Origin of the sequence: Azospirillum formosense (genome assembly GCF_040500525.1) — a bacterium.
GTDB lineage: Bacteria > Pseudomonadota > Alphaproteobacteria > Azospirillales > Azospirillaceae > Azospirillum > Azospirillum formosense_A.
Genome location: NZ_CP159402.1, coordinates 1,114,545 through 1,169,832 on the forward strand (window position 1 = coordinate 1,114,545; position 55,288 = coordinate 1,169,832).

A 55,288-nucleotide genomic window follows, 5' to 3' on the forward strand; every position below is an offset into this window, starting at 1 on the left:
CGCGCTGGTGGCGGCGCGCAGCCGCTTCACCCCGCCGGGCTCGTCGTTCGTCGCATCCCCCAAGGCCACCACGATCAGGTCGGGCTGCACGCCCTGCGCGATGGCCGCCTCGGCGTCCTCCACCGTTGTGGCGTGGTGGCAGACGCGGAACGGGCCGCCGCTGATGAGCGTTCCCAACGCCGCCGAAAACAGCCGATCATGGTCCACGAGCATGACGTTCCAGGTTCTCATCGACACTCCTCCGTGACGCCACCCGTGACGAGCAGCGCACAACGCCAATCGTTGTCCGTTTTCGCCTGGGAAAAGGGAAAAAAGCCGCCTTTATTGTATCGAAAAAGCGTGCTTTACGCTGGTTGTCCCGATGATTTATACGGATGGTCAGGGAGCGGCGCAAGATGCTTGGAAGAAGCTCGATACGAATGAATCATAAATGGCTTCAAAAAGTCAGGAATTCGCGACGGCGCTGCTTCTGCAATGTCCAAAAGAGGTAGCTTTATACTTTTCCGCTGGACAGAAGGTCGGGTCGGTTGAAGGCGTATTTGTTTTCAAACCGGCATCCGGCGGCTTCATGGGGTAGCAAAGCAATGGAAGTTCAGCTGCAGACGCGCGGCAAGGAGCGGTCGGTGGCCGGCAGGGCGCAAAAGTTTCTGGTGGTGGACGACCATCCCCTGGTGCGGCACGGCTTCGCTCTCTCGGTGGGGGAGATCCACCCGGACGCGCAGGTGCTGGAGGCTGGGTCGCTGGACGAGGCGATGGCCATCGCCGACCGCACGCCGGACCTGACGCTGGTTCTGTTCGACCTCAATCTGGGCGACCGCAGCGGGCGCGACGGAGTGCGCCGCATGGTGGAGGTGCTGGGAAACCGCCCGCTGCTGGTCATCTCCGGGTCGGACGAGGTGGCGGACATCGTCGACAGTGTCCGGCTCGGAGCCAGGGGGTACATCCTGAAGACCAGTTCGACGGCGGTTCTGGAGCACGCGATCTCCCTGGCGCTGACCGGGGAGACCTTCCTGCCGCTGCCGCGCGCCGTGCTGTCCGGCAACGTCGCGGCGGAGGTGGCGCGGCCGTCGGGCCAGATCCTCGACCGCTTGACCGACCGGCAGCGCGACGTGTTCCAGCTTCTGCTGGCCGGCCACTCCAACAAGGAGATCGCGCGGGAGCTGGGCGTTCTGGAGGGGACGGTGAAGGTCCATGTCCGGGCCATCATGCAGAAGCTGGGGGTGCGCAACCGCACCCAGGTCGCCGTCGTGGCCGCCCGCAGCGGCTGCTTCCCGGAGGACGCCTGAGGCCCGGCGCCTGACACCGGTCGGCGCCGTTTTTCCATCCGGACCATGCCTTTATGGCTAGACGGCCGGCCCGCCATTGCGGCCTGCGGAGACTTTCCGGCACTATGACGGAAACGCCCGACAGGAGGGACAATGACGGGCTCTGTGCGTTTCGTGCTCGGCGGACGTGTGGTGGAGGTGCGGGATTCCGACCCCACCACCACGGTGCTGAACTGGCTGCGCGCCAACGGGCGCCCCGGTTCGAAGGAGGGCTGCGCCGAGGGGGATTGCGGCGCCTGCACAGTGGTGCTGGGCGACCTCGCCCCGGATGGGCGCCTGCGCTACCGCGCCGTCAACGCCTGCATCCTCTTCCTGCCGATGATCGACGGCAAGCTGCTGCTGACCGTCGAGGATCTGGCCGGGGAGGACGGCGACCTGCACCCCGTCCAGGCGGCGATGGTGGACAAGCACGCCTCGCAATGCGGCTTCTGCACCCCCGGCTTCGTGATGGCGCTGTTCGCGCTCCACCATGACGAGCGCGTCGCGGCCGGCGGCCTGAGCGATGGGGCGATCCACGACGCGCTGGCCGGCAACCTGTGCCGCTGCACCGGGTACCGCCCGATCCTTGACGCCGCCCGAACCATGGCGGCGGAGCGGACCGACGACCGCTTCGACCGGGCCGAGGAGGGGATTGCCGCCCTGCTGCGCTCCATCCAGCGCGACGGGGCGCTGACCGTCACGCGGAGCAGCGCCAGCTTCCATGCGCCGCGGAGCGTCGAGGAACTGGCGACGGTGTTCGCCGCGCATCCGAACGCCACGCTGGTGGCCGGGGCGACCGACGTCGGGCTGTGGGTGACCAAGCAGGGGCGCAGCCTGCCCACGCTGATTCATCTCGCCCAGGTGCGGGAGCTTCACAGGATCGGCGAGGCCGAGGACGCCCTGGAGATCGGGGCGGCGGTGACCTACACCGAGCTGCTGCCGGTTTTGGAGCGCCGCCTGCCCGAACTGGCCGCCCTGGTCACCCGCATCGGCGCCGCGCAGGTGCGCAACTCCGGCACGCTCGGCGGCAACGTCGCCAACGGCTCGCCCATCGGGGACAGCATGCCGGCCCTGCTGGCGCTGGGCGCCTCGCTGGTCCTGAACCGGGGCGGGGCGCGGCGGGCACTGCCGCTGGACCGCTTCTACCACGGCTACCGCAAGAACGACCTGAAGCCGGGCGAATTCGTCGAGCGCATCCGCATCCCGCTGCCGCGCGAGGGCCAGCGCTTCGCCACCTGGAAGGTGTCCAAGCGGCGGGACCAGGACATCTCCGCCGTCTGCGCCGCCTTCCTGCTGACGCTGGACGGGGCGGGGCGGGTGGCGGAGCTGCGCGCCGGCTATGGCGGCATGGCGGCGACCCCGGCCCGCGCTCCGGCGTTGGAGGCGGCGGTCGCCGGACAGCCCTGGACGGCGGACGCCGTGGCGGCAGCGCTGCCGGCGCTCGACCAGGACTTCCGGCCCATGACCGACATGCGGGCCAGCGACCGCTACCGCGCGCTGGTGGCGAAGAACCTGCTGATGCGCTTCCTTCTTCACACGACCGGGGCCGACATGCCCTCGCTGGAGGCGGCCCATGGCTGACGGCGGCACCATCTCCCGGAAGGAGGGCGCCATCCACCCGATCCGCGGCGGCGTCCATCTGGGCATCGAGCATGAAAGCGCCCGCAAGCATGTGACGGGTGCGGCGGCCTACACCGACGACATCCCGGAACTGCCCGGCACGCTGCACGTCGCGGTGCGTCTGTCGGAACGGGCGCACGCGCGCATTCTGGGCATGGACCTGTCGCGGGCGAAGCAGGCGCCGGGGGTGCACGCGGTCCTCACCTACGCCGATGTGCCGGGAGACGGCGACATCGGCACCATCCAGCGCGGCGACCCCATCCTGGCAGACGATGTGGTGACCTACGCCGGGCAGGCGGTGGTCGCCGTTGCGGCGGAGACGCTGTTGCAGGCCCGCGCCGCCGCGCGGCTGGTGGAGATCTATTACGACGACCTGCCGGCGGTGCTGACCGCCGAGGCGGCGCTGGACAAGGGCAGCTTCGTCTCGCCGCCGTTGACCTTCCGGCGCGGCGACGCGGCGGCGGAAGTCGCCCGGGCGCCGCACCGGCTGACCGGCACGCTGGAGGTCGGCGGGCAGGATCATTTCTATCTGGAAGGCCACATCGCCTACGCCATCCCCAAGGAGGACGGCGACCTGCTGGTCCACTCCTCGACCCAGCATCCGGCGGAGGTCCAGCACGCCGTCGCCCAGGTGCTGGGACGGCCGATGCACGGCATCGCCGTGGAGTGCCGGCGCATGGGCGGCGGCTTCGGCGGCAAGGAGAGCCAGCCGGCCCAGATCGCCGCCATCGCCGGCCTGCTGGCGAACGCGACGAAGCGGCCGGTGAAGTTCCGCCTGGACCGCGACGACGACATGCTGATGACCGGCAAGCGCCACGATTTCTTCGTGCGCTACGACGTCGGCTTCGACGGGGAGGGACGCATCCAGGGGCTGGAAATGGACCTCGCCGGGCGCTGCGGCGTGTCGCTGGACCTGTCCAACGGCGTGGTCGACCGCGCCATGTTCCACGCCGACAACGCCTATTACCTGCCGGCGGCACGGGTGACCGGGCACCGCTGCAAGACGAACACGGTGTCCAACACGGCCTTCCGCGGCTTCGGCGGCCCGCAGGGCGTCATCGCCATCGAGCACGTGGTGGACGAGATCGCCCGCTCCCTCGGCAAGGACCCGCTCGACGTGCGGCGCGCCAACCTCTACGGCGGGCCGGGCCGCGACACCACCCATTACGGGATGCCGGTCGAGGAGCCGGAGATCCTGGCCGAGCTGATGGACCGGATCGAGCGGGACGGCGATTACCGACGCCGCCGCGCGGAGATCGACTCCTTCAACGCCCGCAGCCCGGTGCTGAAGAAGGGGCTGGCGGTGACCCCGGTGAAGTTCGGCATCTCCTTCACCGTCAAGCACCTGAACCAGGCGGCGGCGCTGGTCCACGTCTACACCGACGGCTCCATCCAGGTGAACCACGGCGGCACGGAGATGGGGCAGGGCATCCACACCAAGATGGCCCAGATCGCCGCCCAGGAATTCCAGATCGACGTCGACCGGGTGCGGGTCACCGCCAGCGCCACCGACAAGGTGCCGAACGCCCCGCCCACCGCGGCGTCGGCCGGCACCGACCTGAACGGCATGGCGGTGCGCATCGCCGTGGGGACCATCCGCGACCGGCTGGTGGCGTTCCTCGCCCAGCACTGCCACACCACGCCGGACAAGGTGGAGTTCCGCGACAACGCCGTCTTCGCCGGCAACCACGCCATGACCTTCGCGGAGGTGGCGAAGCTGGCCTATCTGAACCGGGTGTCGCTGTCCTCCACCGGTCATTACGCCACGCCGAAGATCTGGTGGGACCGCGAGAAGTGCGAGGGGCGGCCCTTCTTCTACTTCTCCTGCGGCGTCGCGGTGACCGAGGCGCTGATCGACACGCTGACCGGCGAGTACAGCTTCCCCCGCGCCGACGTGCTGCACGACTGCTCGGGCAGCATCAACCCGGCCATCGACCTGGGGCAGGTGGAGGGTGCCTTCGTCCAGGGGCTGGGCTGGGTCACCTCGGAGGAGCTGTGGTGGGACGGCGAGGGACGCTTGCGCACCCACGCGCCCAGCACCTACAAGATCCCGACCTCGCGCTCGCTGCCGGAGGATTTCCGGGTGGCGCTCTACACCGACCGCCCCAACCGGGAGGACACGGTGTTCCGCTCCAAGGCGATCGGGGAGCCGCCGCTGATGCTCGGCATCTCGGCGTGGCTGGCGCTGAAGGACGCCGTCGCGGCGGTGGGCGGCCATCGCCTGCCGGTGCGCCTCGACGCGCCCGCGACGCCGGAGCGCGTGCTGCTGGCCGTCGAGGATGTGAAGGCCCAGGAATTGAAGGCAAGGATGGGTTCCGCCGGTGGTTGACGCGTTGATGAAGAAGGTCGCCGTCCATGGCGCGGCGACGGTGCGGTTCGAGCATCGCCATGGGGCCACGCGCCTCGCCACGCTCTACCACCACGACCCGCTGCGGGTGCTGCTGCCCGACCCGCGGGCGGGAGACCTTCCCATCGCGGTGCTGGTCACCACGTCGGGCGGGCTGGTCGGCGGCGACCGGCTGGACGTCGCCCTGTCGGCGGGGCCGGGGGCGGCGGCGCTGGTGACGACCCAGGCGGCGGAGAAGGTCTACCGCTCCGCCGGGCCGGACTGCCGCATCGACACCCGTGTGACGGTGGAGGCCGGCGCTTGGTTGGAATGGATGCCGCAGGAGGCCATCGTCTTCGAGGGCTCCCGCCTGCGCCGCCTGACCCGGTTGGAACTGGAGGGCGACGCCCGTCTGATCGCGGGGGAGATGCTGGTCTTCGGGCGCGCCGCCTTCGGCGAGACGGTCACCCGCGGCCTCGTCCGCGACGCCTGGGAGGTGGTGCGCGACGGCCGCCTTGCCTGGGCCGACGCCCTGCACATGGACGGCGACCTCGCCGAGACGCTGGCCCACCCGGCGGGCTTCGACGGGGCCGGGGCCTGCGCCACGCTGCTCCACGCCGCTCCCGACGCCGCCACCCGTCTGGAGGCGCTGCGCGCGGCGGCGGAGGGGCTGGAGGGCGTGCGGGTCGGGGCCACCGCCTTCGACGGGCTTCTGGTCGTCCGCATCCTGGGCGGCGAGGCGCGGTCGGTGCGCGGCGCCTACGCGGCGCTGTGGTCGCATCTGCGCTCGGCGGCGGCGGGCCTGCCCGTCAGATTGCCGCGGCTGTGGGAGGTTTGAGCCTCCTTGCCAAAGGGGGATTGCCGGCGTAGCTCCCGTCCCATGCGCTTCACCATCGTCACCTACGGGTCCCAGGGCGACATCCGCCCCTACGTCGCCCTTGGGAAGGGGCTGCGGGCCGCCGGGCACTCCGTCGCCTTTCCCGCCGACCGCGAGTTCCGTGGCCTGATCGAACGCCATGGCCTGGACTACAGCCCGCTGTCCGGCGATCTGCGCGCGGTGACGGGCAGCCGGGAGGCGGACGGGCTGTTCCGCGACGGCATCAACCCGGTCAAGATGATGCGGGCGCTGCTGCGCCTCGGCCAGGACCACGCGCTGGTCTGGATGCGGGAGTACTGGGAGGCGGCCCGGGGGAGCGACGCGATCATCGCCTCCGGCCTCGCCTTCTACGCGGGCGTGGCGGTGGCGGAGAAGCTGGGCGTTCCCGTCGTCGGGACGGCGTTGCAGCCGATGGCGCCGACCCGGGCCTTCCCGCCGCCGATGATGCCGCCCCGGCGCTTTCCCGGCGTCGTGAACTACGCCCTGCATCTGGCGATGATGCAGCTCGTCTGGCAGACCTTCCGGGCGCCGACCAACCGGGCACGGCGCGCCGTGCTGGGGCTGAAGCCGTCCTTCGTCGGGCCGGGGCCGTTGCTGATGACGGCGAAATGGCCGATGCCCTACGCCTTCTCGACCCACGCGCTGCCGCGGCCGGACGACTGGCCGGACTTCATCCGGGCGACCGGTTTCTGGTTCCTGGACGAGGCCGACGGCTACACGCCGCCGCCCGACCTCGCGGCCTTTCTGGACGGCGGTCCGCCGCCGGTCTATGTCGGATTCGGCAGCATGGCCGGGTTCGATCCCGCCGAGACGACGCGGCTGGTCGTCGCGGCCCTGAACGGGCGGCGCGCCGTGCTCTCCGCCGGGTGGGGCGGGATCGACCGGTCGGCCCTGCCGGAGACGGTCCACGGTCTGGAGTCGGCGCCGCACGATTGGCTGTTTCCGCGCGTGTCCGCCGTTGTCCATCACGGCGGCGCCGGCACCACGGCGGCGGGCCTGCGCGCCGGCGTGCCGGCGGTGGTGGTCCCCTTCATGGGCGACCAGCCCTTCTGGGGTGCCCGGCTTCACGATCTCGGCGTGGCGCCGCCGCCGCTTCCCCGCCGGACGCTGACCGCCGACGGGCTGGCCGGCGCCATCGAGGCGACCGGCGATCCGGGCATGCGCGACCGGGCCGCGGCGCTCGGCGAGGTTATCCGGGCCGAGGATGGTGTCGGAAACGCGGTGCGATTCATCGAAGAGGGATTGGCGCACCGCAGCAACGTGGCATAATCCCGCCAATCCATTGGGAAGGCGGAGAGACAGCCCCATGAACCTGACACCGCGCGAGAAGGACAAGCTTCTCGTGGCCATGGCCGCCATGGTGGCGCGCCGCCGGCTGGAGCGTGGCGTGAAGCTGAACCATCCCGAGGCGGTGGCCCTCATCACCGATTATGTGGTGGAGGGCGCGCGCGACGGACGCACCGTGGCCGAGCTGATGCGCGACGGCGCGACGGTGATCACCCGCGATCAGGTGATGGACGGCATCCCGGAGATGATCCACGAGATCCAGGTCGAGGCCACCTTCCCCGACGGCACCAAGCTCGTCACCGTCCACCAGCCGATTCGCTAAGGGGAGCCCCGATGAAACCCGGTGAAATCATCCCCGCCGCGGGCGAGATCGAACTCAACGCCGGCCGCGACACGGTGGAGCTGGACGTCGCCAACGCCGGCGACCGCCCGATCCAGGTCGGCTCGCACTACCACTTCGCCGAGACGAACGGGGCGCTGACCTTCGACCGCGAACAGGCGCGCGGCTTCCGGCTGGACATCCCCGCCGGAACGGCGGTGCGCTTCGAGCCGGGGCAGACGCGGCGCGTGCGGCTGGTCGCCTATGCCGGCAACCGCGTGGTCATCGGCTTCAACGGCAAGGTCAACGGCAGCCTGTGAAGGGCGCCAGCGGAGGGCATCAGACAATGGCGCATCGCATCGACCGGGCCGAATACGCGGCTCTCTACGGCCCCACCGTGGGCGACCGCGTGCGGCTGGCCGACACCGACCTGATCGTGGAGGTCGAGAAGGACCACACCGTCTACGGCGAGGAGGTCAAGTTCGGCGGCGGCAAGGTGATCCGCGACGGCATGGGGCAGGCCCAGACCTCGCGCCAGGGCGGCGCCGTGGACACGGTCATCACGAACGCGCTGATCATCGACCACTGGGGCATCGTCAAGGCCGACATCGGCATCGTCGGCGGACGAATCGCCGGCATCGGCAAGGCCGGCAACCCGGACGTCCAGCCGGGCGTGACCATCGTCGTCGGGCCGGGGACCGAGGTCATCGCGGGCGAGGGCAAGATCGTCACCGCCGGCGGCATCGACGCCCACATCCACTTCATCTGCCCGCAGCAGGTGGACGAGGCGCTGAATAGCGGCGTCACCACCATGCTGGGCGGCGGCACCGGCCCGGCGGCCGGCACGTCGGCCACCACCTGCACGCCGGGGCCGTGGCACATGGCCCGGATGCTCCAGGCGGCGGAGGGGCTGCCGATCAACCTCGGCTTTTTCGGCAAGGGCAACGCCAGCCGTCCCGACGCGCTGCTGGAGCAGATCGCGGCGGGCGCCTGCGGCATGAAGCTGCACGAGGACTGGGGCACCACCCCGGCGGCCATCGACACCTGCCTGACCGTGGCCGAGGAGACGGACATCCAGGTGGCGATCCACACCGACACGCTGAACGAGTCGGGATTCGTGGAGAACACCATCGCCGCCTTCAAGGGCCGCAACATCCACGCCTTCCACACGGAAGGCGCGGGCGGCGGCCACGCGCCGGACATCATCAAGGTGGCCGGTCTGCCCAACGTGCTGCCCAGTTCCACCAACCCGACGCGGCCCTTCACGGTGAACACGGTGGACGAGCATCTCGACATGCTCATGGTCTGCCATCACCTGTCGCCCCGCATCCCCGAGGACGTGGCCTTCGCCGAAAGCCGCATCCGGCGCGAGACCATCGCGGCGGAGGACATCCTCCACGACCTCGGCGTCTTCTCCATGCTGAGTTCGGACAGCCAGGCCATGGGCCGGGTCGGCGAGGTGATCATCCGCACTTGGCAGACCGCGCACAAGATGAAGGTTCAGCGCGGGCGTCTGGCCGAGGAGACGGGCGAGAACGACAATTTCCGCGTCAAGCGCTACGTCGCCAAGTACACGATCAACCCGGCGCTCTCGCACGGCATCGCCCATGTCGTCGGCTCGGTCGAGGTCGGCAAGCTGGCCGATCTGGTGGTGTGGTCGCCGGCCTTCTTCGGCGTGAAGCCGGACATGGTGCTGAAGGCCGGGACCATCGCGGCGGCGCTGATGGGCGACCCCAACGCCTCCATCCCGACGCCGCAGCCGGTGCATTACCGCCCGATGTTCGGTGCCTATGGCCGTTCGCTGCAGGCCAGCTCCCTGACCTTCGTCAGCAAGCTGTCGCTGGAGAACGAGGCTTTGCGCTCGCTCGGCCTGCGGCGCGAGCTGGTCGCGGTGACGGGGGTGCGGGCCATCGGCAAGAAGCAGATGATTCACAACGATTCCACACCCCACATCGAGGTCGATCCGGAAACCTACGAGGTGCGCGCCGACGGCCAGCTCCTGACCTGCGAGCCGGCGGACGTGCTGCCCATGGCGCAGCGGTACTTCCTGTTCTGAGTGCGGGGTGACGGGTTCGTGATTGGTGTCTTCGATTCCGGGCATGGCGGTCTGACGGTGCTGCGCGCGCTGGTGGCCGCCGCTCCCGGGCGTCCCTTCGTCTATCTCGGCGACCATGCCGCCGCTCCCTATGGTCCGCGCAGCGAGGAGGACATCTACCGCCTGACGGTCCAGGGGGTGGAGCGGCTGTTCGCCCAGGGCTGCGGGCTGGTCGTCCTGGCCTGCAACACGGCGGCGGCGGTCGCCCTGCGGCGGATGCAGCGGACGTGGCTGCCCACGGCCCATCCCGGCCGCAACGTGCTGGGCGTTCTTGTCCCGATGGTCGAGGCGATCACCCGCGTGCCCTGGATGCAGGACGGCCCCGCCGCCGACTGGCGTCCGGAGCCGAGGACCGTCGGCGTCTTCGCCACCCCGGCCACCGTCGCGTCGGGCTCCTTCCCGCGCGAGATCGGCAAACGGGCGCCCGACGTCCGGGTGGTGCAGCAGGCCTGTCCGGACCTCGTCCCGCTGATCGAGCGGGGGGCTGGGGACGCGGAGCTGGCTCCGGCGGTGCGCGGCTATGTGCGGGCGCTGCTGGAGCAACTCGGCGGCCGGCCGCTGGACGCGGCGGTGCTCGGCTGCACCCATTACCCGCTGGTGGCGCATCTGTTCGCGCAGGCGCTGCCGCCGGGGGTGGAGGTGCTGTGCCAGCCCAGTCTGGTCGCCCGGTCTCTGGACAATTACCTGGAGCGCCATCCCGAATACGCCCCTGTTGCGGGCGAGGCGGGGGCCCTTCGTTTCTTCACCACGGGAGCGGCGGAACCGGTCGGCGCCCTCGCGGGACGTTTCTTCGGCCGGCCCACACCCTTCGAACGGCTTTCTCCATGACCGACACGCTCCGCCGCGCCACCCGAGTCCACGCCCGCGGTCATTGGCCCGCCGAGAGCGAGGCCGGCACGGTGACCCTCGCCTTCGACGACCGCCACCGGCGGCGCATGGTGATGACGGACGACGCGGGGGCCGACTTCCTGCTGGACCTGCCGCGCGCGGTCGCGCTCGATCATGGCGACGGGCTGGAACTGGGCGATGGCGCCTATCTGCGCGTGGTCGCCGCCGACGAGGACCTGATGGAGGTGCGCTGCGGCGGCGGGACGGAGGGCTTCGCCCGCATCGCCTGGCACCTCGGCAACCGCCACCTGCCGGTGCAGATCGTCGGCGAGACGATCCGCCTGCGCCGCGACCATGTGATCGAGGACATGCTGAAGGGGCTGGGGGCCAGCGTCGCCGCCATCCACGCGCCCTTCGCGCCGGAGGGCGGGGCCTACTCGGGGCAGGGTCATGGCCATGGGCACGGCCATAATCATGGGCATGATCACGACCACGGTCACTCGCATTCCCACGGCCACAGCCACTCCCATTCTCATGGGCACTCCCATTCTCATGGGCATTCCCATTCCCACGGTCATTCGCATGACTGAGGGCGCTTGCCCCCTCCCTGACCCTGCCCCGCTTCGCGAGGGAGGGGACTTGGGCGAGGATAGGCACCCTCTCCCGCATAGCGGGGGAGGGGCGGGATGGGGGACCGTCTCGGCCACCCACCTCACCAAGCTCCTCGCTTGGCTGTCGCCGTCCTTCCCGGTCGGCGGCTTCTCCTACAGCCACGGCATCGAGGCGGCGGTGGAGCAGGGCCTCGTCCGCGACCGCGACACGCTGGCGCGCTGGATGGACGGCATCCTGCGCCACGGCGCCGGGCGGACCGACGGCATGCTCTTCGTGGCCGCCCACCGCGCCGTTCTGGCCGGTGACGAGGCGGGCTTCGCCTGGGCGGTCGAACGCGCCGACGCCATGCGCGCCTCTTCGGAAACCGCTCTGGAAAGCCGGGCGCAGGGGCAGGCCTTCCTCATCGCCGTGCGCGCCGCCTGGCCGCTGGAGGGGATGGAACGCTGGGACCGGGTGATCGCCGACACCGGCCGTCCGGTCGCCTACGCCGTCGCCGTGGCGCTGGCCGCCGCGTCGATCGGCGTGCCGGAGGGGCTGGCGCTGTCGGCCTATCTGCACGCCTTCGCCGCGAATCTCGTCTCCGCCGGGGTGCGGCTGGTGCCTCTCGGCCAGACCGACGGGCAGAAGGCCCTGGCGGCGCTCGATTCCGTGGTGCACTCTGCGGCGGAGGCCGCGCTGGCCGCCCCGCTCGACGATCTGGGCAGCCGCGCCATGGCCGTCGATTGGACCTCCATGATCCACGAAACCCAATACACGAGGTTGTTCCGCTCATGACCGCCCCGATTTCCAAGAGCCATGGTGGCCCCCTGCGCGTGGGCATCGGCGGGCCGGTCGGCTCCGGCAAGACGGCGCTGACCGACGCGCTGTGCAAGCGCATGCGCGATGATTGGGAGGTCGCGGCGATCACCAACGATATCTACACCAAGGAGGACGCCGAGTTCCTCACCCGCTCCGGTGCGCTGACGCCGGACCGGATCATGGGCGTGGAGACCGGCGGCTGCCCGCACACGGCGATCCGCGAGGACGCCTCGATCAACCTCGCCGCCGTCGACGAGATGAACCGCAAGTTCCCGAACCTCGACCTGATCTTCGTGGAGTCCGGCGGCGACAATCTGGCGGCGACCTTCTCGCCGGAGCTGGCCGACCTGACCATCTACGTCATCGACGTGTCGGCGGGCGACAAGATCCCGCGCAAGGGCGGGCCGGGCATCACCCGCTCCGACCTGCTGGTCATCAACAAGATCGACCTCGCCCCGCTGGTCGGCGCCAGCCTGGAGGTGATGGATCGCGACGCGAAGAAGATGCGCGGCGACCGGCCTTTCGTCTTCACCAACATCAAGACGGGGCAGGGGCTGGACGCCGTCCAGTCCTTCATCGTTCAGCGGGGTGGGTTGCCGCTTCCGGGCTGACCGCTTCGCGGAAGAAGCATTCGCGGAACCTCCGTCTTGGCCGTGCTGTTTTCCCCGCGTGAGAACCACACGCACGGAAACCAAGCCGGAGGCCCCACGATGAAACGTTTGCTCCTCAGCGCCGCCATGATCGCGGGGGCGCTCGGGCCTTGGCCGGCGCTCGCCGAGACCTGCCCGGAGGGGGTGAACCGGCTTGGCCAGCGCATCGGCGCGCTGGAGGCCGCCGGCAACCAGACCCCAGCGTCCATCAGCCCGCAGGAGATCGGCCAGCTCCGCGCCCTGCGCCAGACCGCCGAGCGCGCCGGGCAGCGCGGCGGCGAACCCGCCTGCCAGACCATCCTGGGCGAGGCCGACGCCCTGCTGCGCTCGGTCGAGCATCCACGCGTGGTCGCCGCCGACGACCTGTCGAAGGCCAAGTTGCACAATGCCAGCGGCGAGGAGATGGGCTCCATCTCCGAACTGGTGGTCGATCCGAACACCGGGCGCGTCGCCTACGCCGTTGTCGAGGCCGGCGGCTTCCTCGGTCTGGGCGAGCGCAACTTCCCGGTTCCCTGGGCGCTGATCCAGCCGGCACAGGCCGGCGACGGCTACATCCTGAACGTGACCAAGGACCGGCTGACCGCGGCGCCGCAGTTCACCCGCTCCAACCGCCCGGACATGTCGGACCGGCAATGGGCGGTGGCGCTGCACACCTATTACGGCGTCCAGCCCTATTGGATGCGGGACGGTGCGGCCCTCGCCGCGGTTGGTATGCCTGAGGGCGGTGCGGCGGGCTCGCCGCAGCTCCAATCGGAGGTGCAGCGACTCTCCCAGGAGGTGGACCGGTTGAACCGCGAGCTGTCGCAGGCCCGCACGCTGGCCGATACGGCCCGCAAACCCGACGGGGCGGCGCAGCCGGGCTCGTCCGGATCGACCGGCAACGCGCCGGCCCCGGGCCAGGGCGTCTCATCGCCGCCCGCCCCGCAGCAGTGACCCCTGAAGCAGTGACGCTAGAAAAAGATCGAGGAGAGCAGCGATGGCGATGACGAGCCAACAGGGCAAGGGCAGCCGCAACGCGGCCCTGCCGGACGATCTCGAACGCATGATCAACGTCGGGCACACCGAACGCCTGGTGTCGCTGGTGGGCGGCGGGCTTCTCGCCGTGCTCGGGCTTCGGCGCCCGACCGTCGGCGGGGCGGCCCTGGCTCTGGCCGGCGGCGCCCTGGTCGCTCGTGGCCTGACCGGCTATTGCCCGGCCAAGGCGATGATGGAGGACTGGAGCGGCCAGGACGGCGCGGGCACCCCCACCGGGGACGTGGAGCGCGGAGTCCACCGCTACTCCCGCCATCCCGGCGACATCTACGACGACGCCGACGAGAAGGAAAAAGTGGACGAGGCGTCGATGGAATCCTTCCCGGCCAGCGATCCGCCCTCCTTCACGCCCGGCGCCGTCTGATCGTCTCCGGCTCCATGGCGCCTGCACCTATGAAAAGGCCCCTCCGACAGGTGGGGCCTTTGTTTTTGTTGCGGTCTTTCTCATGAATACGCAAGAAAGAGGTATGGATTATCGGCTCGGACTTCGCGTCTTCGCTGTGTGAAGGCTGTGTTACGGATAAACAAAGCGATAATGTCAGGTATATTGCGACTTTAACAAGTTGCCTATGACCTTCGATTGCATTATGGTGCGTTGCACAATTCGAGTGATCCGATCTGGCGCACTCTGAATCCGGCCACCTTGCAATCCGGGAAAGCCAGCCTATGACCACGATCATCCCCGCCGCCGCCACTCTTGAAGGCAAGAAGGGCCTCGTGCTCGGCATCGCCAACGATCAGTCGATCGCGTGGGGCTGCGCCCGCGCCTTCCGCGCTCTGGGCGCGGATCTCGCGGTCAGCTATCTCAACGACAAGGCGAAGCGCTTCGTCGAGCCGCTGGCCCAGCAGCTCGAAGCGGAGATCTTCGAGCCGGTCGACGTCACCGGCGAGGGTGAGCTGAAGGCCATCTTCGAGAAGATCGAGCAGAAGTGGGGCAAGCTGGACTTCGCGCTGCACTCCATCGCCTTCGCCCCGCGGGACGATCTGCACGGCCGCGTCGTCGATTGCTCGCGCGAGGGCTTCCAGATGGCGATGGACGTGTCCTGCCACTCCTTCATCCGCATGGCCCGCTACGCCGAGCCGCTGATGAAGGACGGCGGTTCGCTGTTCACCATGTCCTATTTCGGCGCCAACCGCGTGATCGACAATTACGGCGTCATGGGCCCGGTGAAGGCCGCCCTCGAGGCCAGCGTGCGCTATCTGGCGTCGGAACTGGGCCCGAAGGGCATCCGCGTGCACGCCATCTCCCCTGGTCCGATCAAGACCCGCGCCGCCTCCGGCATCGCCCATTTCGACGAGCTGATGGAGAAGGCCGCGGAACGCGCGCCGGAGCAGCGCCTCGTCACCATCGAGGAGGTCGGCTACACCACCGCCTTCCTGGCGACCGACGGCGCCAAGGGCATCACCGGCAGCACGACCTATGTGGATTGCGGCTACTCGATCGTCGGCTGATCGGACGTTGTTTGACTGGTAGGTTGGGGCGGCCGATCGTCGCCTCATCTTCATAAGGTCGATGTGAAGGCAGGCGGAAACACGCTGTTTCCCCTGCCTTTTCGCGTCTTTGTCTTGGTGCGGCAAAATGCCATGTGACCATCGTATGCGTTCGTTTTGTAGAAAACGCCCCCATAATGCAGACGGGAGGCCGCCGGTTGCGGAACCGGCGGCAACAAGGGGCGCGGCGTCTTGGATTTACGGTTTCTTGACGGATTGCGCACCTTCATCTTCAGTTGCGCAGGCACGGCGCGCTTCCCTTCAATGCGGTGGCTTTCGGCTGAATTGCCCGGTGGCCGCGGAAGACAGGGTGCGGAGGGTTCATGGGTGTCATTACGTGGAGGCGGCAGCTCAGCGTCGGCCAGCCGTCCATCGATGAAGATCACAAGCACCTGATCGAGTATCTGAACGAACTGGATGCCGCGCTGAACGCGCGCGGCTTCATGCCCGTGCGCGTCGCCAAGATTCTCATGAAGCTGCTGGAGTACACCCAGCAGCATTTCGCCCGCGAAGAAAAGATCATGCAGGCCGTGCATTACCCGAAGTTCGAGGAGCATGTGCGCCAGCACCACGAGGCGGTGAGGACGCTGAGCGAATTGTCCGCTGTCTTCACGCGGGAACCGACCCACCAGAACGCCGAGCGGATCTACACCTTCACCGCGAACTGGCTGGTCCACCACATCATCATGCAGGACACGCAGCTGACGCCCTATGTGCGGGGCGTCTGGGTCTGAGGGCGAAAGCTGCGGTTACAGGAAGGCGCTGCGCCGCCGTCCTGCGGCGTTCTCCCACGCCCATTCGACGACGAGGCTGAGCAGCCGCTCCAGGGTTGGGCGCACTTGGCGCGCGGCCTCCTCGCGGAAGCCGAAGGGGGATTCCTCGTCCATGTAGGTGATCTGCGACAGTTCGAGCTGGATGGAGTGGATGTTGTCGGCGGGGTTGCCGTAGCGGCGGGTGATGAAGCCGCCCTTGAAGCGCCCGTTCTGCACGGAGGAGAAACGCCCGGTGGCGGTGAGCACGTTCATCACCCGGCCGACCAGCGCCGGCGAGGCGCTGGTTCCTTCCGCCGTGCCCAGGCTGAAATCCTGGATCTGCCCGTCGAAGAAGCGCGGCACGCGCGACCGGATGGAATGGGCGTCGAACAGCACCGCCACGCCGAAGCGTTCCTTCAACGCCTGAAGCTCGCCGTTGAGCTGCTCGTGATAGGGGCGCCAGTAGGCGCCGACCCGCCGCTCCACCTCCGCCGCATCCGGTTCCATCCCCGGCCGATAGACCGGCTGGTGATCGAAGGTGGAGAGGGGGCAGAGTTCGGTGCCGCCGGTCCCGGGAGGGGCGCTATCGGGATCGCGGTTGAGGTCGACCACGTAGCGCGACAGGACGGGCTTCAGGAATCCGACGCCCAGCGCCGGGGCGAAGTGATAGAGGCGGTCGAGATGCCAGTCGGTGTCCGGAACCGCCAGGGCGGCGTCGGTCATGGTGGCCGCGATGTCCGGCGGCACCACGGTGCCGACATGCGGGATGCTGAGCAGGACGGGGGTTTCCCCCGGCTGGAAGCGGAACGTCTCCATGCCAACACCCCTTGTTTCCTGGCCTGTTTCTTCAAGCCATTTGTGCAACAACGGTTTGATGCGCCGCAGCATGGACGGAACTATGCGGCGCAACCGGCATGGCGGTCAAATCCTATTGCGTATTTGTTATAAAGGCTTCGAAGAGTTGTGGCGGCCGAAACCTCCGCAACCGTTGCCGCCTCAGGCTTCCAGATCGCCTTCGCTTTCCTCCGCCACATGGTCGACCATGTCCGACAGGACGCGCCGGATGTGCTCGTCGGTGATCAGGTAGAACACGCGGTTGCCGCGCCGTTCCGCCTGGATCAGCCGCCCCGCCCGCAGCAGGCGGAGGTGGTGGCTGACCAGCGACGGCGACAGGCCCAGCGCCGCCGCCATGTCGCCGACCGAGGTCGAGGTGTCCAGGCAGGCCAGGATGATGCGCAACCGGCTGGGGTCGCTCATCAGGCGGAACATGTCGGCCAGTTCGGTGGTCTGGTCTTCGGACAGGCGGAGATGCGCCGGCTTGTCCTTCGGTGCTGCCCCTTTTTGCATGCCGCGTTGGTTCCCGCTTGTAAGGTTTTTATCGGTTGCGGCGTTTTATCGGTGATTGCCGCCCTTTACAAAGTATAGGCCGGAAGCCGCGTCAATCCCATAGGTCGGCGAAACGGTCATCGAAGTCGCTGGGCGGCGCCCTCTTCCGTATGGCCTGCCGCTCGCCTGTTGACCTTGGGCGAAGGCTCGGGAACAATTCGGCCGCAAGCACGACGGTCCGGGACAAAGGCCGCACAGGATGCCTTCAACGATCGAATGAACGGTCGAACGAACGACCGGAACGGGCAGGGTCGAGAGGGAGGACCGCCATGACGTCGCGCCGACAGGTGCTGCTGCCGCTCGCGCTGGCCCCGCTGGCCGGCTGGGCGATCTGGGCCACCAGCGCCAGCGAACCCACGCATCCCGCCGGGCCGTTCCATCTGCCGCTGGACGACACCACGGCCCTCTGGCGGGACCTCGTGCAGGTCCGCATGGAGGGACCGGCGGCAAACCCGGTCTTTCCCACCCGGGTCAAGGCGCTGGACGGCAAACTGGTGACGGTGCGCGGCTTCATGGTGCCGCTGGGCGACGCCCCGGCCCACAACCGCTTCATCCTCGCCGCCAACCCCGTCTCCTGCCCGGCCTGCCACCGGCCCGGCCCGTCCAGCATGCTCTATGTCCACAGTCAGATTCCGGTGCGCGAGACGCAGGGGCCGGTGATGATGACCGGCACGTTGCGGCTGAATCCCCTGGAAGGTCTGTTCTACCGTCTCGACCGCGCCGAGCTGCGCTACGCCTGAGCGTTGCGCAGCGGGTTGGTTGTTCCTTTTTCCGCTGTGTCGTGAGAGTCTGCCGCCTGTTCGAGTCGGAGCGATGGCGGGGAGCGCGTGGCCGGAAGGGGAGTGGCGCAGTGGCGTGCCGCCGGGCTGTTCCTGGCGCTCGCGCTGTATGGCCTGCTGAGCGCGCCGGCACCGGCGGAGATCCGCTTCGCCGAAGCGATGATCGGCGCGCTGCTGGTCCTGGCCGTCGGGCTGTTCCGTCCCCTGTCGGTGGCGACGGGCCACGCGCTGCTGGAGCGCGGGTTGCCGCCATGGGAGATGCCGGCGGTGCTGGCGCTGGCGGTGCTGCTGTGGTGCCCCCTGATGCGCGGCGTATGGCTGGACTGGGCGCCGGCCGACATGGTGCGCGATGTGGTGCCACTTCTTTACTTGTTTATTCCGGTGCTTCTGGTGCCGATGCTGCGCGCCGCTCCCGACCGGGCGGTGAGGCTGCTGACCGGCGGTCTGGCGGTGGCCGGCGTCGGTTTCGCCTTGCGCTGGTGGAAGCAGACGGGGTGGGGCTTTGGCGCCGTCGGCGTCCGGGCGATGGCGGATGGCGGCGTCTACCTGCTGAACGCGCCCTCGGTGCTGTTCGCGGCCATCGCGTTGCCGGCCTTTGGGGTGGGAATGCTGGTGCAGGGCGGGTGGCTGCGCCGTGCCGCCGGCGCCGTCGCGGTTCTGGGCGGCCTGTTGTGTCTGGCGGCGCTGGCCGGTGCGGTGCACCGGATGGCGCTCGGGCTCGCCGTCCTCGCCTTCACGGCCCTCGGGCTGTGGTGGCTGCGCCGGGCGCCGCTGGCCGGGGTGGGGGCGGGCATGGCGGCGCTGCTGCTGGCGGCGCTCTTTCACGACGCGTTTCTCGGCGCCCTGGGCCAGGTGGCGGAGAAAACCCGGCTGGCCGGGGCGAACACCCGGTGGGAGGAGGCCGAGGCCGCGCTCGGGCAGGCTCTGTCCTCTCCGGCCGCCTTTCTCTTCGGGCAGGGGTGGGGGGCGCTCCTCGCCAATCCGGCGGTGGGCGGTTGGCGCGTGTCCTACACCCACACGCTAGCGACCTATGCCCTCGCCAAGACCGGAGTGCTCGGCATGGGCGCCCTGATCGTCTATCTGGGCGGTCTGGCGCCGCGCGCGCTGGATCTTCTCCGCTCCGATCCCGCGCTCGGCTGGGCGGTGCTGGCGCCGCTGCTGATGGCGCTGGGCCTGCACACCAGCTTCAAATATCTCGACACCGGCCTTCTCCTCACGCTGGCGGCGCTGGCGGCGGAACGCGGGAAGCGGTTGCCCGTGCGCTGACGGAAATGCATACTTACGCGTGCTCCATCAATGAAGCGATCGTTCTTTCGTGGATTCACCGTCCGTCCTATTCGTCAACCGCGTGTTTCCTCCTGACAAGGGGGCGACCGGACGTTGTCTGCGCGACGTGGCGGAACGGATGGCGGGGATAGGCTGGCGGGTGACGGTGGTCGCGGACGGCTCCGGCCCCAGCGCCGCGCCGCCCGGTGTCACCGTTTGCCGCGCCGGCTGGGGGCACCCCTCCGCAGCGGAAGGCGCTTCCACGGATGTGCGGCTGACCGCCCGCGGCTATCTGGCGGCCGCGCTGAGGTTGAGCCAGCGGGCGCTGCGCCTGCCGCGGCATGACGTCGTGGTGACGATGACCGACCCGCCGCTGCTGGTCTGCGCCGCTCCAGTGATCGCCGCGCGCCATGGTGCGGCGTCGATCCACTGGAGCCAGGATGTGTTTCCGGCGCTGCTGCCGGTGCTCGGCGTCCGCTTGCCGGAGGCGTTGATGCGGGTAATCGAACGGGCGAGCACTCGGGCGCTTCGCCGACAGGACGCGGTGGTGGCCATTGGGCGCTGCATGGCCGGGCGTTTGGCGGCGGCGGGGGTGCCGGCTGAACGGATCACCATTCTGCCCAACTGGCCCGATCCGGGCATCCGGCCGGTGCCGCGGGCGGAGAATCCGTTCCGGAGGGAGCATGGGCTGGGCGGACGCTTCACCGTGGCCTATTCGGGAAACATGGGGCTTGCCCATCCCATGGACGCCGTCCTGGACGCGGCGGCGATGCTGGCGCGCAGCGACCCTGCCATCGCGATTCTGCTGATCGGCGACGGGCGCCGCCGGGCGGGCGTCGCCGAGGCCGTAGAGCGGCGTGGGCTGACGAACATCCGGCTGCTGCCGCTCCAACCGCCGGATCGGCTGGCCGAAAGCCTGTCCGCGGCGGATCTGCATTTGGCGACGATGGACCCGCGGGCCGAGGGGATGCTGGTGCCCAGCAAGGTGGCCGGCGCGCTGGCGGCTGGGCGGCCCTGCCTGTTCCTGGGGCCGGAGGGCAGCGACGCGGCCGCCATGCTGGACGGCTGCGGGCAGAGGCTGGCGCCTGATGACCCGGCGGGTCTGGCCGCCGCGATCCGTCGCTACGCCGGTGATCCGGCCCTGTGCGCGGCCCAAGGGGCGCGGGCGCTGTCCGTCGCGGCGGCCTGGGACGCCGCAGCGGCGGCGCGGCGCTTCGCAGCGCTGGCGGACGGTCTGCGTCAGAGAAAGCCGCTTGACGTCTCCGCTCTGCCGGGGCGGAGCTTGCCCCATGCCTGACGGCGTGCCATTGCGCCGTTCCCCGCCGGAGGTCGAAGCGGTGGAATCGGCCCGGCAACTGCGCCGGTTCCTGCGGACGATGCGGGAGGGCTGGCCGATCCTGCTCATCGGCACGGCGCTGGGGGTGGTGGCCTCCGTCACCGCCTTGCGGCTGGTGGTTCCGCAATACACCGCGGTGATGGTGATCGGCCCGACCGCCCGCGTCGGTGCGGCGGCCATGGGAGCGCGGCTGCCCGTTCTGATCGGCCGGGAAGCCGCCGCCGCCGCGTCGGAGCCCGGTCCGGGGGACGAGATCCTCTCGGACTTCGCGCGCTACCTGCAGCTTTTCACCTCGATCCCAGTGGCGGAACGGATGATGGCCGATCCAATGCTGCTGCGTGGCCTGTTTCCCGACCGCTGGGACGAGGAGGCGGGGGGCTGGCGCCCGGCGCCCGGCCCCGTGGCGTCCGCCAAGCGGCTGTTTCTGGCGCTCGTCGGCCGGACGGACTGGGTGGAGCCCGATGCCGAGCGGGTGGCGAGCGCGCTTCGCGACCGGCTGACCGTCGATATGGTGGGCAGCGGGCCGATGCGGCGGCTCCGGCTGCGCCACGCCGATCGCGCCATGGCGCTGCGGATTCTGTCCGCCGCCGCCCAGGCGACCGACGCCCATCTGCGGGCGGAGGCGTCGCGGCGCAGCGCCGCTCAGATCGCCCATGCCCGCGCCCGTCTGGCCGGAATCACCGTGGCCGAGCACCGCCGCGCGCTTGCCGACCTGCTGTCGGAGCAGGAGCGGATCGCCATGATGATCGAAGTCGACCTGCCGCTGGCGGCGGACGCCATCGAACCGCCCGCCACGGCGCAGCGCCCCGACTGGCCGAATCCCTTGACGGTCGTTCCGCTGGCGGCGTTGGCCGGTCTGGTGGCCGGAACGATCGTCGTCAGCCTGCGGCGCCTGTGGCGGGCGGCGGGGGAGGCGGCATCGTGATCCCCGTGTCGGTGGTGGTGATGACCCGCAACGAGGCGGTCAATCTCCCCCACTGCCTGCCCGCGCTGGAGCGGTTCGCCGAGCGTTTCGTGGTGGACAGCGGCAGCACCGACGGAACGCCGGACATCGCGGCGGCGGCGGGCGCGCGGGTGGTGCCTTTCCAGTGGGATGGCCGGCACCCGAAGAAGAAGCAATGGTGTCTGGACCGGCTGCCGTTCCGCCAGGACTGGGTTCTGTTCGTCGACGCGGACGAGCGGCTCGGCGGCGCCCTGGTGGAGGAGATCGCCGCGCTGATGGCGGCGGGTCCGCGGCACGCCGGCTACTTCATCGACGGCCGTCCGGTGTTTCTCGGCCATCGGCTGCGCTTCGGCGCGGGCAATCGGAAACTCGCCCTGTTCGACCGGCGACGGGCGCGCTTCCCGCATGTGCCCGATCTGGACGTCGCCACCATGTGGGAGGTGGAAGGCCATTACCAGCCGGTGATCGCGGGCAGCGTCGGGCGGCTGCGCCACAGCCTGGACCACGCCGACGACAAGCCGGTCGCCGCCTGGTTCGAACGGCACGCCCGCTACGCGGACTGGGAAGCGGCGTTGCGTTCCGATGGACGGATCGAGGGGCTGATCGCACAGGAATCCGGGGCGCGGCGGTGGTTGAAAAGCGCCTTCAACCGGCTGCCGGCCCGTCCGCTTCTGGTCTTTCTGTATGGCTATGTGGTGCGGCTGGGCTTTCTGGACGGCGGTCCCGGCTTCCAACACGCCCTGGCGCGGGCCTTTTACTACTGGCAGGTCGGCGTGAAGATCGCGGACGCGAGACGGCGGGCCGTAACGCCCGCGTCCACCGATGTCTGAGGGGGCGGACAGGCGGTGCCGTGCCTTACACCGCTTCGTCCAGGGCGCGCTCGCCGCCGAGCGCCTTCAGCAGGTCGAAGGTCCGCTTGCGCACCGAGGGGTCCTCGATGCGGTAATAGGCCCGCACCAGTTCCAGCGTTTCGCGACGGGCCATCGACTCGAACTCTTCCGTTTCCGACGGCGGAACGTCGGGCGACGGGGTGGCGATGTGCTCCGGCGACGGCATGTCTTCGAAGAAGTAGCTGACCGGGACTCCCAAGACCTGCGACAGGTTGAACAGGCGGCTGGCGCTGATGCGGTTGGAGCCGCGCTCGTACTTCTGAAGCTGCTGGAAGGTGATCCCCACCGCCTCGCCCAGCTTCTCCTGGCTGAGACCGAGCAGGGTCCGGCGCAGACGCAGCCTTGCGCCGACATGGATGTCGATCGGGTTTGGTCCCTCGCCGCGGCGTGACAGGGTGTGGGCCGGTGACAGCTTGGACTTTGTGGCACTCATAATAGACCCTCAGTATGGAGGTGGATCGCGCCACCAGGGAAATTGGTTAGTTCAGAAAGTAAATTCTATGCAACTTTTCGTGCGCATCAATAGCTAGATGCGTAAAACAGACGCCAAAGCTTATGAAAGCAACGATCGTTCATTTGATGAGAAACGATATTTCGCATAAAGCCATGGTATTGTCTGGCGCAAGGTAAGAGCAAGCCATTGTAATCCCCATAATGTTGCGTTGGCTGTGCGGCCGAGCCCAAGCAGCTCGCGACGGATGATCGCCTGCTCCCGCCGGCCGCGCGCCGGGTCCTGCTGGGCCCGTCCGCCGCCGGCGAAAATGCATACCGAAAGTGGCAAGCGCTGCGCTGGAAGGCCCTGCTTGAGGACGGTCAGCGTGAACGCATAATCGGCGGCAAGCCCGTGGCGCAGATCGAACCGGCCGCCGGGCGACTCGGCCAGGCGGTAGACCATGGCCTGATGGTGAGTGAACATGCCCAGCAGGGCGCGGCGGTGCGACCGTGCCCGCTTCACCGCGAGGCGCCCGCCGGGCAGCTCTTCCAAGGCGTCCCCGTAGAACAGGCCGGCGTCCGGATGCTCGGCCAGGATGGGAAGAAGCCGCTCCAGGGTCCGCTCGTCGGCCAGCCGATCGCCGGCGTTGAGGAACAGGACGTGGCTGCAGGAGCGCGGCGACCGTTCGGCGATGGCGTCCAGCGCGATGTTCATGGCGTCGTACAGGCCGCGGTCGGGCGCGGAGCGCCACCAGGCCGCCTCGTCCTGATGATCGGCCAGCCAGCGGGCCGTCCCGTCGCTAGAGCCTCCGTCCGCCACGAACCACTCGAAGGCCGCCGTGGTCTGGGCGCGCAGGCTAGCGCGGGTGGCGAGCAGGCCGGGCAGGTCGTCGCGGACCACGGTGACCACGGCCAGCCGGACCGGTCGCGCCGCGCCGGTCATTCGGAGATCACCGCGATGGCCGCCGCCGAGATGGCGAGCTGGCCGAGGATCGTTCCCATGTTCTTGGAGAATTCCATGAGGTCGAACGGCTTCGGGTCGCGTGGCACCACGATGGACGAGCCGGGCGGGATCGCCGTCACCGTGTGGTTCCAGGAGGAGAGGGACAGCGGCTGCGCCCGCCCGTCCGGCAACACCAGGAAGATGCGGCCGTCGTCGGCGTTGCGGCTCGCTCCGCCCGCGTCGCGCAGATAGGCCTCGGCGGTCTTCCCGCTGACGAACTGGGCGGCGGTCGGGTGCAGGACCTCGCCGGTCACGGTGACGGTCAGCGGGCGTTTCGGGACCAGGATGCGGTCGTCCGGCTCCAGCAGCACATCCAGTTCCGGCCGCTGGCGCAGCACCTGGGGGTCCGCCTCGACGACGATGCGGCCCAGCGGTTCGACGCCGCGCAGCTGGGTGGCGAGCTGCCGGGCCAGCCCGACCACATCGGAGCGCGCGGCCTCGCCCTTCTCGACCTCCTGCACCATCCAGCGCTCCAAGTCGCGGGCCTGCTGGTCGAACCAGGCGCGCTCGCGCTTGCGTTCGCTGTCGCGCAGGAAGCTGGTGCCGGCGGGATAGGCCTCCTCCGTCAGGCCGCCGGCCCGGTCGATCAGCGAGGACAGCGTCTCGCCGCGCGCCACGTCGTAACGGCCGGGGCGGCGCACCGCGCCGGAGATGGCGACCGCCCGCGCCTCCAACGCCTGCGGCATCGGATTGACGCGCAGGCTGTCGCCCGGATGCAGCGCCGTCCGGGCGGACGCCCCGTCGCGGAGGTCCAGGCGGCGGCGCTGGCCGGTGGCGGCGGTGATCTCCAGGCTGGCGAGGTCGGCGGTCGCGGCGGGGCCGCCGGCGGTCGCCAAGAGCGCCTCGACGGTCGCCGTCTCCGCCACGGGGTAGGTGCCGGGCAGGCGCACGGCGCCGCCCACCTGCACCCCGCGCTCCCGCACCAGCGCCGCGACGTCGCCGGGGAGGGCCGGCTCGGGCAGGGTTGGCGCCCCGTCGGTCCGGCCGTCGCCGTCCGTGGCATTGGCCAGCGCCCGGACCTCGGCGGAGGAAAGCAGGCGCACCCGATCGCCATCGGCGAGCGCGCGGTTCGCCTGACCGGAAGCCACCTCCTGCGGCGAGAAGGGAAGCAGGCGGCGGGCGAGGGTGCGGCGGTCGAAGCGCTCGATGACTCCCAGAAGGGGATAGACGTCCCGCATCGGCGCATCGCCGCCGCTCAAGGCGTCGCGCAGCGTGGCTCCCCCCGCCAGGGGGCGGACGCCGGGGCGGCGGGTGTGGCCGGTCAACTCGTAGACGGGCTCGTCCGGCTCCAGGATGGAGCCGGGTGCCGCCGCGCGGCGTGACGATCCGAGCCCGGCGGAGGGCGTGTCGTAAGGACCGGATTCCGGGCCGCCTGCGGCAAGCGCCAGCTCCGCGGCGCTCCTCCGCCCGGCGGAGGGATAGAAGCCGGGCCTGGGCACCCCACCCATCAGGAGCGTGGAGTGCTCCAGCGCGAAGACGAGCAGGTCGGGAATGGCGTCGAACAGGGGCGGACAGGGCGTGCGCCCGCCGGTCAGCCGCGCCGCCGCCCGCGCCTGGGGACCGCTGGCGAGGGGACCGTCCGGCTGCGCCGTCAGCGCGCGGGCCAGCACGACCAGACCGCGGCAGGCGTCGGGGGCCGGCTCGCGCGCACCGCGCAGCAGCGCCAGCACCGGTTCGGCGGTGAGGAAATCCACCTCTTCCGCGCCCAGCACGTAGAGGACGTCGTTCTCGGCCAGGGGACGGCGGTCGCGGCCGTTGAGCACGCCCGACAGGTCGACCGGCTGGAGGACACGCGCGCCGCTCCCCGGACTGGTCGAGGCGAGCACCGCGAAGGGAAGATAGGGGGCCGGCCCCAGATCCGTTGACGAGACCAGGGCGGCGATGGTCGGGGTCCGCGCCAGCGCCCGCGGACCGGGGCGCAGGACATGGCCTTCCAGACGCAGGTCGCCGCGCCGGTCCTCACGGCGCGGCGCCAGCAGCAGAAGGTCGCCGTCGCCCAACGGGGGGGCGTCGGTCTCGGGCAGTTCCTCGGCCCGCTCCTCACCGTTCGGGCCGATGGCGTAGCGCAACGCCCGATGGGCGCCGGGCCGCAGCAGGCCGCCGGCCAGCTCCCGCGCCATGGCGACGGGCAGGCGGTCCTGGCCGGGGGGAAGCTCATAGACGCCGGGGCGTTTCAGCGGGCCGGCCAGCGCCACGGTGGGGCCAAGCGGCGGCACGAAGATGCGGTCGCCGTCACGCAGGCGCAGGCCCGCGGTCGCGCCGTCCCCGGTCATGAACAGATCGTACAGGTCGACGGGCAGCCCGCTGGACGGGCCTCCCCCGTTGCCCTGGGCATGGAAGAGGCGGATGCGGCGCAGCGACCCGGCGCGGGTGACGCCACCTGCGGCGCTCAACGCGTCGATCAGCGTCGCAAAGGCTCCCACCTCCTGCGGGCCGGGACGCGTCACGGCGCCGGTCACCTGCACGCCGATCCGCCGGATCTCGGTCACCGAGACATAAACCTCGGTGTCGGGAAAGGCGGCGGTCACGGCGTTGGACAGCTGGGCACGCAGCTCCGCCAGGGTCAGGCCCTGTGCCGCGACGGGACGGACGTCATCGGCGGTGAGCAGCCCAGCCGCGTCGATGACGTGACGCTTGCTGGACGACTTCTGCCCGCGCAGCGTCACCAGAAGCTCGTCGCCGGGACCCAGCGTGTAGTCGGCCTGCACGCCGCCCGATCCGTCCCGCCGCGGCGGTTCCTCGCCGAACTGGTCGTAGCCGAACTGGAGGAGGACCGAACCGGCCCGTTCGCTGTAGGCGGCTTCGAGCGGCGACAGGGAGGCCGGGAGGAGGGCGGGCTTCGCTGGGGCCTGCGCTGGGGCCGGCGGGCGCGGATGAAGGGCCGGGGGGGACGGTTCCGCAGCCGATGCGGCGAGTCCCCAGGCGATCACAGTCAACAGCACCAAAAGGGCGAGGAATCTGCGCAAGGAGTCACACGCGGATTGTGGATAGGCCGATCTCCGGCACCATATGGGGCGTCCAGTCTGGACGCTTTTGATACTATTGCGAGCACAATCATGAAAAGGCAACGGCCAAGCTGCGTTGCCGCGCCGGTTCGCGGCGTGTAGACTGGGGGCATCGCGTGGAGCGCGCAGGAGCCGCGGGCCCATGGTTGCCGGTGTATCGTCCAGTGGGGTCTATGGCGTGCCGCTCCTGCGGCCCGGCCAGCCGTTGCGCGACCGCAGGCAGGATGGCGTGGCGGACGGCGTTCAGGACGCTGGCCGGACCGGCAGCGGTCGCAACGCCGCCGGCCAGCCGGGCACGCTGACCGACGATCAGCAACGGCAGGTTCAGGAACTCAAGCGCATCGACGCCAGCGTCCGCCAGCACGAGGCGGCGCATCAGACGGCCGGCGGCCCCCACGCGGGAGGCGCCTCCTTCACCTTCACCCGCGGCCCGGACGGCAAGAACTACGCGACCGCCGGCGAAGTCCAGGTGGATGTCGGTGGCGAGAGCGACCCCGAAGCCACCGTTCGCAAGATGGACACGGTCAAGGCGGCGGCCTTGGCGCCGTCCGACCCGTCGGCCCAGGATCTTCGCGTCGCCCAACAGGCCGACGCGGCGAAAATGCAGGCGGAGCAGGAACTGCGGCGGAAGGGGCCGGGCCCGCGCGACGGCGGCCCGTCGGATGAGCGGAAGGATGCGCCGTCCAGCGAGACCGCCGCGCCGGCGCTGGCGGCGCGCGGTGCGGCGGCGTACGAGTCGGCGTACGGCATCGGCCGGCGGACCGGCGCCGCCGGCATCATCGTCTGACGCCGGGCGGTCCGGTTTCGGGATGTCAGCGGCGGACGGGGGATTCGCCGTCGAGGGTCAGCAGCGGGCCGTACAGCTCCGGCCGGCGGTCGCGGAAGATGCCCCAGGACGCGCGCTGCGCGGCGATGCGGTCGAGGTCGAAGCTGGCGGTCAGGACCGTCTCGCTGTCACGGTCGGCCTGCGCGACCAGTTCCCCGGTCGGCCCGGCGATGAAGGACGACCCGTAGAAGGTGATTCCGCAGGTCTCGCCCTCTTCCCGTCCGACGCGGTTGGAGGCGACCAGCGGCATCAGGTTGGCGCCGGCGTGGCCCTGCATGACCCGCGTCCAGTGGGCCTGGCTGTCCAGCGAGCCGTCCTGGGGCTCGGACCCGATGGCGGTGGGGTAGAAGAGGATTTCCGCCCCCTTCAGCGCCATGGCGCGGGCCGATTCCGGGAACCATTGGTCCCAGCAGATCGCGCAGCCGATGGAGGCGTAGCGCGTCTTGTAGACCTGGAAGCCGGTGTCGCCGGGGTTGAAATAGTATTTTTCCTGATAGCCCGGGCCGTCCGGGATGTGGGACTTGCGGTAGACGCCCAGCACCGTGCCGTCCGCGTCGATCATGGCCAGGGAATTGTAATAGGCGTTCCGCGCCCGCTCGAAGACGCTGGTCGGGATGACCACGGAGAGTTCGCGGGCGAGCGCGCTCATCCGGGCGATCACCGGGTGATCCTCGACCGGGTGGGCGAGGGCGAACAGCTCCTGCTTCTGGTCCTTGCAGAAATAGGGCGTCTCGAACAGCTCCTGGGGCAGGATGATCTGCGCGCCGCGCGCCGCCGCGTCGCGCACGAGGCGCTCGACGCCGTTCACATTGGCGTCGCGGTCCCAACCGCAGGCCATCTGGGTCGCCGCGACGGTGACGGTGCGTCCGGTGGTGGGGCGCATAAGCTGGTGCTCCTGTGTTCTGGCGTGTGCTGTGCCGTGTTGGTGGGCGGATGGCCGGGTGCGCAACCCAATCCCCGCCCTGTCACAAACGTTTCAGATTCGTCCGGGTTTCCGCGCTGGACCAACCCCAGCCTTCGCCGTCGGGCGCGCGCAGAACCCGACAGTCATTCGCATAACTACAAAAAGGACTGGTCAGGAACCGCTCTCCGATTGCTCGGCATATTATTGCATGCATGAGAAATTTAAATATTCAATTGCTTTGCGATTTTTCCGAGAAAAGATATGATCGGCTAAGTTGATTTCGTCCGCTGCACCGCACCACGGCCTGTCGGACGTTTGCCGAGAGATCGTCGTCATGGTCGGACGTTTCAAGAGACAGGAACCCATGTTCGCCGAGCCGCAACGCGAGGATGCCGCCGGAGTTCCGCAGTCCGGCGCGACCCTGCCGCGGGCCGTGCGGGAGGCGCACCGCGCGCTCACGCGTGCGCTGCAGGTTCGCATCGTCGACCACGGCGTCAGCATGGGGCAATGGTATTTTCTTCGCGCCCTCTGGGACGAGGACGGGCTGACCCAGCGCGAGTTGAGCCAGCGGGTCGGCATGATGGAGCCCACCACCGTGACCGCGCTGAACAATCTGGAGCGGTGCGATCTCGTTCAACGGGTGCGCAACCCTCACGACCGGCGCAAGGTGAACATCTACCTGACGCCGAAGGGCAAGGCGCTGCGCGCCGAGATCCTGCCCTGCGCCGAGGAGATCGAGGAGAGCGCCACCCAGGGCATATCGTCGGACGAACTGGCGCTGACCGTCAGCGTGTTGCGCCGCGTGTCCGCCAACCTCGGCGGCCCGCCCCCCATCGGCGGGGATGATGATCTGGGATGACGCACAGGGCGATGGCCCGTCGTCCCGGATCGGTCGCGCCGGTCAATCGTCGAGATCGGGGGGCGGCGGCAGGCTGGCCCCGGTCAGGTTGGCGCCGGTGAATCGCGCGTCGCGGATGTTCGCGTCGCTCAGAATGGCCCCGGTGAGGTCGGCGCTGGAAAAATCGCAACCGGCGAGGTTGGCGCCGCGCATGTTGGTGCGGATGCAGGAGGCTCCGGTGAAGGTGCTGCCCGTCAGATTCGCCGCCCACAGCCGTCCGGTCGGCCGGCCGTCCGGACCTTTGATGTCCACCCAGCCGATGCCCGCCCCGTCGAACCGGGCTCCGGTCAGGTTGGTGCCGCGAAGCGTCGCCCCGTCGAGGATGGCGCCGCTGAAATCGCTGCCGCTCAGGTCGGCGGCGGAGATGTCGCACATGATGAGCAGGGAGTCGCGCATCTTGGCACCGACCAGCCGAACTCCGCGCAGGTTCGCTCCTGACAGGTTCACGCCGTGAAGGTCGATGTGCGACAGGTCCGCCCCGCTGAGGTCGGCGCGCGACCCCATGGCGCCGTTGGTGTTGATCCAGGTGTAATGATTGTGCAGGGCTTCCTGGATCTGGATCGAGAAATTCTCGGCGGAGCGCGCCATGTTGGCGCCCGTCGTGTCCGCCCCGGCAAGGTCGGTCCCCTCCATCTTCGCGCCCTGGAGGTCGGCGTTGCGCAGGTTGGCGCCGGCCAGGACCGCGCCGTTCAGGTTGGCATCGCGCAGGACGGCGCCCTGGAGATTGACTCCGGACAGGTTGCAGCCGCGCAGGTCGGCGCGGGCAAGGTTGCAGTTCTTCATGGTCGAGCGCATCAGCGTGGCCCCGGCCATCAACGCCCCTTCGCAATCCGCGCCGTTCATCGACACGTCGGTCAGGTCGGCGCCGGACAGGTTGGCGTTCGACATCATCGCGTCGTCCATGTCGCTGCCAGACAGGTCGGACCGCACGAAGTCGAGCCCCTTGCTGCCGTTCGCCCCGCTTCCGCCGTAGAGCAGCGCGCCGCCGCGCAGGTCGGCCTCCTTCAGGATGGCGCGTTTGAGCTTCGCGCCGCGCATGTGGGCGCCGCGCAGATCGGCCCGGTAGAAGTTGCAGCCGGTCAGGTCGGCCTTGGTCAGGTGGGCGGCGAACAGGTCGGCGTGGCTGAGATTCGCGTTGGAGAGGTCGCAATGGGCCATGTTGGCCCCTGACAGTTTACCCTGCGTCAGCTCCACCCCGGCGAGATTCGATCCCTCCAGGTTGGTCATGGTCAGGTTGGCGCGGGTGCCGCCCGACCGGTTCTTCAGCCAACGCTCGTGCTTTTCCAGCACGGCGACCAACTCATGTGGCGTCATGACCCCGTCCGACAATCGGCCCGTTCCCGGCGCGAGGGGGATGGGCGCGGTTACTCCAGCGCTTTGGCAGTGTCATGAGATAATCTGCTTTAATTGTTAACATGCCGTTCCGTTGCCGGTCACCATGCGGCGTCGGACCGGTGCGCGGCTGCGAAGACACAAGGAAGAGGGGGCTTGGAATGACCGGGGGACACACGGTGGCGGCCTTCGATGCCGAACTGGCGCACCTGCATCAGATCATCGTGACCATGGGGCGGCGGGTGGAGGAGCAGTTCACCGCCGCGCTGCAGGCCATCGCCGAGCGGGACGCCGGGAAAGCCGCTCGGGTGATCGAGGCGGACGCCGAGATCGATCGGCTGGAACTTGAACTGGAGGCGCTGAGCGTGCGGTTGCTGGCCCTGCGCCAGCCGATGGCGAAGGATTTGCGCGACATCGTGTCGGCGCTCAAGATCGCCTCGAACCTGGAACGCATGGGCGATTTTGCGAGCTCGGTCGCCAAGCGCGCGGTCACCCTGGCGGACCTGCCGACGGAACCGCCCGTCGCGTCGCTGGCCTGGATGGGCGAGACGGTGCTCGGCATGATCCGCGACGTGGTGACCGCCTATGACGAACAGGACGCCGAACGGGCGATGGCCGTCCGCAACCGGGATGGCCAAGTCGACGCGGCCTACACCAGCCTGTTCCGCGAATTCCTGACCTACATGATGGAGTCGCCAGCCCAGATTACCGGCTGCACCCATCTGCTGTTCGTGGCGAAGTCCATCGAGCGGGCCGGGGACCATGCCACGAACGTCGCGGAAAACATCTGCTACATCGTCCGGGGACGCTTGCCGTCCGAGGAGCGCGCCAAGGGCGACCTCAGCAGCTTTACGGTGGTGGAGCGGGAATAGGCGCGCAGCGCGCGCCCATCGCACTGGCCGGTCAGGCTGGCGGTCGCGGTTTGATTCGGCGCCTCAATGCTTGGGGCGCCAGCCGCTCCCATCCGGTTCGTAACGCCGCCGAACCGCGGCCCAGGCGACCTTGTGGGCCAGACGCTCGCGCTGCAGGGCCTGACGGGCGTCCGGCGACCGGCATCCCTGCCAAGTGTGATTGAAGGCCGACCGGTAAATGTCCTGCGCCGGCGGCGGCAGGCATCGCTTCACCGATTCGGGCAATTCGGTGTTTCGGCGGAAGGTCATCGGGCGTTCCTCCGGCTTATGCTTGCTTGGTTGTCGCCAGTATAGCCGCTATTCCACTGGAGTCCGTAGGGCTTTTTCCTGCGGCGTTGGAGGTAGGCGGGAGGGAGGAGTGGATTAGGCCGAAGGATCGATGCCGAAATCCGGCCATGAAAAAAGCCCTTCCCCGAGCGGTGGGGAAGGGCTTTTTGGTGACCCAGGCAGCGTTGCGACGACCCGTACTGATGGCCTGTCTTACGGCGTGCGGCGCGCGGTGCGGTGCGCCGGGATCGGAATGGGCCGGATCGCCTGCTCTTCGCGGCGGCTGGCGGACATGTCGATCTCGATGCGGGCCAAGGCCTTGCGCAATTCGTGCACCGCTTCCGACAGCGTCTGGATCGACGCTTCGCCGGGCTGCTGGCGCCACCCGCGGTAGGCGTTCAGGCACCCGCGCGCGGTGTCGCGCAGCCGCGCCTCGACGGCGTCGACCGGCGGCGGGTTGGTGCCGGCCGGGCGGTTCGCATCCGTCGTCGCCGCCGCCGTCGCCGGCTGGGCGGCGGCTTGGGCGGGAGCCGCCGCCGGCTGGACCGGGGCCGGCTGGGGAGCCGGCTGCGATTCCGGACGGTTCAGCCGCAGGGTCTCGGTCTGGACCGGAGCGGACGGCTGCGCCGGCGCAGGCTGCGAAGTCGCGGCCTGGACAGCCGCCGGAGCCGCTGCCGGTGCAGCGGTCTGGGCGGCCGGAGCGGGAGCCGGCGCGGCCGCGCGGCGCGCGGGCTTCACCGGCGCCGGCGCTTCCGGAACGGCTTCCGGAGCGGGGGCGGGCGGCGGCTCCTCAGCCATGGCGTCGCCGGCCGGCGCTTCCGCGACGTCGTCGGTGACGGCACCGTCCTCTACCGGCGCGTCCTTCTCGCTGGCCGCTTCCGCCTTGCGGATGATGTAGGAGATGGCGCTGGGCGTGCATTCGAATTCACGCGCGATCGCCGACAGGGTGACGCCGGAACGGTAACGCTCAAGAATTTGCGGCCACGCCGACTGGGGGATTCGTCCGCGCTTCTTCGGAGCCTCCGGTTCGGACCCGGTTTCTGCGTTCATTATGTCGCTCGGTTGCCAAAGTGAATTTTGAGTCATGCGTACGCTGCTTGGGCCGTATCGCGCGCCTTCCGACGCAGCGGCACGCGGGCGCGTGCACGAGCATCACGTCAGGAGCCGTTTTTGCGTGCGATGTTGTCGGTATGGATGAATATCGGGAACTTGCTGGGAAAATACCAGAAGAACTTTGCGCCGTATGGAAAAATTGCGCTTAGGCGGGTTGCCGGAGCCTTAGTCCGAAGGCCGGATTGCCTTGAGCCGTTGCTCCTGCGAAGCGCATAGGAACATCCGCGGACGAGAATTTTAAAAACTGTATTTCACGAATCGGTCGTGCAGGAAGCGGTTGCAACTCGGTTTGAAAATCCGCGGCGGGCCGGAATGCGTTGCGGAGCGTTCTGTTGACATCAGGCGCCCCTTGCATGGCGCACGCTGTCCGACAGGCGGAGTTTTTTCATGCCGCATTCCATCGATCGATTCCGGCCCCGGTCCGGCTCCGTCCGGCGCCCAGCCGGATTGAAGACCGGATTGACGAGCGGATCTGCATCGCGCTCGGCGGTGCCCGCCGTGTCCGCGGGGCTTCTCGCCGCCATCCTGGCTTTTTCGGCACCGGCATTCGCGCAGGATGCGGGGGGAGCCGCCGCTCCGCCGCCCGCCGCGCCGCCGCTGGCGTCCGCCCTGCCGCCCAACGCGCCCCCGACCTTCGCCGACCTTGCGGAGAAGCAGCTGGACGCTGTGGTCTTCATATCCACCACGCAGGCGCCTCCGCAGGGCGGTCCGCAGGCGGGGCCGCGCGGACCGGAGCTTCCGGGATTTCCGCCCGGCTCGCCCTTCGAGGAGTTCTTCCGCGAATTTCGCGACCGCCAGCGCGGGCAGCCGCAACAGCCGCAGCAGGCGCCGCGCCCGACGGCGGCGCTGGGCTCCGGATTCATCATCGACCCGGCGGGCTTCGTGGTCACCAACAGCCATGTGGTGTCCGAAGCCTCGGAGATTTCCGTCACCCTGCACGACGGCACGAAGCTGCCCGCGAAGCTGGTGGGCGTGGACGGGCCGACCGACCTTGCCGTTCTGAAGGTCGACAGCAAGAAGCCGCTGGTCGCCGCCCCCTGGGGCGACAGCGAGGCGCTGCGGGTCGGCGACTGGGTGGTCGCCATCGGCAACCCCTTCGGCCTCGGCGGATCGGTGACCGCGGGAATCCTGTCGGCGCGGCAGCGCGACATCCAGCAGGGGCCCTACGACGACTATCTGCAGACCGACGCCTCGATCAACCGCGGCAATTCCGGCGGCCCGCTCTACAACCTCGACGGCGAGGTGATCGGCATCAACACGGCCATCTATTCACCGACCGGCGGCTCGGTGGGAATCGGCTTCGCCATCCCGTCCTCGGTGGCGCGCCCGGTCGTCGAGCAATTGCGCGACCATGGGCAGGTGCGCCGCGGCTGGCTGGGTGTCCAGGTGCAGAGCGTGACCCCGGACATCGCCGAGAGCCTGGGAATGCAGCAGCCGGCGGGCGCCCTGGTGACCAGCGTGTCGCCGGAAGGCCCGGCGGGGAAGGGCGGCGTCCGGCAGGGCGACGTCATCACCCGCTTCAACGGCGAGTCCATCGAGCAGATGCGCGAATTGCCGCGCGTTGTCGCCGCGACGAAGATCGGGTCCGCGGTCCCGCTGGAGCTGGTGCGCGAGGGCAAGGCCGAAACCCTGACCGTGACGGTGGGCGAGCTGGAGCCGCCGGAACAGGTCGCCCTGTCCGGATCGAGCGGAGCGCCCCGTCCGGAGACGACCATCGACACCAAACAGGTTCTCGGCCTGACCCTGTCGCAGCTGACTCCCGGCCTGCGCGACAGTTTTTCCATCAACCCGGACGTCGAGGGCGTGGTGGTGACCGAGGTCGGCGACGCCAGCGCCGCCAGCGAGCGCGGGATCGAAGCGGGCGACGTCATCGTGGAGGCGGGGCAGGAGCCGGTGAAAACGCCGGAGGACCTGAACCGTCTGGTCGACGACGCGCGCAGCCAGGGGCGCAAGACCGTGCTGATGCTGCTCAGCCGCGACGGCGACCTGCGCTACGTGCCGATGCCCATCGAAGACCGCAAGGGCTGAGGACGGCCGGAGGCTGCCCCCGGGTCTGTCCCAACCTTTTCCTCTACCGTTTGCCGGGCGGCGGGAGTAATTTGCCCGCCACTTGGCGAATGGGATTAATCCAGTGAGTGTAGATTCCGAGGGCCGTCCGCCCGTGCGGCTGTCGGTCGTGGTTCCGGTCTTCAACGAGGCCGAAAACGTCCTTCCCCTCCTTGAGGAGATCGAGCGCGCGCTCTCGCCCGCCGCCGTGCTGGGCCGCGCCTTCGAAGTGATCTATGTGGATGATGGCTCAAGCGACGACACGCTGACGCGCCTTGCGCCGGTGGTCGCCGCGGGCCGCCTGCGGCTGGTCCGCCACGTCCGCCGGTCCGGACAGAGCGCGGCCGTGCGCACCGGGGTCAAGGCGGCGCGGGGGGAGTGGATCGCCACCCTCGACGGCGACGGCCAGAACGACCCCGCCGACATCCCAGCCCTGTTCGCCCTGGCCGCCAAGGGCGGTCCGGACGCGCCGGTGCTGGTCGGCGGCCTGCGCAAGAAGCGGCAGGACACGCTGTCGAAGCGGCTGGCCTCGCGCTTCGCGAACGCGGTGCGGCAATCCTTCCTCCAGGACGGCTGCACCGACAGCGGTTGCGGGCTGAAGCTGTTCCGCCGCGACGCCTTCCTCGATCTGCCCTTCTTCGGAGCGATGCACCGCTTCCTGCCCGCCCTGTTCCGCTCGCACGGCCATCCGGTCGCCTATGTGCCGGTCAACCACCGCCCTCGCGAGCGCGGCGTGTCCAAATACAACAACTGGCGCCGCGGGCTGATCGGCGTGGTCGATCTGCTGGGCGTCTATTGGCTGAAGCGGCGCACCGCGCTGTCGCCCGCGGTCGAAGACCGCTGAGCCCTTCTCCAGACGGACCGGCCGCCGCCCGATGCTCGAACGCGCCATCGCCTGGTACCAGAGCCAAAGCACCGCCGACCTGATCTGGGTCGGCGTCGGCTTTTTCGCGCAGGCGCTCTTCATGATGCGCTTCGTCGTCCAGTGGATCGCCAGCGAGCGCGCCCGGCGCAGCATCGTGCCGGACCTCTTCTGGTATTTCTCGATCGGCGGCGGGGTTCTTTTGTTGGCCTATTCGATCCAGCGGGGTGATCCGGTGTTCATGTTCGGGCAGGGGCTGGGCCTCATCATCTATTTCCGGAACCTCTACTTCGTCCTGAACAACCGCCGGAACGGCGGCGCGGCGGGCTCGCCGTGAGCGCGGTGTCGAACACCGCGGCCGGCCGCCTGCCGGTCCTGGCCTATCTGGCCCTGGCGGTGATCAGCGTCCTGCTGTTCCTGCCCGGCTTCTTCGACCTGCCACCCTTCGACCGCGACGAGGCGCGCTTCGCCCAGGCGTCGCACCAGATGCTGGAAAGCGGTGACTATGTCGACATCCGCTTCCAGGACGAGGCGCGCCACAAGAAGCCGGTCGGCATCTACTGGCTGCAGACCGCGGCGACGCGGCTGGTCGACGGGCCGGGCGGGATGCCGAAGGAGATCTGGACCTTCCGCATCCCCTCGCTGATCGGGGCGGTGCTGGCGGTGCTGGCGACGGCCTGGACCGGGGCACGGATGTTCGGCGGGACGGTGGGGTTCCTCGCCGGTCTGATGATGGCCTCCTGCGTCGTGCTGGGCGTCGAGGCCCGCATGGCGAAGACCGACGCGGTGCTCCTGTCCACCATCGTGATCGGGCAGGCGGCGCTGGCCAGCCTCTATCTGAACCGCCATGCGGAGCGGTCCGGCTGGGCGGCGCCGCTCGCCTTCTGGATCGCCGCGGGCGTGGGCATCCTCATCAAGGGACCCATCGTTCTCCTGGTGTCGGGAACCACGGCGCTCGTGCTGGCGGTGCTGGACCGCCGCGCCGGTTGGCTGAAGCGGCTGCGGCCCCTGGTCGGCCTCGCCATCGTGGCGGCCATCGCCGCCCCCTGGCTGATCGCCATCACGGTCAAGACCAAGGGCGCCTTCTTCGCGGAGTCGGTCGGCCACGACATGATGGGCAAGGTGGTCGGCGGGCAGGAGGCCAAGGGGCTGCCGCCCGGCTATTACCTGGGCACCTTCTGGGTGACCTTCGCGCCCTGGTCCTTCCTGGCCCTGCTGGCCGTTCCCTGGGCGTGGCGCCACCGCAAGGGCGGCGGCCCGGCGGCGGACGCCGTGCGCTTCTGCATCGCCTGGATCATCCCGAGCTGGCTGGTGTTCGAGGCGGTCCCGACCAAGCTGCTGCACTACACGCTGCCGGTCTTTCCGGCCATCGCCATCCTCACCGCCGCCGCGGCGCGCGAGCATTTCCTGCGCCGCGCCGAGGCGCCGCGCTGGGGCCTGTTCTCCGCCGCCACCGTCCTCGGGGCCATCGGCTTCGGCGCGCTGACGATCGCGGTCGCGGTGATTCCCTATCTGGTGGACGGGCGCGTCGATCCGGTCGCGGTCGCCCTGCTGCCGGTGGTCCTGGTGCTGTACGCGCTGGCCGTGCGCCTGTTCGCCCAGCGCCGCGAGACTCATGGCTTCGCGGCCGGTCTGGCGGCGGCGGCCGTTCTGTACGCCGGCACCTACGGCGCCGTCCTGCCGGGAATCGACGGCGTGTGGATCAGCCGGCAGGCCGCGAGGGCGGTCGCGGCGGTGCGCCCCTGCGCCGACAGCGTGGTCGCCTCCGCCGGCTATTCGGAGCCGAGCCTCGTCTTTTTGCTGGGGACCGACACGCGCCTGACCCACGGGACGGGCGCCGCCGCCCATCTTGCCGAGAACCCGTCCTGCGGGCTGGCCCTGGTGACCGACCGGGAGGAGGCGGAGTTCCGCGCCGCCCTGAAGGGGGCGGAGCCGGTGCCGCTCGGCCGTTTCACCGGCTTCAACTACAACACCGGCAAGCGGCTCACCCTGACGCTCTACGCCTCCGCGCGGTCCTGAACGGACCGGAATGGGGTGTCCTCCCGATAGAGGTTGCCGGATGGAGGCTGCGGGCTGAGTAACCCGCCTCCCCCCTGGACATGCGCGGCCGCATCCGGCGGAATCGGCCTTCCACACGCAAAAGGATGGAAGGCCGCCGTGTCATGCTTCGAACGATGACTGTAGCGACCCTCGCGGTGCTGGCCTTTGCCGCACCCGCCGAAGCGCAAAGGCAGGAATATCCCTCCTGGGTGTATGAGGAGATGGTTCCGACCGGCCCCTACATGCGCCGCATGGAGGAGGCCCAGCCGGTCCCCGGTCCCCGGCCGTCCCACTGGGGCGCCATGGGCAACGGCGAGCAGTTCCGCGCCGGCTCGCGCGGCTACGGCACCGATCCGGCCCGCGCCACCCCCTCCTACTCCCGGACCAATTCGCTGACGCCGCCGGTCCGCGACGGGCGCGGCGCGGCCAACGCCGCGCGGCGTGGCGGTGGCGGCGACAACGTGCCGGGCACCCCGCGCGAGGTGACGCTCAATCCGGAGTACAATTTCGAGCGTTGACCGCGGCCTCCTCGGGCCGCCACAGCCAGGCGGCCCCGCGGACCCCGCTCGAATCGCCATGGACGGCCCGGCGGACAGGGGTGTCCAGGCTGTCCGTGAAGGCCCAGCGGGCGATGGCCGGGGGAAGGGCGGCGTAGAGGACGTCCAGGTTCGACAGCCCGCCGCCCAGAACGATCACGTCCGGGTCCAGGACATTGACGATTCCCGCCAGCCCGCGCCCCAGCCGGTCGACCAGCCGGTCGAGGGTGGCGCGGGCCGCGGCGTCGCCGCGTTCCGCCTGGGTGGCGATGGCCTCCGCGGTCAGCTCCACCCCGGTGGCGCGGCGGTGGTCGGCGGCGACGGCGGGGCCGGACACGAAGGTTTCCAGACAGCCGGCCTTGCCGCAGTAGCAGGCCGGTCCGGGGCGCTCCCCGTCGATGGGCCAGGGCAGGGGATTGTGCCCCCACTCGCCGCCGATGGCGTTGCGGCCGCCCAGCGGACGGCCGTCCACGACGATTCCCGCCCCGCAACCGGTGCCGAGGATCGCCGCGAAGACCACGCCGCAGCCGGCCCCGGCGCCGTCCGCCGCCTCCGACACGGCCAGACAGTTGGCATCGTTCTCGACCCGCACCGGCCGCCGCAGCGCCGTGGCGAGGTCGCGGTCGAAGGGCTTGCCGATCAGCCAGGTCGAGTTGGCGTTCTTCACCAGCCCGGTCGCCGGAGAAATGGCGCCGGGAATGCCGATTCCGACGGTGGCCCCCGAGGCCCCCGTCGCGCTCTCCAGCCGCGCCACCAGATCCGCGATGGTCCGCACCGTCGCGCCGTAGTCGCCGCGCGGGGTGGGGACACGGATGCGGGCGCGCTCCTCGCCGGCCGCGCCGAGCGCGATTCCCTCCGTCTTCGTGCCGCCGAGGTCGATGCCGATGCGGATGGCCGAGGGGGAACCGCCGGTGCGTTTCATGGAAAAATGCCCTGATCTGTGGCCCGCGTCACAGACGGACGCCGGTGCTGTTGCAATACTGGGAAAGACCGACGACCCGCAAGACAAGCAACCGCCCGGCAGCGCCGGCGACGGCCGCGCCACAGGCTGGGACAAATGGTCTTCGCCTGGGCGATATGGGTTGACCGTCTGTCGGGATCTTGTAGAACCAGCGAAGGAGAGGGCGTGATCCGTCGGATTCCGCCCGTCAATCAGGGCCACCGGAGCCGGACCAACGATGAATCGCCAGCGCGCCGCCCATCGCATTCCTTCCTTCACCTTGCGCAGCGCCGCCGCCGTCGGCCTCGCCGTGCTGTTCGCCGGCGCCGCGCTGCCGGCCGCCGCCAAGGAGGCGGCGAAGCCGGCGGCCGAGAAAACGGCTGCGAAGGCCACCGCGAAGCCGGCTTCCGCCAAGAGCACCGCGTCCAAGGCCGCCGCGGCCAAGCCCGGCGCCTGCTACAGCCGCGCCGAGCACGCCGCGGAGCAGACCATCCGCATGCACACCGAGATGATGGTGGTCGGCCTGACCTGCCAGCAGGTGAATCCGGACAAGAAGCCATTCAACCTGTACCAGGACTTCACCATCAAGAACCGCTCGCTGATCTCCAATTCGGAAGCGTCGATGATCGACCACTTCCGCAAGAAGGGCGGCGGCAACGCGACGCGGCAGTTCGACATGTACCGCACCGAGCTGGCGAACGAGATCAGCCGCCGCGCCGCGGTGATCGGCACCGGGCTCTATTGCGCCAACTTCGTGGATCGCTCCAAGGCGGCGATGGACCTGACGGCGGACGACATCCGCGTCCTGACCGGCGATGAAAAAAGCGCCGGCCTGATGCATTTGTCGTCAAAGCCGCTGTGCGACGTGCAGGTCGTCAGCAACCCGGACGTGAATTACGACGTCGCCCAGGCCCCGGCCTCGCGCAGCGGCAGCGCGGCGGCGCCGTCCAAGTCGACCGGCAAGGCGACGGCCAAGGCCCCCGGAAAGCCCAAGGAGCCTGCGAAGGCGCAGGTTGTTTCCGCCAAGCGCTGACCAGCCGGCAGCGATGGTGATGCCGGCTCTCACACGCGGACCGGCATCATGCATCGCAGCAGTGGCACAGTTGTTGCGAAGCCCTCTTCACCCCAGTGAAGAGGGTTTTTTTGTGCGGTGCATTCGCTATGGTAGAAATCAAGCGCAAAGTTCACGGAACTGACATGAATCGATATTGCAAATTCTCGGAAAATTGGTATTACCGCAGATAGAGTGCGGGTTTGCCCTCTTGCTCTGTTGAGAGCCGCTGGGCTAACGTTCCGCTCACACAACAATCTTGGCCCCGCGCTCAAGAGCATGGGTAAGCCAATTCGGGGAGTGGCACTTCACGTGACTGGTGTACGAGCGCGCTTGTCTCGCTCGCCGAAGCCTGCGCATCGCGCCGAGGCGAGGTAAGACAATGGAATATTTTCTTCAGCAGCTGATCAACGGCCTGTCGCTGGGCGCCATCTACGGCCTCATCGCGATCGGCTACACGATGGTGTACGGCATCATCGGCATGATCAACTTTGCCCACGGCGAGATCTACATGATCGGCGCCTTCGTGGCCCTCATCACCTTCCTGGCCATTGGCAGCCTGGGGATCACCTGGGTTCCGCTGGCCCTTCTCGTCATGCTGGTCGCATCGATGCTGTTCACCGCCGTCTACGGATGGACGGTGGAGCGCATCGCCTACCGCCCGCTGCGCAACTCGCCGCGTCTGGCGCCGCTGATCTCGGCGATCGGCATGTCGATCTTCCTGCAGAACTACGTGCAGATCCTGCAGGGTGCCCGCAGCAAGCCGCTGCAGCCGATCCTGCCGGGTAACCTGACCCTGATGGACGGCGCGGTGTCGGTCAGCTACGTGCGTCTGGCGACGATCGTCATCACGATCGCGCTGATGTACGGCTTCACCCAGCTCATCACCCGCACCTCGCTCGGCCGCGCCCAGCGCGCCTGCGAGCAGGACAAGAAGATGGCCGGCCTGCTGGGCGTCAACGTCGACCGCGTCATCTCGCTGACCTTCGTCATGGGCGCCGCCCTGGCCGCTGTGGCGGGCATGATGGTCCTGCTGATCTACGGCGTGATCGACTTCTACATCGGCTTCCTGGCCGGCGTTAAGGCCTTCACCGCCGCCGTGCTCGGCGGCATCGGCTCGCTGCCGGGCGCCATGCTGGGCGGCGTGGTCATCGGCCTGATCGAAGCCTTCTGGTCGGGCTACATGGGCAGCGAATGGAAAGACGTGGCGACCTTCACGATTCTCGTGCTCGTCCTGATCTTCCGCCCGACCGGCCTGCTGGGCCGTCCGGAAATCGAGAAGGTGTGAGGCCATGACCGCGATTTCCATGTCCTCGCCGCGGGCCATCGCCTGGCCCGCGATCCTGAAGGAGGCGGCGATGACCGCCTTCGTCGCCCTTCTCCTGACCATCCCGCTGGTCGGCCTGCGCACGGTGGACCGACCCACCGGCCTCGGGCTGGAGACCCGCTGGAACGAGGTGGCCGCCGCCGTCGGTCTGGTCTTCCTCGGCCGTCTCGGACTCTGCCTGATCCGCGAAGGCCACGCCGTGACCGTCCTGGTGTTGGCCGCCGCCGCCACCGCGGCGGGCTTCTTCATCGCAATGCCGACGGAGGCCCTGCGGGTCATCCTGATCGGCGGCGGCACGGTCATCGCGATCCGCGCCATCCTGGCCATCCGCACCGGCCGCTCCAAGCTGTCGCAGGCGGAGCGCGACAAGCGGATGGACCACATCGCCGCGCAGGTGCAGCACGCCTCGCGCTGGCTCGGCCCGATCGCCGTCGTCGTGGCCCTGGCCTTCCCGTTCACGCCGCTGGCCGACCGCCAGCTGCTGGACATCGGCATCCTGCTGCTGACCTACATCATGCTGGGCTGGGGGCTGAACATCGTGGTCGGCCTCGCCGGCCTGCTCGACCTCGGCTACGTGGCCTTCTACGCCGTGGGCGCCTACTCCTACGCGCTGCTGGCCCATTATTTCGGCTTCAGCTTCTGGGTCTGCCTGCCGCTGGCCGGCCTGCTGGCGGCATTGTCGGGCGTGCTGCTGGGCTTCCCGGTCCTGCGGCTGCGCGGCGACTATTTCGCCATCGTGACGCTGGGCTTCGGCGAGATCATCCGCATCATCCTGATCAACTGGTACCAGTTCACCGGCGGCCCCAACGGCATTTCCGGCATTCCGCGCCCGAGCTTCTTCGGCATCGCCGACTTCACGCGGACCCCGGCGGAGGGCACGGCGGCCTTCCACGAGCTGTTCGGCCTGGAGTTCAGCCCGCTGCACCGGATCATCTTCCTCTATTACCTGATCCTGGTGCTGGCCCTGGTGGTGAACCTGTTCACCATGCGCGTCCGCAAGCTTCCGCTGGGCCGCGCCTGGGAAGCCCTGCGCGAGGACGACATCGCCTGCGCCTCGCTGGGCATCAACCGCACGAACATGAAGCTGGCGGCCTTCGCCATCGCGGCGATGTTCGGCGGATTCGCCGGGTCCTTCTTCGCCACCCGCCAGGGCTTCATCAGCCCGGAGAGCTTCACCTTCATCGAATCGGCGATCATCCTCGCCATCGTGGTGCTGGGCGGCATGGGCAGCCAGATCGGCGTCGTCGTGGCGACCCTTCTGGTCATCGGCCTGCCGGAAGCCTTCCGTGAACTGGCCGACTACCGCATGCTGACGTTCGGCATGGGCATGGTGCTGATCATGCTGTGGCGTCCGCGCGGCCTGCTGGCCCACCGCGATCCGACCATCCTCCTGCACGGCCGTCCCAAGGGCGGAAGCGGCGGACCCGCCGCGGGCACCGCCGCCGCCGCCGGCCAGGGCATCGCCGGGGGGAGCGCGAAGTGATGACGACCCATCCCATGACCACCACGCCCCTGCTGACGGTCGAACACCTCACCATGCGCTTCGGCGGCCTTGTGGCGGTGAACGACGTCTCCTTCTCGGCCAACAACGGCGAGATCACCGCGATCATCGGCCCGAACGGCGCCGGCAAGACCACGCTGTTCAACTGCATCACCGGCTTCTACACCCCCACGGTGGGCCGGTTGACGCTGCGCCACGCCGACGGGAAGGAGTTCCTGCTGGAGCGGATGCCGGGCTACCGCATCTCGCAGAAGGCCAGCGTCGCGCGCACCTTCCAGAACATCCGCCTGTTCGGCGGCATGAGCGTCCTGGAGAACCTGATCGTCGCCCAGCACAACAAGCTGATCCGCGCCTCGGGCTTCTCCATCGCCGGCCTGCTCGGCCTGCCGTCCTACACCCGGACGGAGCGGGAGGCGGTCGATCTCGCCAAATACTGGCTGGACCGCGTGCGGCTTCTGGAGTTCGCGGACTGGGAGGCCGGCAATCTTCCCTACGGCGCCCAGCGCCGGCTGGAGATCGCCCGCGCCATGTGCACCGAGCCGGTGATGCTCTGCCTGGACGAGCCGGCGGCGGGTCTCAACCCGCGCGAGTCGGGCGAACTGGCCGAGCTGCTCACCTACATCCGCGACGAGCATAAGATCGGCGTGCTGCTGATCGAGCATGACATGAGCGTGGTGATGACCATTTCCGACCATGTCGTGGTGCTGGATTACGGGCGGAAGATTTCCGACGGCGATCCGGCCTTCGTCAAGAACGACCCGGCGGTCATCCGCGCCTATCTGGGCGAGGAAGAGGACGAGGAACTGCCGCCGGAGGTCAAGGCCGACCTGCCGGAGGTCGCCAAGCGAGCCGAGGAGGGGGCCTGAGCCATGCTGAAGGTATCGGGCGTCCACACCTTCTACGGCGCCATCGAGGCGCTGAAGGGGGTCGATATCGAGATCGGGGCCGGCGAGATCGTCTCGCTGATCGGCGCCAACGGCGCCGGCAAGTCCACACTTCTCATGACCATCTGCGGCAGTCCGCGCGCCCGCATGGGCCGGATCATCTTCGAGGGGCAGGACATCACGCAGATGCCCACCTACGAGCTGGTCCGCCTGGGCATCGCCCAGTCGCCGGAAGGCCGCCGGATCTTCCCGCGCATGAGCGTGCTGGAGAACCTGCAGATGGGCTCCATCACCGCCAAGCCCGGCAGCTTCGCCAACGAGCTGGAGCGGGTCCTGACGCTGTTCCCGCGCCTCAAGGAGCGCATCGGGCAGCGCGCCGGCACCATGTCGGGCGGCGAGCAGCAGATGCTGGCCATCGGCCGCGCGTTGATGAGCCAGCCTCGGCTGCTTCTTCTGGACGAGCCGTCGCTGGGCCTCGCCCCGCTGGTGGTGAAGCAGATCTTCCAGGCGGTGAAGGACATCAACCGCGAACAGAAGATGACCGTGTTCATGGTCGAGCAGAACGCCTTCCACGCGCTGAAGCTCGCCCACCGCGGCTATGTGATGGTCAACGGCAAGGTCACCATGTCGGGGACCGGCGCGGAACTGCTGGCGAACGAGGAAGTGCGTTCGGCCTATCTGGAGGGAGGTCACTGATGGACGGCGTTCTCGGGTCCTCTCTGCCGGTGTTCCTGGGCCTGACGGTCCTGGTGTTCGGCGGCTGCGGCGTTTTGACCGGCCAGACCCTGGCCGAGGGCTGGAAGCCGGTGTCCAGCGCCATCGCCTATTCCGTCCTGCTGGGTCTGGGCGACCGGTTCCTGGTCTGGGGCCTGTTCGGCGGCCAGCTCCTGTCGGTGTATGGATTCGTGGTGCACACCCTGGTGATCGGCGCGATCACCCTGACCACGTACCGCATTTCGATGGCGCGCCGGATGGTGTCCCAGTATCCTTGGCTGTACGAGCGTTCGGGACCCTTCGGCTGGCGCGAACGCGTCGGCGGAACGCTCGCGCAGTGATTGCGAATTCCATGGGTCCGATCGGGATTGGGACGCGGGTGAAACTGTCGCACTTGGCGATGATCGGACTATAGTGGAACCTTGTCGGCACCGGCGCCCCCAGCCCTTGGGGGACCGGTGAAAAGGCCCCCGCGGGGCCGGCGTACGACTCATAACAGGGAGCCAACGAAACTATGAACTACAAGCTTTCCCTCCTCGTTGCGGTTGCGGCGACCGCTATGACCGCCTCGGTGGCGAAGGCCGACATCGCGGTGGCGACCGCCGGCCCGATCACCGGCCAGTACGCCACCTTCGGCGAGCAGATGAAGAAGGGCATGGAGCAGGCGGTCGCCGACATCAACGCCGCCGGCGGTGTCCTGGGCCAGAAGCTGAAGCTGGAAGTGGGCGACGACGCCTGCGACCCGAAGCAGGCCGTCGCCGTGGCGAACCAGCTCGCCAAGGCGGGCGTGAAGTTCGTCGCCGGCCACTTCTGCTCGGGTTCCTCGATCCCGGCCTCGCAGGTCTACGCCGAGGAAGGCGTCCTGCAGATCTCCCCGGCCTCGACCAACCCGAAGCTGACCGAGCAGGGTCTGAAGAACGTTCTGCGCGTCTGCGGCCGTGACGACCAGCAGGGCCAGATCGCCGGCAAGTATCTGCTGGACAACTACAAGGGCAAGAACGTCGCGATCCTGCACGACAAGTCGGCCTACGGTAAGGGCCTCGCCGACGAGACGCAGAAGGCGCTGAACGCCGGCGGCCAGAAGGAGAAGATCTACGAAGCCTACACGGCGGGTGAGAAGGACTACTCGGCTCTGGTGTCCAAGCTGAAGCAGGAAGCCGTCGACGTCGTCTATGTCGGTGGCTACCACACCGAGGCCGGCCTGCTGGCCCGCCAGATGAAGGATCAGGGCCTGAACGCTCCGATCGTGTCGGGCGACGCGCTGGTGACCAACGAGTATTGGGCCATCACGGGCCCGGCCGGCGAGAACACCATGATGACCTTCGGTCCGGACCCGCGCGAGATGCCGGAGGCCAAGGAAGCCGTTGAGAAGTTCCGCAAGGCCGGCTATGAGCCGGAGGGCTACACCCTCTACACCTACGCCGCCCTGCAGATCTGGGCGGAGGCGGCCAAGCAGGCCAACTCGACCGACTCGGCCAAGATCGCCGACGTGCTGCGCAAGAACAGCTACAACACGGTGATCGGCAAGATCGGCTTCGACGCCAAGGGCGACGTGACCTCGCCGGCCTATGTCTGGTACCGCTGGAACAACGGCCAGTACGCCCAGGTCAAGTAAGCCGGCAGGCCAAAAATCCGGTCGTAGGATCCGTTTTCCAAGGAAAACGAAGTCACGCGAAGGCCCGGCGGGAAACCGCCGGGCCTTTCGCGTGACGTGTTTCGCTTGACGTTGTGCCCGCCGGGCGGATCAGAGGGTGGCGGTCATCGACGGAGGCAGTGGAGACGCCATCGGAGGGGATGTCGGAGGAGGCGCCAAGGCCGGGGAGCGCTCCGCCAGAAGCTTCTCCGAGGTCTGCATCACATCCCGCCAGAAGGCGGCGGCGCGCAGGTTGTTGGCAGCCGTGAGTTCGACGAGGCGGACGCGGCTGATGCGGATGGCGGACTCGCCCAGTTCTTCCACGAGGCGGGTCGCGAACAGGAGCACGTCGTGATCGATTTTCATGACGGCATTAACACGCCGGATCGACGGATTGTTCCGCAGGTGCGAAGACGGTTGTTGCAGCACCGCTACATCCTGGCTCCGGTATGCATGGGGCGCGCAGCGGACACTCGCCAAGCGGGGGCGGTTTGGTGTTTGTATGGTCTGCCGTACCCGCATCGTTCGCGGGTCTGACGTTTTGGGTTTTGGAGATCGGATATGCGCAGAAAGCGCGAAGTCGTCGAAGGCCAGATGTTCCGCAAACTGGGGCCGAGCGGTGGAATCTGGCAGGTGATCGCCATCCGCAAGGATGGGCTGGGCACCCAGCATGCCCAACTGCAGCGGTCCGATGACCATAAGACCTTGAAAACCCTGGCGGTGTCCGCCCTGCTTGATCCCACCCAGTTCGAGATGGTCGCAGAACCGCAGGATTGACCCGAGCGCCGGCGTCGCCTGCGCACCCCTTGAGCAACGTCGCCGCGGAAACGCCGCCCCTGCCGAAAGCGGGGCGTTTTCGTGCGTCCGGATTGCTGGGCCTAGACGCAAACCCACCCCAAAAGTCATGACCCTATCCGATAGTATTAAGAGAAATTCGACAAGCGATTGCTTTGATCGCAAATGAATAGGAAGACCGCGACGAACGTTCGGGTAATGCAGAAATGCAACATCTCTGTGCATCCTTTCGCGGGGCACTTGTGACGGTGAGTGGTTGCTGTTATTTCCGGTTCATGACGTTTCAACCGCCGACGGAATGCGGCGGGCTCGCCCGATGAAGGCTGGCGTCGCCAGACACCCGCCCTTCGAACGGTTCGCTTCGACAGCCCCGGCAACGCCGTGAACAAAGGAAGAAGAAAATGACTCTGCGTGGGATTCTGCTCGGAACGGCGCTCGCGGCGATGCTGCCGACCGCCGCCATGGCCGCGACCGAGGGCTTTTACGTCGGCGCCGGCGCCGGCGTGAACTGGACGCGCGACGCCGATCTGCGCTTCGAAAACACCCCGACCGACGCCAGCACCAGCTTCAAGCTGGGCGGGATCGGCGACATCTCCGCCGGCTACGCGACCGCCGCCGGCCCGCGCGCCGAGCTGGAGTTCGCCTGGCGCTGGCGCAACGCGATCGACAGCACCGACAGCTCCAACGCGGCGGTGAACGGTCTGGGCGGCAAGGCCAGCTCGCTCGCCTTCATGGGCAACGTGCTGTACGACATCAACACCGGCACCGCATTCACGCCCTACATCGGCGTCGGCGCCGGTATCGCCCAGGTCCGTCTGGACCTCGGCGGCTTCGATGACCGCGACTGGGTCTTCGCCTACCAGGGCATCGCCGGCGTGTCCTACGCGCTGAGCCAGAATCTGGCGCTGACGCTGGACTACCGTTACTTCGCGACGCTCGATCCGAAGTTCGATCTGGGCGGCCCGGCCGGCCTCGCCAGCTCCACCGTGAAGGGCGAGTACCAGAACCACACCGTCATGGCCGGCCTGCGCTACACCTTCGGCGCTCCGGCGGCCGCCCCCGCGGCGGCTCCCATCGCTCCGGCGGCTCCGGTGCAGGCGCAGCCGCAGTCGGAGTATCTGGTGTTCTTCGACTGGGACAAGGCCAACATCACCGCGGCGTCCGACAAGATCATCGGCGATGCCGCCGCCTCCGCCGGTCAGGTGCGGGCGGTCAGCATCCATGTGGTCGGCCACACCGACACGTCGGGTTCGCCGGCCTACAACCAGCGCCTCTCGCTGCGCCGCGCCGACGCGGTGAAGAACGCGCTGGTCGGCAAGGGCGTCGCCGCCAACCAGATCACCGTCGAGGGCAAGGGCGAGACCCAGCTCCTGGTGAACACCGGTGCGAACGTCCGCGAGCCGTCGAACCGCCGCGCGCAGATCCTCATCCGCGTGCAGTGAGCCGACGGGCCGCCGGTCCCCGTCGGGACCGGTCGGCGCGATCAGGACAGGAAAAGGGCGTCGCCACCGCGACGCCCTTTTCCTGTCAGCACCACTCCCTTATGAGGGAGAAACACGCGCGGCTTCGCGGAATCATGCATCAATTGTGGCATGAAACCTCCGGTCGGCGTATGAGGTTCATACCGGAAGCCGCACTTTGGTTTGAGACGACCGAGGCCGGCCCGGTCCCAGCGGACCCTGTCCCATCGGGTCATCCCCTCCAGCCGCCTTCGCCGAAGCAGGGTTGTCATGCAGGTATTGATCGCCGACGATCACTCCATTGTTCGCAGCGGCCTGACCCATCTGGTCGGCGAACTGGACGAACAGGCCAACGTGGCCGCGGCGACCAGCTTCGGCCAGTTGACCCAGTTGCTGGACCAGGGGAGCTACGACCTCGTCATCATGGATCTGCGCATGCCGGGCCTCGGCGGCCTGGACGACGTGGAGGCGGTGGTGAAGCGGGTGGCGCCGGTGCCGGTCGTCGTCTTCTCGATGATCGACTCGCCGGACGAGATGCGCGCCGTGCTGTCGCGCGGGGTGCGGGCCTTCATCCCCAAATCCACCGACGACGTGCTGGTCGTGAACATCCTGCGTCTGGTCATGGCCGGCGGGTCCTATGTGCCGCCGGTCCTCGGCATGCCGGGGATCGCCCAGGCGCCGGCCGCCGCCAAGCCGCAGGAGCCGAGCGTCTTCGACGGCATGACCCGCCGCCAGCTGGAGGTGCTGGACCTGCTGGCCCAGGGCCTGTCGAACCAGGAGATCGGCGAGCGGCTGGGCTTGAACCTGTCCACCGTCAAGACCCACGTCACCGGCGTGCTGAAGGCGCTCGGGGTGGGAAGCCGGACCCAGGCGGTGCTGCTGGTCAAGGAATCAGGCCGCGACCGTCTCGTGTAGGCTGCGGACCAGGGGAACCCCCACGGCGAACACCGTGCCGCGCCCTTCGGCCGAGCGCAGCTCCAGCGGGTGGCCGAGCAGGCGGGCCAGCCGGTCGACGATGGCCAGCCCCAGCCCGATCCCCTCGCTGCGGTCGCGGTCGGGACGGTCGAGCTGCACGAATTCCTCGAAAATGCGCCGGCGGTCGGACTCCGCGATGCCGCGCCCAGTGTCGTAGACCTCGATCCACACCGTGTCGCCGCGGCGCCGGCAGCCCATCAGCACGCCTCCCTGTTCCGTGTAGCGCACGGCGTTGGTCAGAAGGTTGCGCAGGATGCGCTCCAGCAGGAACGGGTCCGTCCGCACCGACAGATCCGTCGGAACGACGCGCAGCCGCAGCCCCTTGTCCTCGGCGATCCCGGTGAACTCCGCTTCGAGCTGGTCGAACAGGGCGGACAAGGTGACGTCGGCGGGCTTCGGCTCGACCACCCCCGATTCCAGTTTCGAGATCTCCAGGATGGCGTTCAGCAGGTCGTGCATGGAGCGTTGGGCCAGCCGCAAGTCCTTCACCAGCGCCAGGGCGCGGGGCTTGTCGAGCTGCCGTTCCAGCATGCCGGTGAACATGTTGATGGCCTGCAGCGGCTGCTTCAGGTCGTGCCCGGCGTGGGCGAGGAAGCGCGACTTCGCCAGATGGGCCTGCTCCGCCGCCACCTTCGCCGTGTGCAGCTCGGCGGTGCGGGAGCGCACCTGGGCCTCCAGGGTGGCGTTGGTCTGCTCCAGCGCCTGGGTCATTCGGGTGATGTCGGCGAATTGATTCTGCACCTGCCGGACCATCGGGCGGAAGATCACCAGGACCTCGGCGCACAGCGTCAGCAGGGTCAGGATCAGGGCGGCGAAGCCCAGATTGTGCAGGGTGGCGAAGCCGCGCTCGCCCGCTTCTTGGTAGCGCGCCACCATGTGCTCCAACCCCGCCAGCAACGGCCCGAGCGCCTGATGGGTGACAAGGTCGGCCTCGGGCATCCCGGGGGGCAGGCCGGCGGGACCGGCGGCGATCACCGCCCGGAGCGCGGCGATGTGGCGGAGGACCAGATCGTTCAGCGGTTCCGGCCCGTCGAAATAGAGACGCCGCACGTCCTTGCCCATGGCCGGTCCCTCGTCGGCGCCGGTCAGGCGCCGGTGGGCGTTCTCGAACATGTCGGTCGCCTCGGCCAGTCGGGCGGTCAAGGCGCTCCGTTCGGCGTCGGTCGGGGCGTTGCGGAGCTGCTCGGCCAGCAACGCGGTGCGCTGGGACAGCATGCGCTGGCGCCCCGAGATGTTCACCACCTCAAGCATGTCGGCGTGCTGGTCGATGACCCGCTCGGTCATGATGAAACCGGCCAGCGTGCACAGCGCGATCACCCCGAGCGCCAGCCCGTAGCGAAGCGTCATCCAGCGCGCCGTGGTGTTGCCGATGGGGACCATGCCGTCCGTCCTTCCGGTGCGGACCTTGACGATGATCAAGGCCGGGTTATGCACGAAGGATTACTGTACCGCCATAGCCGATGCTCGGCATTCGCGAATGCAGAAAACGAACGCAGCGATCCTTGGGCAGCGGATCAGGAAGGGGAGGGCGGCCACTCATGGCGATCAGTCGCGCGGATCTGTTCCGGGGACGCTTCCGCCCCGAGTCCGTTCCGTCCGAAGCGCAGCAGGCATTGCAGGCGCGCATCGGTGCGGCGTGCCTGTCCTACACCGGGACCGATTGCCGGATGTGCGGCGACCATTGTGACCGCGGCGCGATCCGTTTCCGCCCGCTGGGGCGCGGCCGTTGGCTGCCGGTCATCGAGGAGGGAAACTGCACCGGCTGCGGCGACTGCGCGGGCGTGTGCCCGGTCAAGGCCGTCACGATGGAGGCGGCCGCTTGAGATTGCCGGTCTGAACTGGGAACGCTGCTTCTAAACCCTCTGTTGGTAAGGCGGATTCACCCCCCTGTCTGCCAACGGAGAAACACATGTGGTGGCGCAACGTAACGCTGGTCTACGCCGCGGCCTTTACGGCCATCGGCATACTGGGCTTCATTCCGACCTTCCTGTCCCCGCCCCCGGAAGGCATGGTCCTCGCGGTCGAGTCCTTCCACGGCTATCTGCTCGGGCTGTTCCCGGTGAATCTGCTGCACAACATCGTGCATCTGCTGTTCGGCCTGTGGGGCTTCTTTGCCTATTTCTCCAGCCGCCTCGCCTCGCGCACCTATCTGCGCAGCGTGGCCGTCGCCTACGCCGCCCTGACCGTTCTCGGCTTCATTCCGGGTCTGAACACGCTGTTCGGTCTGGTGCCGTTGCACGGCAACGACATCTGGCTGCACGCCGTCCTGGCCATCGTCGCCGGCTATGTCGGCTTCATGGTGCATGAGACGGACGTCGGCACGGAGAAGCGCGCCGAGTGGCGGGCCTGACCGCCGGTGGGATGAGAGCGATCGGAGGCCCGGCCGTCAGGCCGGGTCGTCTCCCTGGAATCCGCAGGCGGCGAGCGCCGCGCGCATGTGGGGCGGAACCGGCGCCACCGCGCCGACCGCCTCGCGTGACGGGTAGAGGGGCAGCGAGATGGCCCGCGACTGCAGATGCAGCGGATGCCCCTCCGGCCCGCCATATTGCGGATCGCCGAGCAGCGGGCAGCCCAGCGCCGTGGCGCAATGCACACGAATCTGGTGCGTGCGCCCGGTGTGGGGCTTCAGTTCCAGCCACGTCGTGCCGTCGCCGCGGCCCAGCACCCGGTAATCGGTGACGGCGCTCTGCCCATCGTCGGCCACGACGATCCGCCAGCCGCCGGTCTTGTTGGTGACCTTCTTCAACGGCAGCTCGATGCGCCCCCGCTCCTCCGGCGGGGCGCCGGCGACGACCGCCCAATAGGTCTTGTCGACCTTGCCGTCCTGGAACAGCTTGCCCAGCTTGCGCAGGGCTTTCGGGTGACGCCCGAGGATCAGGCAGCCGGCGGTGTCGCGGTCCAGCCGGTGGGCGAGCCCCGGTGGTTTCGGAAAGCCGAAGCGCAGTGCGTCGAAATGGCGCTCCAGATTGGGACCACCGCCCGGACCGGCGTGGACGGGCAGGCCGGCGGGCTTGTCGATGATGAGCATCAGCCCGTCGCGGTAGAGAACGCGGGCCTGGATCTGTTCGGGTGTCATGATGCCTTAACGGACGAGTCGGTCAGTCTTCCTCATCCTCTTCGGGGTTGAAGGCGGCTTCGTCAACGGTTGTCAGCACATCGGGCCGGATCGCGGCCAGCGCCAGCAGCACCGTCCGGACCGTTTCCGGCGCGTGCGCATCGCCCGCCACCTGGGCCGCGAGCGTGTCCGTCAGCACGGGTTCCGCCGGGGCGCGACGGCGGATCAAGCGCCGATCAACGATGACCTCGGTGGCGCACAGGGCGCGGCGCGGGGCGTCGGCGGTCCTGGCGGTCGGGGCATCGGGCATGGCGGGGCCTCGCTTTGCGGGCAATGGCCCCCGGCCGGACCCTCCCCCGCTCTCGGCGGACCATCGGTCCGCCAATTGCGCCGGCGCCAACCGTCGGATTGCGCGCAGGCGGACGCCGGGGAGGGAATGGGAAGGCCGGGCGTCAGGCCAGCTTCAGTTCCTTGAAAAAGTCGTTGCCCTTGTCATCGACGATGATGAAGGCTGGGAAGTCCTCGACCTCGATGCGCCAGATGGCTTCCATGCCGAGTTCCGGATACTCGATGCACTCCACCTTCTTGATGCAGTCCTGGGCCAGACGGGCCGCGGCGCCGCCGATGGAACCCAGATAGAAGCCGCCGTGCGCCTTGCAGGCCGCAGTCACTTCCGGGCTGCGGTTGCCCTTGGCCAGCATGACCATCGAGCCGCCCGCCGCCTGGAACTGCTCGACGAAGCTGTCCATGCGCCCGGCGGTCGTCGGGCCGAAGGAGCCCGAGGCGTAGCCCTCCGGGGTCTTGGCCGGGCCGGCGTAGTAGATGGGGTGGTTCTTGAAATAATCCGGCAGCGGCTCGCCGGCGTCCAGCCGCGCGCGCAGCTTGGAATGGGCGAGATCGCGGGCGACGATCAGCGGACCGGTCAGCGACAGGCGCGTGCGGATCGGATACTGCGTCAGCGTGGCGAGGATTTCGCTCATCGGCTGGTTGAGGTCGATCTTGACGACCTCGCCGGCCAGATCGCCGTCGGTGATCTCCGGCAGGTACTTGGCCGGATCGGTCTCCAGCTGCTCCAGGAAGATGCCGTCCCTGGTGATCTTGCCCACCGCCTGACGGTCGGCCGAGCAGGACACGCCGATGCCGATCGGCATGGAGGCGCCGTGGCGCGGCAGGCGGATGACCCGGACGTCGTGGCAGAAATACTTGCCGCCGAACTGGGCGCCGATGCCCATGGTCTGGGTCAGCTTGTGCACCTCGGCTTCCATGGCGAGGTCGCGGAAGGCGTGCGCGTCCTCACCGCCCTCGGTCGGCAGGTTGTCGAGGTAGCGGGCCGAGGCCAGCTTCACCGTCTTCAGATTCTGCTCCGCCGACAGGCCGCCGATGACGATGGCGAGGTGGTAGGGCGGGCAGGCCGAGGTGCCGAGATAGCGGATCTTGTCCTCGAGGAACTTCAGCAGCCGGTCCGGCGCCAGCACCGACGGGGTGGCCTGATGCAGGAAGGTCTTGTTGGCCGACCCGCCGCCCTTGGCCATGAACAGGAACTTGTAGGCGTCCTCGCCCTCCGCGTAGATCTCGACCTGGCCCGGCAGGTTGTTGCGGGTGTTCTTCTCCTCATACATGGAGATCGGGGCGAGCTGGCTGTAGCGCAGGTTGCGCTTCAGATAGGCGTCGCGGGCGCCCTCCGACAGGGCGGCCTCGTCGCCGCCCTTGGTGAAGACGCGGCGGCCCTTCTTGCCCATGATGATGGCGGTGCCGGTGTCCTGGCACATCGGCAGCGTGCCGGCCGCGGCGATGTTGGCGTTCTTCAGCAGGTCCAGCGCCACGAACTTGTCGTTCGGCGAGGCTTCCGGATCGTCGAGGATCGCGCGGATCTGGCCGAGATGGCCGGGACGCAGCAGGTGGTTGATGTCCTTGAAAGCCTCTTCGGCCAGCAGGCGCAGGCCCTCCGGCTCCACCTTCAGGATCTGCTCGCCGTCGAACTCGACCACCGAGACGTAGTCCGAGGTCAGTTTGCGGTAGGTCGTGTCGTCCTTGGCCAGCGGGAACAGCGTCGCGGCGCCGCGGGCGGGGCTGATGTCATCGCGCATTCGGGGGGCTTCCTTCCTGTTCTTGGGTCACAGGCCCCGATGCGGCGCGCGGCAGCGCGCAAAAGGGCCAGGGCCACGCTCGCGCACCGTTATACACCCC

57 protein-coding genes (1 of these 57 running past the window's edge) are annotated in these 55,288 nt (G+C 68.9%); 41 read left to right on the top strand and 16 right to left on the bottom strand.

The features are described 5' to 3' along the window. Window positions 1–231: the start of a response regulator transcription factor gene (locus ABVN73_RS05270; RefSeq protein WP_353859231.1), read on the bottom strand. The gene continues 432 nt to the left of window position 1, outside the view; the window shows 231 of its 663 coding nt (coding positions 1–231); the start codon lies at window positions 229–231; its stop codon lies beyond the left edge, outside the window. A 353-nt stretch (window positions 232–584) separates the two neighbouring features. On the opposite strand from ABVN73_RS05270, the gene ABVN73_RS05275 reads away from it, so the two are divergent. The 16 genes from ABVN73_RS05275 to ABVN73_RS05350 all read left to right on the top strand — a co-directional run bounded on the left by ABVN73_RS05275 (window position 585) and on the right by ABVN73_RS05350 (window position 15,973). Continuing rightward, a complete protein-coding gene (locus tag ABVN73_RS05275) occupies window positions 585–1,286 on the top strand; it encodes a response regulator transcription factor (RefSeq protein WP_149470862.1) in 702 nt (233 codons plus the stop codon). A gap of 132 nt (window positions 1,287–1,418) precedes the next feature. Next, window positions 1,419–2,885 (top strand): xanthine dehydrogenase small subunit, encoded by a 1,467-nt coding sequence (xdhA, locus tag ABVN73_RS05280; RefSeq protein ID WP_353859232.1) that lies wholly within the window; start codon window positions 1,419–1,421, stop codon window positions 2,883–2,885. Beyond that, a complete protein-coding gene (xdhB, locus tag ABVN73_RS05285) occupies window positions 2,878–5,253 on the top strand; it encodes a xanthine dehydrogenase molybdopterin binding subunit (protein ID WP_353859233.1) in 2,376 nt (791 codons plus the stop codon). The genes xdhA and xdhB overlap by 8 nt, the downstream gene beginning before the upstream one ends. 7 nt (window positions 5,254–5,260) lie before the next feature. Continuing rightward, complete coding sequence (locus ABVN73_RS05290) at window positions 5,261–6,088, top strand: urease accessory protein UreD (protein ID WP_353859234.1); 828 nt, start codon at window positions 5,261–5,263, stop codon at window positions 6,086–6,088. A gap of 42 nt (window positions 6,089–6,130) precedes the next feature. Continuing rightward, window positions 6,131–7,396 carry a glycosyltransferase gene (locus ABVN73_RS05295; protein WP_353859235.1) on the top strand — a complete coding sequence of 422 codons (1,266 nt, stop codon included), beginning with the start codon at window positions 6,131–6,133 and terminating at the stop codon, window positions 7,394–7,396. A 37-nt stretch (window positions 7,397–7,433) separates the two neighbouring features. Beyond that, window positions 7,434–7,736, top strand: a complete 303-nt coding sequence (locus tag ABVN73_RS05300) for an urease subunit gamma (protein ID WP_014240308.1) — start codon at window positions 7,434–7,436, stop codon at window positions 7,734–7,736. Between the two features lie 11 nt (window positions 7,737–7,747). After that, window positions 7,748–8,053 carry an urease subunit beta gene (locus ABVN73_RS05305; RefSeq protein ID WP_114859129.1) on the top strand — a complete coding sequence of 102 codons (306 nt, stop codon included), beginning with the start codon at window positions 7,748–7,750 and terminating at the stop codon, window positions 8,051–8,053. 26 nt (window positions 8,054–8,079) lie between these two features. Next, window positions 8,080–9,789 (top strand): urease subunit alpha, encoded by a 1,710-nt coding sequence (gene ureC, locus ABVN73_RS05310; protein WP_353859236.1) that lies wholly within the window; start codon window positions 8,080–8,082, stop codon window positions 9,787–9,789. An 18-nt stretch (window positions 9,790–9,807) separates the two neighbouring features. Next, complete coding sequence (murI, locus tag ABVN73_RS05315; RefSeq protein ID WP_353859237.1) at window positions 9,808–10,656, top strand: glutamate racemase; 849 nt, start codon at window positions 9,808–9,810, stop codon at window positions 10,654–10,656. Further along, window positions 10,653–11,246 carry an urease accessory protein UreE gene (locus tag ABVN73_RS05320; protein WP_353859238.1) on the top strand — a complete coding sequence of 198 codons (594 nt, stop codon included), beginning with the start codon at window positions 10,653–10,655 and terminating at the stop codon, window positions 11,244–11,246. The genes murI and ABVN73_RS05320 overlap by 4 nt, the downstream gene beginning before the upstream one ends. 142 nt (window positions 11,247–11,388) lie before the next feature. Then, window positions 11,389–12,042, top strand: a complete 654-nt coding sequence (locus ABVN73_RS05325) for an urease accessory UreF family protein (RefSeq protein ID WP_353859463.1) — start codon at window positions 11,389–11,391, stop codon at window positions 12,040–12,042. Then, on the top strand, window positions 12,039–12,677 hold the full coding sequence (gene ureG / locus ABVN73_RS05330) for an urease accessory protein UreG (RefSeq protein ID WP_353859239.1): 639 nt from the start codon (window positions 12,039–12,041) through the stop codon (window positions 12,675–12,677). Before ABVN73_RS05325 ends, ureG begins: the two co-directional genes overlap by 4 nt. A 99-nt stretch (window positions 12,678–12,776) precedes the next feature. Beyond that, window positions 12,777–13,649: a PRC-barrel domain-containing protein gene (locus tag ABVN73_RS05335; protein WP_353859240.1), complete on the top strand. Its 873-nt coding sequence runs from the start codon at window positions 12,777–12,779 to the stop codon at window positions 13,647–13,649. A gap of 49 nt (window positions 13,650–13,698) precedes the next feature. Beyond that, complete coding sequence (locus ABVN73_RS05340) at window positions 13,699–14,112, top strand: YgaP-like transmembrane domain (RefSeq protein WP_353859241.1); 414 nt, start codon at window positions 13,699–13,701, stop codon at window positions 14,110–14,112. Window positions 14,113–14,414: 302 nt separating this feature from the next. Continuing rightward, on the top strand, window positions 14,415–15,200 hold the full coding sequence (fabI, locus tag ABVN73_RS05345; RefSeq protein ID WP_353859242.1) for an enoyl-ACP reductase FabI: 786 nt from the start codon (window positions 14,415–14,417) through the stop codon (window positions 15,198–15,200). 362 nt (window positions 15,201–15,562) lie between these two features. Beyond that, entirely contained in the window at window positions 15,563–15,973 is a 411-nt protein-coding gene (locus tag ABVN73_RS05350) for a bacteriohemerythrin (protein ID WP_353859243.1), read from the top strand. 15 nt (window positions 15,974–15,988) lie between these two features. Here ABVN73_RS05350 and hutG read toward each other — a convergent pair whose 3' ends face one another. Continuing rightward, window positions 15,989–16,807, bottom strand: coding sequence for an N-formylglutamate deformylase (hutG, locus tag ABVN73_RS05355; protein WP_353859244.1), 819 nt, complete (start codon window positions 16,805–16,807; stop codon window positions 15,989–15,991). Between the two features lie 180 nt (window positions 16,808–16,987). After that, the gene (locus tag ABVN73_RS05360; protein WP_094306285.1) at window positions 16,988–17,338 is read right to left on the bottom strand and encodes a metalloregulator ArsR/SmtB family transcription factor; all 351 of its coding nucleotides are present in this window, start codon (window positions 17,336–17,338) and stop codon (window positions 16,988–16,990) included. A 308-nt stretch (window positions 17,339–17,646) separates the two neighbouring features. Between ABVN73_RS05360 and ABVN73_RS05365 the strand changes: the two genes are divergently transcribed. From ABVN73_RS05365 to ABVN73_RS05385, 5 genes are all read left to right on the top strand, one after another. Continuing rightward, complete coding sequence (locus ABVN73_RS05365) at window positions 17,647–18,117, top strand: hypothetical protein (RefSeq protein ID WP_353859245.1); 471 nt, start codon at window positions 17,647–17,649, stop codon at window positions 18,115–18,117. A 102-nt stretch (window positions 18,118–18,219) separates the two neighbouring features. Then, window positions 18,220–19,422 carry a hypothetical protein gene (locus ABVN73_RS05370; RefSeq protein WP_353859246.1) on the top strand — a complete coding sequence of 401 codons (1,203 nt, stop codon included), beginning with the start codon at window positions 18,220–18,222 and terminating at the stop codon, window positions 19,420–19,422. Window positions 19,423–19,471: 49 nt separating this feature from the next. Further along, window positions 19,472–20,719, top strand: a complete 1,248-nt coding sequence (locus tag ABVN73_RS05375) for a glycosyltransferase family 4 protein (RefSeq protein ID WP_353859247.1) — start codon at window positions 19,472–19,474, stop codon at window positions 20,717–20,719. Continuing rightward, the gene (locus ABVN73_RS05380) at window positions 20,712–21,683 is read left to right on the top strand and encodes a hypothetical protein (RefSeq protein ID WP_353859248.1); all 972 of its coding nucleotides are present in this window, start codon (window positions 20,712–20,714) and stop codon (window positions 21,681–21,683) included. Before ABVN73_RS05375 ends, ABVN73_RS05380 begins: the two co-directional genes overlap by 8 nt. Beyond that, complete coding sequence (locus tag ABVN73_RS05385; protein ID WP_353859249.1) at window positions 21,680–22,531, top strand: glycosyltransferase family 2 protein; 852 nt, start codon at window positions 21,680–21,682, stop codon at window positions 22,529–22,531. The genes ABVN73_RS05380 and ABVN73_RS05385 overlap by 4 nt, the downstream gene beginning before the upstream one ends. A gap of 25 nt (window positions 22,532–22,556) precedes the next feature. Here ABVN73_RS05385 and ABVN73_RS05390 read toward each other — a convergent pair whose 3' ends face one another. From ABVN73_RS05390 to ABVN73_RS05400, 3 genes are all read right to left on the bottom strand, one after another. Continuing rightward, on the bottom strand, window positions 22,557–23,024 hold the full coding sequence (locus ABVN73_RS05390) for a helix-turn-helix transcriptional regulator (RefSeq protein WP_188262169.1): 468 nt from the start codon (window positions 23,022–23,024) through the stop codon (window positions 22,557–22,559). A 120-nt stretch (window positions 23,025–23,144) separates the two neighbouring features. Further along, complete coding sequence (locus ABVN73_RS05395) at window positions 23,145–23,966, bottom strand: glycosyltransferase (protein WP_353859250.1); 822 nt, start codon at window positions 23,964–23,966, stop codon at window positions 23,145–23,147. Beyond that, window positions 23,963–26,968 carry an SLBB domain-containing protein gene (locus tag ABVN73_RS05400; RefSeq protein ID WP_353859464.1) on the bottom strand — a complete coding sequence of 1,002 codons (3,006 nt, stop codon included), beginning with the start codon at window positions 26,966–26,968 and terminating at the stop codon, window positions 23,963–23,965. Before ABVN73_RS05400 ends, ABVN73_RS05395 begins: the two co-directional genes overlap by 4 nt. A gap of 205 nt (window positions 26,969–27,173) precedes the next feature. On the opposite strand from ABVN73_RS05400, the gene ABVN73_RS05405 reads away from it, so the two are divergent. Beyond that, entirely contained in the window at window positions 27,174–27,818 is a 645-nt protein-coding gene (locus ABVN73_RS05405; protein WP_353859251.1) for a putative metalloprotease CJM1_0395 family protein, read from the top strand. A gap of 25 nt (window positions 27,819–27,843) precedes the next feature. Here ABVN73_RS05405 and aguB read toward each other — a convergent pair whose 3' ends face one another. After that, window positions 27,844–28,740 carry an N-carbamoylputrescine amidase gene (aguB, locus tag ABVN73_RS05410; protein WP_353859252.1) on the bottom strand — a complete coding sequence of 299 codons (897 nt, stop codon included), beginning with the start codon at window positions 28,738–28,740 and terminating at the stop codon, window positions 27,844–27,846. A gap of 385 nt (window positions 28,741–29,125) precedes the next feature. Here aguB and ABVN73_RS05415 point away from each other — a divergent pair, with 385 nt between their 5' ends. Next, window positions 29,126–29,620 carry a MarR family winged helix-turn-helix transcriptional regulator gene (locus ABVN73_RS05415; protein WP_353859253.1) on the top strand — a complete coding sequence of 165 codons (495 nt, stop codon included), beginning with the start codon at window positions 29,126–29,128 and terminating at the stop codon, window positions 29,618–29,620. A gap of 42 nt (window positions 29,621–29,662) precedes the next feature. Here ABVN73_RS05415 and ABVN73_RS05420 read toward each other — a convergent pair whose 3' ends face one another. Further along, window positions 29,663–30,973, bottom strand: a complete 1,311-nt coding sequence (locus ABVN73_RS05420; RefSeq protein ID WP_353859254.1) for a pentapeptide repeat-containing protein — start codon at window positions 30,971–30,973, stop codon at window positions 29,663–29,665. Between the two features lie 179 nt (window positions 30,974–31,152). Here ABVN73_RS05420 and phoU point away from each other — a divergent pair, with 179 nt between their 5' ends. Further along, complete coding sequence (gene phoU, locus ABVN73_RS05425) at window positions 31,153–31,863, top strand: phosphate signaling complex protein PhoU (protein ID WP_353859255.1); 711 nt, start codon at window positions 31,153–31,155, stop codon at window positions 31,861–31,863. Between the two features lie 63 nt (window positions 31,864–31,926). Here the strand turns inward: phoU and ABVN73_RS05430 are convergent, their stop codons facing one another. Together ABVN73_RS05430 and ABVN73_RS05435 are read right to left on the bottom strand one after the other, a co-directional pair. Beyond that, the gene (locus tag ABVN73_RS05430; RefSeq protein WP_353859256.1) at window positions 31,927–32,151 is read right to left on the bottom strand and encodes a ChaB family protein; all 225 of its coding nucleotides are present in this window, start codon (window positions 32,149–32,151) and stop codon (window positions 31,927–31,929) included. 231 nt (window positions 32,152–32,382) lie between these two features. Beyond that, entirely contained in the window at window positions 32,383–33,219 is an 837-nt protein-coding gene (locus ABVN73_RS05435; RefSeq protein WP_353859257.1) for a hypothetical protein, read from the bottom strand. A gap of 522 nt (window positions 33,220–33,741) precedes the next feature. Here ABVN73_RS05435 and ABVN73_RS05440 point away from each other — a divergent pair. The 5 genes from ABVN73_RS05440 to ABVN73_RS05460 all read left to right on the top strand — a co-directional run bounded on the left by ABVN73_RS05440 (window position 33,742) and on the right by ABVN73_RS05460 (window position 38,748). Continuing rightward, window positions 33,742–35,310 carry a Do family serine endopeptidase gene (locus ABVN73_RS05440; RefSeq protein WP_353859258.1) on the top strand — a complete coding sequence of 523 codons (1,569 nt, stop codon included), beginning with the start codon at window positions 33,742–33,744 and terminating at the stop codon, window positions 35,308–35,310. 103 nt (window positions 35,311–35,413) lie between these two features. Beyond that, entirely contained in the window at window positions 35,414–36,172 is a 759-nt protein-coding gene (locus ABVN73_RS05445) for a glycosyltransferase family 2 protein (protein WP_353859259.1), read from the top strand. 31 nt (window positions 36,173–36,203) lie between these two features. Beyond that, window positions 36,204–36,527 carry a lipid-A-disaccharide synthase N-terminal domain-containing protein gene (locus ABVN73_RS05450; protein WP_353859260.1) on the top strand — a complete coding sequence of 108 codons (324 nt, stop codon included), beginning with the start codon at window positions 36,204–36,206 and terminating at the stop codon, window positions 36,525–36,527. Next, entirely contained in the window at window positions 36,524–38,209 is a 1,686-nt protein-coding gene (locus ABVN73_RS05455) for a glycosyltransferase family 39 protein (protein WP_353859261.1), read from the top strand. The genes ABVN73_RS05450 and ABVN73_RS05455 overlap by 4 nt, the downstream gene beginning before the upstream one ends. 155 nt (window positions 38,210–38,364) lie before the next feature. Further along, entirely contained in the window at window positions 38,365–38,748 is a 384-nt protein-coding gene (locus ABVN73_RS05460) for a hypothetical protein (protein WP_353859262.1), read from the top strand. Here the strand turns inward: ABVN73_RS05460 and ABVN73_RS05465 are convergent. Further along, window positions 38,720–39,688: an ROK family protein gene (locus ABVN73_RS05465; protein WP_353859263.1), complete on the bottom strand. Its 969-nt coding sequence runs from the start codon at window positions 39,686–39,688 to the stop codon at window positions 38,720–38,722. The genes ABVN73_RS05460 and ABVN73_RS05465 overlap by 29 nt on opposite strands. Window positions 39,689–39,944: 256 nt before the next feature. On the opposite strand from ABVN73_RS05465, the gene ABVN73_RS05470 reads away from it, so the two are divergent. The 7 genes from ABVN73_RS05470 to ABVN73_RS05500 all read left to right on the top strand — a co-directional run bounded on the left by ABVN73_RS05470 (window position 39,945) and on the right by ABVN73_RS05500 (window position 46,798). After that, a complete protein-coding gene (locus ABVN73_RS05470; protein WP_353859264.1) occupies window positions 39,945–40,739 on the top strand; it encodes a hypothetical protein in 795 nt (264 codons plus the stop codon). A gap of 400 nt (window positions 40,740–41,139) precedes the next feature. Beyond that, window positions 41,140–42,045, top strand: a complete 906-nt coding sequence (locus ABVN73_RS05475; protein ID WP_353859265.1) for a branched-chain amino acid ABC transporter permease LivH — start codon at window positions 41,140–41,142, stop codon at window positions 42,043–42,045. 4 nt (window positions 42,046–42,049) lie between these two features. Further along, entirely contained in the window at window positions 42,050–43,567 is a 1,518-nt protein-coding gene (livM, locus tag ABVN73_RS05480; RefSeq protein WP_353859266.1) for a high-affinity branched-chain amino acid ABC transporter permease LivM, read from the top strand. Further along, window positions 43,567–44,451 (top strand): ATP-binding cassette domain-containing protein, encoded by an 885-nt coding sequence (locus ABVN73_RS05485; RefSeq protein ID WP_353859267.1) that lies wholly within the window; start codon window positions 43,567–43,569, stop codon window positions 44,449–44,451. Before livM ends, ABVN73_RS05485 begins: the two co-directional genes overlap by 1 nt. Window positions 44,452–44,454: 3 nt before the next feature. Continuing rightward, window positions 44,455–45,165, top strand: a complete 711-nt coding sequence (locus tag ABVN73_RS05490) for an ABC transporter ATP-binding protein (protein WP_353859268.1) — start codon at window positions 44,455–44,457, stop codon at window positions 45,163–45,165. Continuing rightward, window positions 45,165–45,524, top strand: coding sequence for a DUF6867 family protein (locus ABVN73_RS05495; RefSeq protein WP_353859269.1), 360 nt, complete (start codon window positions 45,165–45,167; stop codon window positions 45,522–45,524). The genes ABVN73_RS05490 and ABVN73_RS05495 overlap by 1 nt, the downstream gene beginning before the upstream one ends. 173 nt (window positions 45,525–45,697) lie before the next feature. Next, a complete protein-coding gene (locus ABVN73_RS05500) occupies window positions 45,698–46,798 on the top strand; it encodes a branched-chain amino acid ABC transporter substrate-binding protein (protein ID WP_174440041.1) in 1,101 nt (366 codons plus the stop codon). Window positions 46,799–46,927: 129 nt separating this feature from the next. Here the strand turns inward: ABVN73_RS05500 and ABVN73_RS05505 are convergent, their stop codons facing one another. Then, entirely contained in the window at window positions 46,928–47,182 is a 255-nt protein-coding gene (locus ABVN73_RS05505) for a hypothetical protein (protein ID WP_353859270.1), read from the bottom strand. 195 nt (window positions 47,183–47,377) lie between these two features. Between ABVN73_RS05505 and ABVN73_RS05510 the strand changes: the two genes are divergently transcribed. The 3 genes from ABVN73_RS05510 to ABVN73_RS05520 all read left to right on the top strand — a co-directional run bounded on the left by ABVN73_RS05510 (window position 47,378) and on the right by ABVN73_RS05520 (window position 49,986). Next, on the top strand, window positions 47,378–47,593 hold the full coding sequence (locus ABVN73_RS05510; protein ID WP_353859271.1) for a hypothetical protein: 216 nt from the start codon (window positions 47,378–47,380) through the stop codon (window positions 47,591–47,593). Window positions 47,594–48,012: 419 nt separating this feature from the next. Then, window positions 48,013–49,053: an OmpA family protein gene (locus ABVN73_RS05515; protein ID WP_353859272.1), complete on the top strand. Its 1,041-nt coding sequence runs from the start codon at window positions 48,013–48,015 to the stop codon at window positions 49,051–49,053. 288 nt (window positions 49,054–49,341) lie between these two features. After that, window positions 49,342–49,986 (top strand): response regulator transcription factor, encoded by a 645-nt coding sequence (locus tag ABVN73_RS05520; protein WP_353859273.1) that lies wholly within the window; start codon window positions 49,342–49,344, stop codon window positions 49,984–49,986. Here the strand turns inward: ABVN73_RS05520 and ABVN73_RS05525 are convergent. Further along, the gene (locus tag ABVN73_RS05525) at window positions 49,963–51,426 is read right to left on the bottom strand and encodes an ATP-binding protein (RefSeq protein WP_353859274.1); all 1,464 of its coding nucleotides are present in this window, start codon (window positions 51,424–51,426) and stop codon (window positions 49,963–49,965) included. The genes ABVN73_RS05520 and ABVN73_RS05525 overlap by 24 nt on opposite strands. A gap of 158 nt (window positions 51,427–51,584) precedes the next feature. Between ABVN73_RS05525 and ABVN73_RS05530 the strand changes: the two genes are divergently transcribed. Further along, entirely contained in the window at window positions 51,585–51,869 is a 285-nt protein-coding gene (locus ABVN73_RS05530) for a 4Fe-4S dicluster domain-containing protein (protein WP_353859275.1), read from the top strand. Between the two features lie 86 nt (window positions 51,870–51,955). Continuing rightward, window positions 51,956–52,396, top strand: a complete 441-nt coding sequence (locus ABVN73_RS05535; RefSeq protein ID WP_353859276.1) for a DUF4383 domain-containing protein — start codon at window positions 51,956–51,958, stop codon at window positions 52,394–52,396. Between the two features lie 36 nt (window positions 52,397–52,432). On the opposite strand, the gene ABVN73_RS05540 is transcribed toward ABVN73_RS05535, so the two are convergent. The 3 genes from ABVN73_RS05540 to ABVN73_RS05550 form a co-directional block, all read right to left on the bottom strand. Then, on the bottom strand, window positions 52,433–53,122 hold the full coding sequence (locus tag ABVN73_RS05540) for an RluA family pseudouridine synthase (RefSeq protein ID WP_353859277.1): 690 nt from the start codon (window positions 53,120–53,122) through the stop codon (window positions 52,433–52,435). 22 nt (window positions 53,123–53,144) lie between these two features. Next, complete coding sequence (locus ABVN73_RS05545) at window positions 53,145–53,411, bottom strand: hypothetical protein (protein ID WP_353859278.1); 267 nt, start codon at window positions 53,409–53,411, stop codon at window positions 53,145–53,147. A gap of 142 nt (window positions 53,412–53,553) precedes the next feature. After that, window positions 53,554–55,188, bottom strand: a complete 1,635-nt coding sequence (locus ABVN73_RS05550) for a fumarate hydratase (RefSeq protein ID WP_353859279.1) — start codon at window positions 55,186–55,188, stop codon at window positions 53,554–53,556. Window positions 55,189–55,288 lie beyond the last annotated feature (100 nt).

Coding starts and splice junctions, on each gene's coding strand:
- ABVN73_RS05275 (WP_149470862.1), top strand. CDS start 585: ATGGAAGTTCAGCTGCAGACGCGCGGCAAGGAGCGGTCGGTGGCCGGC.
- xdhA (WP_353859232.1), top strand. CDS start 1,419: ATGACGGGCTCTGTGCGTTTCGTGCTCGGCGGACGTGTGGTGGAGGTG.
- xdhB (WP_353859233.1), top strand. CDS start 2,878: ATGGCTGACGGCGGCACCATCTCCCGGAAGGAGGGCGCCATCCACCCG.
- ABVN73_RS05290 (WP_353859234.1), top strand. CDS start 5,261: ATGAAGAAGGTCGCCGTCCATGGCGCGGCGACGGTGCGGTTCGAGCAT.
- ABVN73_RS05295 (WP_353859235.1), top strand. CDS start 6,131: ATGCGCTTCACCATCGTCACCTACGGGTCCCAGGGCGACATCCGCCCC.
- ABVN73_RS05300 (WP_014240308.1), top strand. CDS start 7,434: ATGAACCTGACACCGCGCGAGAAGGACAAGCTTCTCGTGGCCATGGCC.
- ABVN73_RS05305 (WP_114859129.1), top strand. CDS start 7,748: ATGAAACCCGGTGAAATCATCCCCGCCGCGGGCGAGATCGAACTCAAC.
- ureC (WP_353859236.1), top strand. CDS start 8,080: ATGGCGCATCGCATCGACCGGGCCGAATACGCGGCTCTCTACGGCCCC.
- ABVN73_RS05320 (WP_353859238.1), top strand. CDS start 10,653: ATGACCGACACGCTCCGCCGCGCCACCCGAGTCCACGCCCGCGGTCAT.
- ureG (WP_353859239.1), top strand. CDS start 12,039: ATGACCGCCCCGATTTCCAAGAGCCATGGTGGCCCCCTGCGCGTGGGC.
- ABVN73_RS05335 (WP_353859240.1), top strand. CDS start 12,777: ATGAAACGTTTGCTCCTCAGCGCCGCCATGATCGCGGGGGCGCTCGGG.
- ABVN73_RS05340 (WP_353859241.1), top strand. CDS start 13,699: ATGACGAGCCAACAGGGCAAGGGCAGCCGCAACGCGGCCCTGCCGGAC.
- fabI (WP_353859242.1), top strand. CDS start 14,415: ATGACCACGATCATCCCCGCCGCCGCCACTCTTGAAGGCAAGAAGGGC.
- ABVN73_RS05350 (WP_353859243.1), top strand. CDS start 15,563: ATGGGTGTCATTACGTGGAGGCGGCAGCTCAGCGTCGGCCAGCCGTCC.
- hutG (WP_353859244.1), bottom strand. CDS start 16,807: ATGGAGACGTTCCGCTTCCAGCCGGGGGAAACCCCCGTCCTGCTCAGC.
- ABVN73_RS05360 (WP_094306285.1), bottom strand. CDS start 17,338: ATGCAAAAAGGGGCAGCACCGAAGGACAAGCCGGCGCATCTCCGCCTG.
- ABVN73_RS05365 (WP_353859245.1), top strand. CDS start 17,647: ATGACGTCGCGCCGACAGGTGCTGCTGCCGCTCGCGCTGGCCCCGCTG.
- ABVN73_RS05380 (WP_353859248.1), top strand. CDS start 20,712: ATGCCTGACGGCGTGCCATTGCGCCGTTCCCCGCCGGAGGTCGAAGCG.
- ABVN73_RS05390 (WP_188262169.1), bottom strand. CDS start 23,024: ATGAGTGCCACAAAGTCCAAGCTGTCACCGGCCCACACCCTGTCACGC.
- ABVN73_RS05395 (WP_353859250.1), bottom strand. CDS start 23,966: ATGACCGGCGCGGCGCGACCGGTCCGGCTGGCCGTGGTCACCGTGGTC.
- ABVN73_RS05405 (WP_353859251.1), top strand. CDS start 27,174: ATGGTTGCCGGTGTATCGTCCAGTGGGGTCTATGGCGTGCCGCTCCTG.
- aguB (WP_353859252.1), bottom strand. CDS start 28,740: ATGCGCCCCACCACCGGACGCACCGTCACCGTCGCGGCGACCCAGATG.
- ABVN73_RS05415 (WP_353859253.1), top strand. CDS start 29,126: ATGTTCGCCGAGCCGCAACGCGAGGATGCCGCCGGAGTTCCGCAGTCC.
- ABVN73_RS05420 (WP_353859254.1), bottom strand. CDS start 30,973: ATGACGCCACATGAGTTGGTCGCCGTGCTGGAAAAGCACGAGCGTTGG.
- phoU (WP_353859255.1), top strand. CDS start 31,153: ATGACCGGGGGACACACGGTGGCGGCCTTCGATGCCGAACTGGCGCAC.
- ABVN73_RS05430 (WP_353859256.1), bottom strand. CDS start 32,151: ATGACCTTCCGCCGAAACACCGAATTGCCCGAATCGGTGAAGCGATGC.
- ABVN73_RS05435 (WP_353859257.1), bottom strand. CDS start 33,219: ATGAACGCAGAAACCGGGTCCGAACCGGAGGCTCCGAAGAAGCGCGGA.
- ABVN73_RS05450 (WP_353859260.1), top strand. CDS start 36,204: ATGCTCGAACGCGCCATCGCCTGGTACCAGAGCCAAAGCACCGCCGAC.
- ABVN73_RS05460 (WP_353859262.1), top strand. CDS start 38,365: ATGACTGTAGCGACCCTCGCGGTGCTGGCCTTTGCCGCACCCGCCGAA.
- ABVN73_RS05465 (WP_353859263.1), bottom strand. CDS start 39,688: ATGAAACGCACCGGCGGTTCCCCCTCGGCCATCCGCATCGGCATCGAC.
- ABVN73_RS05470 (WP_353859264.1), top strand. CDS start 39,945: ATGAATCGCCAGCGCGCCGCCCATCGCATTCCTTCCTTCACCTTGCGC.
- ABVN73_RS05475 (WP_353859265.1), top strand. CDS start 41,140: ATGGAATATTTTCTTCAGCAGCTGATCAACGGCCTGTCGCTGGGCGCC.
- livM (WP_353859266.1), top strand. CDS start 42,050: ATGACCGCGATTTCCATGTCCTCGCCGCGGGCCATCGCCTGGCCCGCG.
- ABVN73_RS05485 (WP_353859267.1), top strand. CDS start 43,567: ATGACGACCCATCCCATGACCACCACGCCCCTGCTGACGGTCGAACAC.
- ABVN73_RS05490 (WP_353859268.1), top strand. CDS start 44,455: ATGCTGAAGGTATCGGGCGTCCACACCTTCTACGGCGCCATCGAGGCG.
- ABVN73_RS05495 (WP_353859269.1), top strand. CDS start 45,165: ATGGACGGCGTTCTCGGGTCCTCTCTGCCGGTGTTCCTGGGCCTGACG.
- ABVN73_RS05500 (WP_174440041.1), top strand. CDS start 45,698: ATGAACTACAAGCTTTCCCTCCTCGTTGCGGTTGCGGCGACCGCTATG.
- ABVN73_RS05505 (WP_353859270.1), bottom strand. CDS start 47,182: ATGAAAATCGATCACGACGTGCTCCTGTTCGCGACCCGCCTCGTGGAA.
- ABVN73_RS05510 (WP_353859271.1), top strand. CDS start 47,378: ATGCGCAGAAAGCGCGAAGTCGTCGAAGGCCAGATGTTCCGCAAACTG.
- ABVN73_RS05515 (WP_353859272.1), top strand. CDS start 48,013: ATGACTCTGCGTGGGATTCTGCTCGGAACGGCGCTCGCGGCGATGCTG.
- ABVN73_RS05520 (WP_353859273.1), top strand. CDS start 49,342: ATGCAGGTATTGATCGCCGACGATCACTCCATTGTTCGCAGCGGCCTG.
- ABVN73_RS05525 (WP_353859274.1), bottom strand. CDS start 51,426: ATGGTCCCCATCGGCAACACCACGGCGCGCTGGATGACGCTTCGCTAC.
- ABVN73_RS05530 (WP_353859275.1), top strand. CDS start 51,585: ATGGCGATCAGTCGCGCGGATCTGTTCCGGGGACGCTTCCGCCCCGAG.
- ABVN73_RS05535 (WP_353859276.1), top strand. CDS start 51,956: ATGTGGTGGCGCAACGTAACGCTGGTCTACGCCGCGGCCTTTACGGCC.
- ABVN73_RS05540 (WP_353859277.1), bottom strand. CDS start 53,122: ATGACACCCGAACAGATCCAGGCCCGCGTTCTCTACCGCGACGGGCTG.
- ABVN73_RS05545 (WP_353859278.1), bottom strand. CDS start 53,411: ATGCCCGATGCCCCGACCGCCAGGACCGCCGACGCCCCGCGCCGCGCC.
- ABVN73_RS05550 (WP_353859279.1), bottom strand. CDS start 55,188: ATGCGCGATGACATCAGCCCCGCCCGCGGCGCCGCGACGCTGTTCCCG.